53 protein-coding genes, 5 tRNA genes and 1 riboswitch (2 of these 59 running past the window's edge) are annotated in these 56318 nt (G+C 74.0%); of the genes, 21 read left to right on the top strand and 37 right to left on the bottom strand.

The genetic code is table 11. The features are described 5' to 3' along the window. A protein-coding gene (locus DNL40_RS02145) for a hypothetical protein (RefSeq protein WP_111249558.1) crosses the window boundary here: on the bottom strand, positions 1–527 show its 5' end (the start). Its footprint begins 685 nt before the window's first position; only the first 527 of its 1212 coding nucleotides appear in the window; its start codon is at positions 525–527; its stop codon lies beyond the left edge, outside the window. Positions 528–778: 251 nt separating this feature from the next. On the opposite strand from DNL40_RS02145, the gene pepN reads away from it, so the two are divergent. After that, positions 779–3379 (top strand): aminopeptidase N, encoded by a 2601-nt coding sequence (gene pepN / locus DNL40_RS02140; protein ID WP_111249557.1) that lies wholly within the window; start codon positions 779–781, stop codon positions 3377–3379. A gap of 70 nt (positions 3380–3449) precedes the next feature. Here the strand turns inward: pepN and malQ are convergent, their stop codons facing one another. Further along, the gene (malQ, locus tag DNL40_RS02135) at positions 3450–5612 is read right to left on the bottom strand and encodes a 4-alpha-glucanotransferase (RefSeq protein WP_179950887.1); all 2163 of its coding nucleotides are present in this window, start codon (positions 5610–5612) and stop codon (positions 3450–3452) included. 201 nt (positions 5613–5813) lie between these two features. Between malQ and DNL40_RS02130 the strand changes: the two genes are divergently transcribed. After that, on the top strand, positions 5814–6851 hold the full coding sequence (locus DNL40_RS02130) for a mechanosensitive ion channel family protein (protein ID WP_111249555.1): 1038 nt from the start codon (positions 5814–5816) through the stop codon (positions 6849–6851). Between the two features lie 121 nt (positions 6852–6972). Here DNL40_RS02130 and DNL40_RS02125 read toward each other — a convergent pair whose 3' ends face one another. Further along, positions 6973–7314 (bottom strand): PTS sugar transporter subunit IIB, encoded by a 342-nt coding sequence (locus tag DNL40_RS02125; RefSeq protein WP_281268412.1) that lies wholly within the window; start codon positions 7312–7314, stop codon positions 6973–6975. Positions 7315–7395: 81 nt separating this feature from the next. Between DNL40_RS02125 and DNL40_RS02120 the strand changes: the two genes are divergently transcribed. The 3 genes from DNL40_RS02120 to DNL40_RS02110 are packed head-to-tail and all read left to right on the top strand — an operon-like array spanning position 7396 to position 9761. After that, positions 7396–7779, top strand: a complete 384-nt coding sequence (locus tag DNL40_RS02120; RefSeq protein WP_111249553.1) for a globin — start codon at positions 7396–7398, stop codon at positions 7777–7779. A gap of 2 nt (positions 7780–7781) precedes the next feature. After that, complete coding sequence (locus tag DNL40_RS02115; RefSeq protein ID WP_111249896.1) at positions 7782–8723, top strand: acyl-CoA thioesterase; 942 nt, start codon at positions 7782–7784, stop codon at positions 8721–8723. Positions 8724–8783: 60 nt separating this feature from the next. After that, positions 8784–9761 carry a DNA topoisomerase IB gene (locus tag DNL40_RS02110; RefSeq protein ID WP_111249552.1) on the top strand — a complete coding sequence of 326 codons (978 nt, stop codon included), beginning with the start codon at positions 8784–8786 and terminating at the stop codon, positions 9759–9761. Positions 9762–9774: 13 nt separating this feature from the next. On the opposite strand, the gene DNL40_RS02105 is transcribed toward DNL40_RS02110, so the two are convergent. From DNL40_RS02105 to DNL40_RS02070, 8 genes are all read right to left on the bottom strand, one after another. Beyond that, positions 9775–10272, bottom strand: a complete 498-nt coding sequence (locus DNL40_RS02105) for an acyl-CoA thioesterase (RefSeq protein ID WP_111249551.1) — start codon at positions 10270–10272, stop codon at positions 9775–9777. 56 nt (positions 10273–10328) lie between these two features. Beyond that, positions 10329–12044: a GTPase gene (locus DNL40_RS02100; protein WP_111249550.1), complete on the bottom strand. Its 1716-nt coding sequence runs from the start codon at positions 12042–12044 to the stop codon at positions 10329–10331. Further along, on the bottom strand, positions 12041–14119 hold the full coding sequence (locus tag DNL40_RS02095) for a dynamin family protein (RefSeq protein ID WP_111249549.1): 2079 nt from the start codon (positions 14117–14119) through the stop codon (positions 12041–12043). The genes DNL40_RS02100 and DNL40_RS02095 overlap by 4 nt, the downstream gene beginning before the upstream one ends. A 149-nt stretch (positions 14120–14268) precedes the next feature. Continuing rightward, positions 14269–15951 carry an energy-dependent translational throttle protein EttA gene (gene ettA, locus DNL40_RS02090; RefSeq protein ID WP_111249548.1) on the bottom strand — a complete coding sequence of 561 codons (1683 nt, stop codon included), beginning with the start codon at positions 15949–15951 and terminating at the stop codon, positions 14269–14271. Between the two features lie 100 nt (positions 15952–16051). After that, positions 16052–16594 carry a single-stranded DNA-binding protein gene (locus tag DNL40_RS02085; protein ID WP_111249547.1) on the bottom strand — a complete coding sequence of 181 codons (543 nt, stop codon included), beginning with the start codon at positions 16592–16594 and terminating at the stop codon, positions 16052–16054. A gap of 49 nt (positions 16595–16643) precedes the next feature. After that, positions 16644–18218, bottom strand: coding sequence for a GTPase (locus DNL40_RS02080; RefSeq protein ID WP_111249546.1), 1575 nt, complete (start codon positions 18216–18218; stop codon positions 16644–16646). After that, positions 18215–19876, bottom strand: coding sequence for a GTPase (locus DNL40_RS02075; protein ID WP_111249545.1), 1662 nt, complete (start codon positions 19874–19876; stop codon positions 18215–18217). Before DNL40_RS02075 ends, DNL40_RS02080 begins: the two co-directional genes overlap by 4 nt. A 130-nt stretch (positions 19877–20006) precedes the next feature. Continuing rightward, positions 20007–20936 (bottom strand): NADP-dependent oxidoreductase, encoded by a 930-nt coding sequence (locus DNL40_RS02070; RefSeq protein ID WP_111249544.1) that lies wholly within the window; start codon positions 20934–20936, stop codon positions 20007–20009. Between the two features lie 184 nt (positions 20937–21120). On the opposite strand from DNL40_RS02070, the gene DNL40_RS02065 reads away from it, so the two are divergent. From DNL40_RS02065 to DNL40_RS02055, 3 genes are read left to right on the top strand one after another with little or no spacing between them, the layout of a single operon-like run. Continuing rightward, entirely contained in the window at positions 21121–22179 is a 1059-nt protein-coding gene (locus tag DNL40_RS02065) for a dihydroxyacetone kinase subunit DhaK (protein WP_111249895.1), read from the top strand. Then, on the top strand, positions 22176–22820 hold the full coding sequence (locus DNL40_RS02060; protein WP_111249543.1) for a DAK2 domain-containing protein: 645 nt from the start codon (positions 22176–22178) through the stop codon (positions 22818–22820). Before DNL40_RS02065 ends, DNL40_RS02060 begins: the two co-directional genes overlap by 4 nt. A gap of 53 nt (positions 22821–22873) precedes the next feature. Then, a complete protein-coding gene (locus DNL40_RS02055) occupies positions 22874–23203 on the top strand; it encodes a hypothetical protein (RefSeq protein ID WP_111249542.1) in 330 nt (109 codons plus the stop codon). 111 nt (positions 23204–23314) lie between these two features. On the opposite strand, the gene thiC is transcribed toward DNL40_RS02055, so the two are convergent. The 3 genes from thiC to DNL40_RS02040 all read right to left on the bottom strand — a co-directional run bounded on the left by thiC (position 23315) and on the right by DNL40_RS02040 (position 27274). Continuing rightward, entirely contained in the window at positions 23315–25126 is a 1812-nt protein-coding gene (gene thiC, locus DNL40_RS02050; RefSeq protein WP_111249541.1) for a phosphomethylpyrimidine synthase ThiC, read from the bottom strand. Continuing rightward, positions 25120–25231: riboswitch (TPP riboswitch) on the bottom strand. (Overlaps the previous gene by 7 nt.) 591 nt (positions 25232–25822) lie before the next feature. Beyond that, the gene (locus tag DNL40_RS02045) at positions 25823–26689 is read right to left on the bottom strand and encodes a hypothetical protein (protein WP_111249540.1); all 867 of its coding nucleotides are present in this window, start codon (positions 26687–26689) and stop codon (positions 25823–25825) included. 512 nt (positions 26690–27201) lie between these two features. After that, positions 27202–27274 (bottom strand) — tRNA-Arg (locus DNL40_RS02040). Between the two features lie 194 nt (positions 27275–27468). On the opposite strand from DNL40_RS02040, the gene DNL40_RS02035 reads away from it, so the two are divergent. The 3 genes from DNL40_RS02035 (at position 27469) to DNL40_RS02025 (ending at position 28593) form a co-directional block, all read left to right on the top strand. Next, positions 27469–27675: a hypothetical protein gene (locus DNL40_RS02035; protein WP_111249539.1), complete on the top strand. Its 207-nt coding sequence runs from the start codon at positions 27469–27471 to the stop codon at positions 27673–27675. Between the two features lie 150 nt (positions 27676–27825). After that, positions 27826–28464 carry an oligoribonuclease gene (gene orn, locus DNL40_RS02030; RefSeq protein ID WP_111249538.1) on the top strand — a complete coding sequence of 213 codons (639 nt, stop codon included), beginning with the start codon at positions 27826–27828 and terminating at the stop codon, positions 28462–28464. A 56-nt stretch (positions 28465–28520) separates the two neighbouring features. Continuing rightward, positions 28521–28593, top strand: a tRNA-His gene (locus DNL40_RS02025). Between the two features lie 199 nt (positions 28594–28792). On the opposite strand, the gene DNL40_RS02020 is transcribed toward DNL40_RS02025, so the two are convergent. After that, positions 28793–29704: an ATP-grasp domain-containing protein gene (locus DNL40_RS02020; protein WP_111249537.1), complete on the bottom strand. Its 912-nt coding sequence runs from the start codon at positions 29702–29704 to the stop codon at positions 28793–28795. 60 nt (positions 29705–29764) lie between these two features. After that, a complete protein-coding gene (locus DNL40_RS02015; protein ID WP_245885581.1) occupies positions 29765–30820 on the bottom strand; it encodes an ABC transporter ATP-binding protein in 1056 nt (351 codons plus the stop codon). 36 nt (positions 30821–30856) lie between these two features. Here DNL40_RS02015 and DNL40_RS02010 point away from each other — a divergent pair, with 36 nt between their 5' ends. From DNL40_RS02010 to DNL40_RS02000, 3 genes are all read left to right on the top strand, one after another. Then, a complete protein-coding gene (locus tag DNL40_RS02010; RefSeq protein WP_111249535.1) occupies positions 30857–31516 on the top strand; it encodes an ABC transporter permease in 660 nt (219 codons plus the stop codon). Next, entirely contained in the window at positions 31513–32199 is a 687-nt protein-coding gene (locus DNL40_RS02005) for an ABC transporter permease subunit (RefSeq protein WP_111249894.1), read from the top strand. The genes DNL40_RS02010 and DNL40_RS02005 overlap by 4 nt, the downstream gene beginning before the upstream one ends. A gap of 161 nt (positions 32200–32360) precedes the next feature. After that, positions 32361–33392, top strand: coding sequence for a glycine betaine ABC transporter substrate-binding protein (locus DNL40_RS02000; RefSeq protein ID WP_111249534.1), 1032 nt, complete (start codon positions 32361–32363; stop codon positions 33390–33392). 21 nt (positions 33393–33413) lie between these two features. On the opposite strand, the gene DNL40_RS01995 is transcribed toward DNL40_RS02000, so the two are convergent. The 4 genes from DNL40_RS01995 to trmB all read right to left on the bottom strand — a co-directional run bounded on the left by DNL40_RS01995 (position 33414) and on the right by trmB (position 38139). Next, positions 33414–35027: a dihydrolipoyl dehydrogenase family protein gene (locus DNL40_RS01995; RefSeq protein ID WP_111249533.1), complete on the bottom strand. Its 1614-nt coding sequence runs from the start codon at positions 35025–35027 to the stop codon at positions 33414–33416. Positions 35028–35201: 174 nt separating this feature from the next. Beyond that, positions 35202–36833 (bottom strand): solute symporter family protein, encoded by a 1632-nt coding sequence (locus tag DNL40_RS01990; RefSeq protein WP_245885579.1) that lies wholly within the window; start codon positions 36831–36833, stop codon positions 35202–35204. Beyond that, positions 36830–37168, bottom strand: a complete 339-nt coding sequence (locus DNL40_RS01985; protein ID WP_111249532.1) for a DUF485 domain-containing protein — start codon at positions 37166–37168, stop codon at positions 36830–36832. Before DNL40_RS01985 ends, DNL40_RS01990 begins: the two co-directional genes overlap by 4 nt. Before the next feature lie 224 nt (positions 37169–37392). After that, positions 37393–38139: a tRNA (guanosine(46)-N7)-methyltransferase TrmB gene (gene trmB / locus DNL40_RS01980; protein ID WP_111249892.1), complete on the bottom strand. Its 747-nt coding sequence runs from the start codon at positions 38137–38139 to the stop codon at positions 37393–37395. A gap of 129 nt (positions 38140–38268) precedes the next feature. On the opposite strand from trmB, the gene DNL40_RS01975 reads away from it, so the two are divergent. Next, on the top strand, positions 38269–38826 hold the full coding sequence (locus DNL40_RS01975) for a CueP family metal-binding protein (protein WP_111249531.1): 558 nt from the start codon (positions 38269–38271) through the stop codon (positions 38824–38826). 88 nt (positions 38827–38914) lie between these two features. Here DNL40_RS01975 and DNL40_RS01970 read toward each other — a convergent pair. From DNL40_RS01970 to DNL40_RS01960, 3 genes are all read right to left on the bottom strand, one after another. Beyond that, positions 38915–38987, bottom strand: a tRNA-Lys gene (locus DNL40_RS01970). Positions 38988–39065: 78 nt separating this feature from the next. After that, a tRNA-Lys gene (locus tag DNL40_RS01965) sits at positions 39066–39141 on the bottom strand. A gap of 96 nt (positions 39142–39237) precedes the next feature. Beyond that, a complete protein-coding gene (locus DNL40_RS01960; RefSeq protein WP_111249891.1) occupies positions 39238–39534 on the bottom strand; it encodes a GroES family chaperonin in 297 nt (98 codons plus the stop codon). Positions 39535–39674: 140 nt separating this feature from the next. Between DNL40_RS01960 and DNL40_RS01955 the strand changes: the two genes are divergently transcribed. Both DNL40_RS01955 and DNL40_RS01950 read left to right on the top strand, forming a co-directional pair. Beyond that, positions 39675–40160: a peroxiredoxin gene (locus tag DNL40_RS01955; protein ID WP_111249530.1), complete on the top strand. Its 486-nt coding sequence runs from the start codon at positions 39675–39677 to the stop codon at positions 40158–40160. A 90-nt stretch (positions 40161–40250) separates the two neighbouring features. Next, positions 40251–40334: transfer RNA gene (locus DNL40_RS01950), tRNA-Leu, on the top strand. 45 nt (positions 40335–40379) lie between these two features. Here the strand turns inward: DNL40_RS01950 and DNL40_RS01945 are convergent. Together DNL40_RS01945 and trxA are read right to left on the bottom strand one after the other, a co-directional pair. Then, positions 40380–41057, bottom strand: a complete 678-nt coding sequence (locus DNL40_RS01945; protein ID WP_111249529.1) for an HNH endonuclease — start codon at positions 41055–41057, stop codon at positions 40380–40382. Between the two features lie 107 nt (positions 41058–41164). Further along, the gene (gene trxA, locus DNL40_RS01940) at positions 41165–41560 is read right to left on the bottom strand and encodes a thioredoxin (protein ID WP_111249528.1); all 396 of its coding nucleotides are present in this window, start codon (positions 41558–41560) and stop codon (positions 41165–41167) included. A 103-nt stretch (positions 41561–41663) separates the two neighbouring features. Between trxA and DNL40_RS01935 the strand changes: the two genes are divergently transcribed. Next, on the top strand, positions 41664–42236 hold the full coding sequence (locus DNL40_RS01935; protein WP_111249527.1) for an NUDIX hydrolase family protein: 573 nt from the start codon (positions 41664–41666) through the stop codon (positions 42234–42236). 48 nt (positions 42237–42284) lie between these two features. Here the strand turns inward: DNL40_RS01935 and DNL40_RS01930 are convergent, their stop codons facing one another. Beyond that, complete coding sequence (locus DNL40_RS01930) at positions 42285–43946, bottom strand: ABC-F family ATP-binding cassette domain-containing protein (RefSeq protein WP_111249526.1); 1662 nt, start codon at positions 43944–43946, stop codon at positions 42285–42287. Between the two features lie 77 nt (positions 43947–44023). Between DNL40_RS01930 and rph the strand changes: the two genes are divergently transcribed. Next, positions 44024–44788, top strand: a complete 765-nt coding sequence (gene rph, locus DNL40_RS01925) for a ribonuclease PH (protein ID WP_111249525.1) — start codon at positions 44024–44026, stop codon at positions 44786–44788. Further along, complete coding sequence (gene rdgB / locus DNL40_RS01920; RefSeq protein ID WP_111249524.1) at positions 44785–45465, top strand: RdgB/HAM1 family non-canonical purine NTP pyrophosphatase; 681 nt, start codon at positions 44785–44787, stop codon at positions 45463–45465. Before rph ends, rdgB begins: the two co-directional genes overlap by 4 nt. Positions 45466–45516: 51 nt before the next feature. Here the strand turns inward: rdgB and DNL40_RS01915 are convergent, their stop codons facing one another. The 5 genes from DNL40_RS01915 to clpS form a co-directional block, all read right to left on the bottom strand. Continuing rightward, positions 45517–45897, bottom strand: a complete 381-nt coding sequence (locus tag DNL40_RS01915) for a DUF3054 domain-containing protein (RefSeq protein WP_111249523.1) — start codon at positions 45895–45897, stop codon at positions 45517–45519. 22 nt (positions 45898–45919) lie between these two features. Next, a complete protein-coding gene (locus DNL40_RS01910) occupies positions 45920–46774 on the bottom strand; it encodes an MBL fold metallo-hydrolase (RefSeq protein WP_111249522.1) in 855 nt (284 codons plus the stop codon). Continuing rightward, on the bottom strand, positions 46771–47577 hold the full coding sequence (gene murI / locus DNL40_RS01905) for a glutamate racemase (protein WP_111249890.1): 807 nt from the start codon (positions 47575–47577) through the stop codon (positions 46771–46773). The genes DNL40_RS01910 and murI overlap by 4 nt, the downstream gene beginning before the upstream one ends. Before the next feature lie 104 nt (positions 47578–47681). Continuing rightward, positions 47682–48458, bottom strand: coding sequence for a DUF2017 family protein (locus tag DNL40_RS01900; protein WP_111249521.1), 777 nt, complete (start codon positions 48456–48458; stop codon positions 47682–47684). Beyond that, on the bottom strand, positions 48455–48811 hold the full coding sequence (clpS, locus tag DNL40_RS01895) for an ATP-dependent Clp protease adapter ClpS (protein ID WP_111249520.1): 357 nt from the start codon (positions 48809–48811) through the stop codon (positions 48455–48457). The genes DNL40_RS01900 and clpS overlap by 4 nt, the downstream gene beginning before the upstream one ends. A 152-nt stretch (positions 48812–48963) precedes the next feature. Here clpS and DNL40_RS01890 point away from each other — a divergent pair, with 152 nt between their 5' ends. Next, positions 48964–50358 (top strand): nicotinate phosphoribosyltransferase, encoded by a 1395-nt coding sequence (locus DNL40_RS01890; protein ID WP_111249519.1) that lies wholly within the window; start codon positions 48964–48966, stop codon positions 50356–50358. Positions 50359–50393: 35 nt separating this feature from the next. Here the strand turns inward: DNL40_RS01890 and DNL40_RS01885 are convergent, their stop codons facing one another. The 6 genes from DNL40_RS01885 to DNL40_RS01860 all read right to left on the bottom strand — a co-directional run. After that, on the bottom strand, positions 50394–52304 hold the full coding sequence (locus DNL40_RS01885) for a DEAD/DEAH box helicase (protein WP_111249518.1): 1911 nt from the start codon (positions 52302–52304) through the stop codon (positions 50394–50396). Then, positions 52301–52615, bottom strand: a complete 315-nt coding sequence (locus tag DNL40_RS01880; protein ID WP_111249517.1) for a DUF3039 domain-containing protein — start codon at positions 52613–52615, stop codon at positions 52301–52303. Before DNL40_RS01880 ends, DNL40_RS01885 begins: the two co-directional genes overlap by 4 nt. A 73-nt stretch (positions 52616–52688) precedes the next feature. Beyond that, positions 52689–53471: a glucosamine-6-phosphate deaminase gene (gene nagB, locus DNL40_RS01875; RefSeq protein ID WP_111249516.1), complete on the bottom strand. Its 783-nt coding sequence runs from the start codon at positions 53469–53471 to the stop codon at positions 52689–52691. A 13-nt stretch (positions 53472–53484) separates the two neighbouring features. After that, positions 53485–54474 (bottom strand): ROK family protein, encoded by a 990-nt coding sequence (locus DNL40_RS01870; protein WP_111249515.1) that lies wholly within the window; start codon positions 54472–54474, stop codon positions 53485–53487. Position 54475: 1 nt separating this feature from the next. Further along, positions 54476–55402 (bottom strand): carbohydrate ABC transporter permease, encoded by a 927-nt coding sequence (locus tag DNL40_RS01865; protein ID WP_111249514.1) that lies wholly within the window; start codon positions 55400–55402, stop codon positions 54476–54478. After that, positions 55402–56318, bottom strand: partial view of a carbohydrate ABC transporter permease gene (locus DNL40_RS01860; RefSeq protein ID WP_111249513.1) — the 3' portion only. It continues 34 nt past the right edge of the window; only the last 917 of its 951 coding nucleotides appear in the window; its start codon lies beyond the right edge, outside the window — the gene reads right to left on this strand; its stop codon occupies positions 55402–55404. The genes DNL40_RS01865 and DNL40_RS01860 overlap by 1 nt, the downstream gene beginning before the upstream one ends.

The raw sequence follows: 56318 nt of genomic DNA, 5'->3' as shown, positions 1-56318 counted from the left end.
TGCGGCGCGTACCCCGGTGCGTGACCGGGCTGCTGCGGCGCGTACGGCGCGGGCTGCGCGTACGGCGCGACGGCCGGCTGCTGCGCCGTCGTGGTGACCGGCGGCTGCTGGACCGTGGGGGCCGCGGGCTGCGGCACCGGGGCGTGCCGGACGGTGGGCGCGCCGGGGGCGGCCCACGGCTCGGCGCTCGCGCCGGGCGCAGCCACCTGCTGCACCGGCAGGCCGGCGGGAGGCAGGGTCGGCCGCGCCGCCGGCGGAGCCGGCCGGGGTGCGGGGCCGCCGTACGGCGACGACGGCGGCGAGACGGGCCGCGGCATACGGCGCGCGGCCGACACCCGCTGCACGGCGGGCGGCGTCGACGGGTGCGTCGGGGCCACGCCGTGCGGGACGGCGTCGAGCCGCTGGGTCCCGTCGCTCACCGGCCGCATCGCCGCCGTCCGCTCGGCCGCGGCATCGGCGTGGGTCTCGGGCTCGTGCGGCGGGGGCGGCGGGGGCGGCACGGGACCCGGGGTGTTCGGGCCGGACATTCTGTACTCCCTCCGGGCATGGACCGGCGGTTCGCCGGAGCCCGGCGCACGCCAGGTCGCGCGGCAGCGCACCCGGCAGGATGCCACGCCTACCACCCGCACGTCGAACGCGCCCGGCGCGCGGGACCCTCGGCGCACCGTCTCGCGGGGCCGCGAGTGAGAGGATCGACGCCGGGTCGCGCCGAAGGGGCCCGCACGCACGCCGCCCCGCTGGCCACCCCGGTCCGCGGTGCCAAGAACGAGGAGTACCCGTGCCCGGAGAGAACCTGACCCGCGCCGAGGCGACCGAGCGCGCCGACGTCGTCACCGCCGTCGAGTCCTACGCGATCGCGCTGGACCTGACGACCGGCCCCACGACGTTCGCGTCGACCACCACGATCCGCTTCAGCGCCAGGGAGGGGGCGAGCACCTTCCTCGACCTGGTGGCCCCCGCCGTCCGCTCGGTGACGCTCAACGGGCGCGAGCTCGACCCGGCGGCGGTGTTCGCGGACTCGCGCATCGCGCTGGAGGGCCTGGCCGCCGAGAACGAGGTGGTGGTGGTCGCGGACTGCGCGTACACCAACACCGGCGAGGGCCTGCACCGGTTCGTGGACCCGGTCGACGGCGAGGTGTACCTCTACACCCAGTTCGAGGTGCCCGACGCCCGGCGCGTGTTCGCCACGTTCGAGCAGCCCGACCTCAAGGCCACCTTCCGGCTCACCGTCACCGCTCCGCAGCGGTGGCAGGTGGTCAGCAACCAGCCCACCCCCGAGCCGGAGCCGGCGGGCAGCGCCGTCGTCCTCGAGGGTGGCGAGCCGGAGCCCACGGCCACGTGGACGTTCGGCGCGACCCCGCGCATCTCCACCTACCTCGTGGCCCTGGTGGCGGGCCCCTACGCCGTGGTGCGCGGCGAGCTCACCTCGACCGACGGGCGCACGATCCCGCTCGGCGTGTTCTGCCGCGCCTCGCTGTCGCAGTACATGGACGCCGAGTACGTCATGGACGTCACCCGCGCCGGGTTCGACTTCTTCGAGAAGACGTTCGAGTACCCGTACCCGTTCGACAAGTACGACCAGCTCTTCGTGCCCGAGTACAACATGGGCGCGATGGAGAACCCCGGCTGCGTCACGTTCACCGAGTCGTACGTGTTCCGCAGCCAGGTGCCCGACGGCCGCCGCGAGCGCCGTGTCGTGACGATCCTGCACGAGCTGGCGCACATGTGGTTCGGCGACCTGGTCACCATGAAGTGGTGGAACGACCTGTGGCTCAACGAGTCGTTCGCGGAGTTCGCCTCGACGCTGGCCACCGCGGAGGCCACGGAGTGGACGGGCGCCTGGACCACCTTCACCGCGTCGGAGAAGACGTGGGCCTACCGGCAGGACTCGCTGCCCTCCACGCACCCCATCGTGGCGCCGATCAACGACCTGGAGGACGTGTACGTCAACTTCGACGGCATCACGTACGCCAAGGGCGCCTCGGTGCTCAAGCAGCTCGTGGCGTGGGTGGGCCGCGAGGAGTTCATGAAGGGCCTGGCGGCGTACTTCCGCAAGTACGCGTTCTCGAACACGGAGCTGCGCGACCTGCTGGTGGAGCTCGAGGCGACCTCGGGCCGCGACCTGGAGGCCTGGAGCAGGGCGTGGCTGGAGACGGCCGGCACCAACACGCTGCGGCCGGAGCTGGAGGTCGACACCGACGGCGTGATCCGCTCGTTCGCGGTGCTGCAGTCGGCACCCGAGGAGCACCCGACGCTGCGTCCGCACCGCCTCGGCATCGGGTTCTACGACCTGGGCGAGGACGGCACCGTGGTGCGCACCCACCAGGTGATGGTGGACGTCGACGGCGAGCGCACCGAGGTCCCGGAGCTCGTGGGCCGCGAGCGCCCGGGCCTGGTGCTGCTCAACGACGAGGACCTGGCGTTCGCCAAGGTGCGGCTCGACGAGGCCTCGCTGGCGTTCGCCGTGGAGCACCTCTCGCGGATCAGCGACTCGCTGGTGCGCTGCCTGGTGTGGGTGTCGGCGTGGGACGCGGTGCGCGACGGCGAGACCCCGGCGTCCTCGTTCGTGGACCTGGTGCTGGGCAACGTCGGGGCCGAGACGGAGTCGACCACGGTGTCGGTGGTGCTCTCGCAGCTTGCGACCGCTGCGACGGCGTACGCCGACCCGGCGCGCCGCGCGGCGAACGCGGTGCGCGTGGCCGACGAGCTGTGGGCGCTGGCGCAGCAGGCCGCACCCGGGTCGGACCTGCAGCTGCAGCTCGTGCGGGCGTTCGCCGCCCAGGCGGTGACCGGTGAGCACGGGGCCCCGCTGCGCGCCCTGCTCGACGGCACGCTCACCCTCGAGGGCCTGACGGTCGACACGGACCTGCGCTGGGACCTGCTGCAGGGCCTGGTGCAGCTCGGTGCGGCGGACGACGCCGAGATCGACGCGACGCTGGCCGCCGACGACACGGCGACGGGCAGGCAGGCCGCCGCCCGCGTGCGGGCCTCGAAGCCGTCGGTCGAGGCGAAGGAGGCGGCGTTCGCCTCGATCGTGGACGACCCGGAGGTGGCGAACGCGATCATCCGCCAGACGGCGCTCGGGTTCCGCCGCGTGACCGACCCGGCGCTGCTGGAGCCGATGGTGCAGCGGTACGTGGACGCGCTCCTGCCGATCTGGGAGTCGCGCTCCTACCAGATGTCGGAGGAGCTGGTCGCGGGGCTCTACCCCGCCCCGGTGGCGTCGGTGGCGCTGCGGGACGCCGTGCGCGGCTGGCTGGAGGCGAACGCGGACGCGGCCCCGGCGCTGCGCCGCCTCGTGGTGGAGAACCTGGCCGACACCGAGCGCGCCCTGGTGGCGCAGCGGGTCGACGCGGCGGAGGCCGGCGCGGCCTCCTGACGGCCGTGAACGTGCAGGGAGGGCCAGGACGATCGTCCTGGCCCTCCCTGCACGTCCGAGTGCGAGCGCGCTACCGCGAGGCGTTGAGCGCCGCGACGAGGCTGCGCAGCCGCTGCGACTCGAACAGGTCCTCCAGGAGGATCGGGGTGCCGTTCGAGTCTCCGAGCGGCACCTTCCAGTTGGGGTACTCCTGGTCGGTGCCCGGCTGGTTCTGCGAGCGCCGCTCCCCCACCGCGTCCACGAGCTGCACGCCCAGCAGAGCCGCGGGGGCGGCACGCAGGTAGCGGTGCATCGCCTCGACGACCTCCCGCTCCGACGGGTCCTCGCCGAGCAGCCCGCGCTCGGTCAGAGCCTGCACGTAGGTGTCCCGCTCGGTGCGGGCACGCTGGCGCACCACGGCGGCCGGCTCGGTGAGGAGCCCGAGCCGCTCGCGCAGGTCCACGTGCTCCCCGGCGAGGTACCCGGCGGCCGGCGGCATGTCGTGCGTGCCCACGGACGCCATCGTCAGGTGCCGGTACCTCTCGGGCGGCAGCGGCCGCCCCTCCTCCTGCTCGAACCACAGCACCGAGGTGCCCAGGATGCCGCGGTCGGCGAGGTAGTCGCGCACCCACGGCTCGAACACGCCCAGGTCCTCACCCACGACGACGGCGCCGGCGCGGTGCGCCTCCAGGCACAAGATGCCGACGAGCGCCTCGTGGTCGTAGGTGACGTACGCACCGGCCGAGGCGCGCGACCCGCCCGGGATCCACCACAGGCGGAACAGCCCGAGCACGTGGTCGACGCGCAGGGCTCCGGCGTGCCGGAGCACCGTGCGCAGCATGTCGCGGTACGGCGCGTACCCGGCGCGCTCCAGGGCGCGCGGGTTCCACGGCGGCTGCGACCAGTTCTGGCCCTGCTGGTTGTACATGTCCGGCGGTGCGCCCACCTCGACGCCGCGAGCCAGGTAGGCCCCGTTGGCCCAGGCGTCGGCACCGTACGGGTGCACCCCCACCGCGAGGTCGTGCATGACCCCGATCTTCATGCCCGCCTCGCACGCGATGCGCTGGGCGGTGCTCTTCTGCTCGTCCGCCACCCACTGGAGCCAGCAGTGGAACTCCACGCGCTCGGCGAGCTGCTCGCGCAGGGCCGCGACCGCCGGCGAGTCGGGCGAGGACAGCTCCGCCGGCCACTCCTGCCCCGCCAGGTGCTCGGTGATCGCGCACCAGGTCGCGAAGTCGCGCAGCCCCGGGCCCTGCTCGGCCACGAACGCCTCGAACGCCGCCTGGCGGGCCGCCCGTCGCGGGGCGGTGAACACGACCTCCAGTGCGGCGCGCTTGGCCTCCCACACCGCGTCCCGGTCGATGGGGCCCGGGTCGGTGGCCATGGCCCGCACCGGCTCGGCCGCCCACTCCACGAGGGAACGGTCGGCCGCGGACAGATAGGCCGTCTCCGGGATGTCCTCGACACGCACGTACACCGGGTTGAGGAACCGGCGGCTAGTCGGCAGGTAGGGCGAGGGCGTCATCGGGGTGACCGGCTCGGCCGCGTTCAGCGGGTTCACCGCCACGAAGTCGGCTCCGCCGCGGTGGGCGGCGAGCCACGCGACGTCGGCCAGGTCGGCCAGGTCGCCCAGGCCCCAGGACGTGCGCGAGCGCACCGAGTACAGCTGGACGAGCAGGCCCCACACCTGGCCGTCCTCCACGGCGGGCGGCAGCGTCAGGCGCTGCGGCGTGACGACGAGCGTCGAGCGCGCCTCGCTGCCCTCCGAGGAGACGTGGAGGGAGTGCCAGCCCAGCGGCAGGTCGGTGGGCACCTCGAAGGTGGCACGGCCCACGCGGCGCCCGTCGACCGTGCGCGGCTCCACGAACGTCTCGAGCTGGCGCAGGTCGCGCCGCTCCCGGCGGGCCCGCGCCAGCGCGTGGGGCTCCGCCCCGTCGATCTCGACCCACACGTGGGCCTCGGCCCCGTGCGAGACGTGCACCGGCACGGTGGACGGCGCGCCCTGGCGCACCACCAGGGTGGGGGGCAGCACGTGGCGCCACTCCTCGTCCCGGGCCAGGGCGAGGCTGAGGGAGACCTGCTGCGGGGACGCCGCCTGCACGCCGAGCGCCTCGAGCACCGCCACGAGCGTGGAGGCGCGCACCTGCTGGACGGTCCCGTCGAAGCCGTGGAACTCGGTGCGGACCCCGTGGAGGTGGGCGAGCTCGCGCAGGTCGGCGGGAACGTCGTCGGTCGGCGTCGTCTCCTGGGTCACGGGACGATACTGCCACCTGACCAGCGGCCCAGCAGCGCACCGCACCGGCCCGGGCGCAGGTTGCCGGGCCGGCGGGTACCCGCCGCGCACCGTGATCGCTCTGCGCTGCCCGCGCAGCGTGATCGCTCTGCGCGATCACCGCCTCGCGCTGCGCCTGGCGTCACGAGCCCTCCACACGCCGTCGCTACCGTGTGGCCCGTGATGACGGATCTCGTAGCCCAGGTGCCGAGCAGGCTCGCCCCCCAGGCCCCGGTGGCCACCGCCTCCGGGCCGTCGCCGGACCCCACGGACGGCGTGGTCAAGGTGGTCCAGGAGACCGCGGACGCCGGGGTCGCCTTCTGGGACTGGTTCGTGGGCTGGCCGCTGCAGGTGCTGCTCATCCTCCTGGTGGGCGTCGTCGTGCTCGCCCTGGTGCGGCGCACCATCCGGCACGTCACCGAGCGCATCGCGGCAGGTGTGACCGACGTCGCCACCGTGGAGGTCGCGGGCAGCAGGCGGGCGGGCCGCAAGGCGCGCCGGCCGGCCTTCGTGGACGAGGCGCTGACCCTCGCCAACCCGGCGGCGGGCGAGCGCCGCGCCCAGCGCGCCCGCACGGTGGGCTCGATCCTGCGGTCCACGGCAGACATCGTGATCTGCACGGTGATGGCGCTGATGGCCCTCACGGCGGTGGGCGTCAACGTGGGACCGCTGCTCGCCTCCGCCGGTGTGGTGGGTGTCGCGCTCGGCTTCGGCGCCCAGAGCCTGGTGCGCGACTTCATCTCCGGCATCTTCATCCTCATCGAGGACCAGTACGGGGTCGGCGACGTCGTGGACCTCAACGGTGCCGTGGGCACGGTCGAGGAGGTGGGCTTGCGCCTGACCCAGGTGCGCAGCTTCGACGGCACGCTCTGGTACGTCCGCAACGGCGAGATCCTCAAGGCCGGGAACCTCACCCAGCAGTGGTCGCGCGCCGTCGCCGAGGTGCGCGTGCCGGTGGACGCCGACGTCGACACGGTGCGTGCCGCCCTCGGGCGGGCGGCTGACGCCGTCCACGGCGACGGCGAGCTCGCACCCCACTTCCTGGAGGCGCCGTCGGTGCGCGGGGTGGACTCGGTCACCGACTTCTCGATGGCGTTCACCCTGCACGCCCAGGTGCGGCCGGCCAAGCAGTGGGACGTCTCGCGGGCCCTGCTGGGTGCCGCCCAGCGCGAGCTGCGGGCCGCGGGGGTGCTGAGCACGGAGTCGCCGATGCGCGGCTGAGCGGCGGTCGCACCCCGCGGCGCGGCCCGAGCGCGGCGCGGGGCAGCACCCCGGAGACGACGACGGCGCCCCCGGTGGGACCGGGGGCGCCGTCGTCGTACGAGCAGGTCAGGCGAGCAGGTCAGGCGAGCAGGGTGTCCATCTGCGCGGCGAGGTCGTCGGCCTCGGGACCGACGATCACCTGGATGACCCGGCCGGAGCGCACGACGCCGAACGCGCCGGACTGCTTGAGCCGAGGCTCGTCGACCAGCGACGGGTCGCTCACCTGGACCCGCAGTCGCGTGATGCACGGCTCGAGCTCCACCACGTTCGTGGTGCCGCCGAGCGCCTCGAGGATCTGGTCCGCCTTGTTCATGTGGGTGATCTCCGTCCCTTGCGCCGTTGCAGGTCCACGCCCAGCGTAGCCCTGCCGTCGCCCCGCCGGGGGCGCCCCTGCGGGAGCTTCGCACCGGCAGCATCCCACGGACGCCCCAGGGGGCGCACCCGGACCACCGGCCCTGGTGGGCGGGTCATGGGGCCCTGCGCGTTCTGGCACGATGTGCAGGTGAGACCCAGTACCTTCTACGACGCCGTCGGCGGCCACGAGACGTTCGTGCGCCTGGTCGACGCCTTCTACGAGGGCGTCGCCGAGGACGAGGTCCTGCGCCCGATGTACCCGGAGGAGGACCTGGGGCCCGCCAAGGAACGCCTCACGCTGTTCCTGGAGCAGTACTGGGGCGGCCCGACGACGTACTCCGAGCAGCGCGGCCACCCGCGCCTGCGCATGCGCCACGCGCCCTACAAGGTCAACCCCGACGCCCGGGACCGGTGGCTCGCGCACATGCGCGCCGCCGTCGACTCGCTGGGCCTCGCGCCGCTGCACGAGGCCGAGCTGTGGGACTACCTGGAGCGGGCGGCCTTCTCCCTGATCAACACCTTCGAGGAGTGACCGTGAGCCAGGGGACCACCCCCACCACCCCGGACGCCGCCGGCACGCCCGGCGCTGCCGTGCCCGACGCGCTGGACCGTCTGCTGGCCGTGCTCGACCTGAGCGAGGTGCAGGGCTGGGGCCCGCGCGGGGAGGAGGACGTGTGGCGAGGGCGCTCGCTGCCCGGCCTCGCCAACCGCGTGTACGGCGGGCAGGTGCTGGCCCAGGCGATCATCGCGTGCGGCCGCACCGTCGAGGGCGACCGGCTGCCGCACTCGATGCACGCCTACTTCCTGCGCGAGGGCGCCCTGGAGGTGCCCATCGACTTCGCCGTCGAGCGTCTGCGCGACGGTCGCTCCTTCAGCGCGCGGCGCACCCACGCGATCCAGTCCGGCAAGCCCATCCTGTCGCTGACGGCCTCGTTCCAGACCGACCAGCCCGGCTACGACCACGCCCGCCCCATGCCGGGTGACGTGCCGGCACCGGAGGACGTCACGAGCGCGTTCGAGCAGCTCGGCTCGATCGACCACCCCGCCGCGCGGTGGTGGTCGCACGACTCGGCGTTCGAGCTCGCGCACGTCGGCACGTCGCTGTACCTGGCGCCGGACCCGAACCGCACCGACCGGCAGATGGTGTGGGTGCGGGCCCGCCACGCCGTCGGGTCCGACGACGTGCTGCTGCACCGCGCGCTGCTCGCCTTCGCGTGCGACCAGATCATGCTCGAGCCCGTGCTGCGCGGCGCCGGCAGGTCGTGGCTCGACGTCGGTGCCGGGGTGCCGATGGCGTCCCTCGACCACACCATGTGGTGGCACCGCGACGCCCGGGTGGACGAGTGGCTGCTGTTCGTCCAGGAGGCCCCCACCGCCCAGGGCGGTCGCGGCCTCGGGTTCGCCCGCGTGTACACGCGCGACGGCGTGCTGGTGGCCTCGATCGCGCAGGAAGGCATGGTCCGCCTGCCCGCCTGACGATGTCGTGCTCGCGCCGGCCGCGGTGCGAGCACGACGCCGTCCGGCCACCATGTCCCGGTGCCCCGACTGCGCCGCGTCTCCGTCTCCTCCCCCGGCTACCGTCGGCGCAGGGCCGGGCGCGGCTGGGTGTTCCTCGACGTCGACGGATCACCCCTGCGCGACGCCGAGGAGCTGGACCGCTGCCGGCGCCTGGCCGTGCCGCCCGCCTGGCGCGACGTGTGGATCTGCCGCTACCCGAACGGCCACGTCCAGGCGTTCGGGTACGACGACGCAGGGCGCGGGCAGTACCTGTACCACCAGGCGTGGACGGAGCGCCGCAGCCGCCGCAAGCACGACCACGTGCTCGAGGTGGGCCGCCGCCTGCCCGCCGCCCGACGCCGGGTCACCCGTGCGCTGGCCGAGCCCGGCCTGGGGCGGGAGAAGGTGCTCGCGCTCGCCTTCCGCCTCCTGGACCTCGCCTACTTCCGGGCCGGCGGGGAGGTGTACGCGAAGAAGAACTCCAGCTACGGGCTCGCCACCATCCGCAAGGACCACGTGGTGGTGCACCAGGACGGCACCGTGCACTTCCGCTACCCGGCCAAGAGCGGCCAGCTGCGCGACGTCGAGGTGGACGACGCGGTGGTGGCCGAGATCGTGCGCACGCTCAAGCGACGCCCCGGCGGCACCGACCTCCTGGCCTGGCGCGAGGACGACGGCCCGTGGCACGACGTGACGAGCGCCGACGTGCAGGCTGCCGTCAAGGATCTGCTCGGCCCCGACGCCACCCCCAAGGACTTCCGCACCTGGCACGCCACCGTGCTCGCCGCCCGGGCGCTGGCCGACACCGGGCCCGCGCCGTCGTCCGACCGCGCCCGGCGCAAGGTGGTGGCCGCCGTGGTGCGCGACGTCGCCGAGGAGCTCGGCAACACTCCTGCCGTGGCACGCTCCAGCTACATCGACCCGCGCCTGTTCGACCTCTGGGAGAACGGCCAGACGATCGGCCCCACCCGCACACGGTCCGCAGCCGAGCGCAAGGTGCTCGACCTGCTGGGCTGAGACAGCGGTCGTCTCAGCGGCGGAAGCTCACCGGCGCCTCGACGAACTGAGCCCAGGCGGCGCGCTCGTCGTCGCTGATGCGGCGCGGACGCCCCGTCGCGGCGTCCACGACCACGATGGTGGTGGCGGCCTTCGCGTACGGAGAGGCGCCGGACGCCGGCCCTGTGCGGGGGAAGCCGCCCGGGGCGCCGTCGTGCACCTCGTAGCAGACCTGCAGGCTCGCCCCGCCGATCGAACCGATCCACAGCTCGACCCGCACGGGCCGGCGCGTGAAGCCCAGCGGGCGCAGGTACTCGATCTGCTGGCTGGCCACGAAGGTGTGGCTGGTGGCGTGCGGGCCGGTGTCCAGGATCGCGGTGGGCCACGACTCCCCCACCTCGTCCGGCGAGTGCTTCCAGAACGCGGTGATCCGGGCGTCCTCGAGCAGGCGGAACATCTCGACGTTGTTGACGTGCTGGTAGGCGTCGAGATCGGACCAACGGGTGTGGACGGGTACGTGCAGGCGAGTCACCAGCGAAGGCTAACCCCGCCACCTGGGGGCCGGCTGCCCCCGGCGCTCCCTGCTGCTCAGGAGGCGGCCAGGCGGGCGGCTGCCCGGCACCGCGCCAGCGCGGCCAGCTCGTCGCCCACCGGCTGACGCACGTGGGTGTCGGTCACCTTGGCCACCGCCTGGCGCAGCCGCCGCTGGGCGCGCGCGGCACGCCGTCGCGCTCCCACCGCGCCGAGCAGCCGCGAGGCGAGAGCGAGCAGCACCCCCGCGAGCAGGCCGCCGACCAGCAGGACCGTGCCCCAGGGCAGGGCCAGGCCGTCCCCCTCGCCGCCCCACGCCCGGCCGCCCACGGTCAGGACCGGCGTCGGCAGGGCCGGAAGCTGGAGGTAGGCCGTGAGGAACGCGGCCCCCAGCCAGAGCGCGCCGGCCACGGCCGCCAGGAGCAGCAACCACTGGAGGACGTCGACCACCCGCCACCACAGCGGCCGGCGTGCCGGCTCCATCGCGGTGCCGGCCACGGCCTGGTCGAGGGCGTCGGGCAGCCGGTCGACGGCGTCGGCCACCCGGCGCCGGGCGGCCAGGACCCACGGGTCCGGCGCGCCCTGCGTCACCTGGTCCACGTAGGCGCGCACGGCCGACGCCGAGGCCGCACGCACCCCGGGGCGGGCAGCGGGCAGCGAGGTGCGCAGCAGGTCGGGGCGGCCCGCGGGCACGCGGAGCTCGTCCGGGCGCAGCCCCAGGCGCCGCAGCGGGTCGGGACGCAGCCTCCCGAGCCAGCGCGTGACCGGCCACCCCGTCGCCGCCCGCGCGTCCCGGGTGGCGGAGCGGCGCACCGCGTCGACAACGGTCGGGACGCCGGCGGCGGCCTCCAGCGCCGCCCCGAGGGCGGTCTGCGCACGCTCCTGCGCCTTCTCCGGCGGTCCCTCCCCGCACGCCGCCGCGATCCGCTCGGCCACGGCCCGCTCGTCCAGGACGAGCCGCGCCGTCGCCGCCTCACGGCGAGACGCGGCCTCGGCCAGCAGGCCGCGCAGCTCGTCGACCCCCTGGCCGGTCCGGGCAGACAGCGCCAGCACGCGCGCCCCGGCGAGGCCGTCGGCGGCCACCAGCCGCTCGAGGTCCGCGCGCATCGCCTCGGCGTCCGCGGGCGCGAGCCGGTCCACCTGGTTGAGCGCCACCACCACGACGTCGGCACGCCCGGCCAGCGGACGCAGGTACCGCTCGTGCAGGGCGGCGTCCGCGTACTTCTGGGGGTCCACCACCCACACGAGCAGGTCGGCTCGCTCCACCAGCCGCTCGGCCCGCACCCGGTGCTCGGTGACCACCGAGTCGTGGTCCGGGAGGTCGAGCAGCACCAACCCGGACGTGATGCCCGCCGGGGTGCGGTGCCGGCGGAACAGGCCCGTGACGCCGCGGGTCTGGCCCGTCGTCGGCTCCGGCTCGGGCGGCGCAGCCCCCGCCGTCATCTGACGCCGGGTGGGCACCTCGAGCCAGTCGAGCAGCGGGTCGGCGCCCTCACCCCAGACCGCGGCCAGGGCGTGCGCCGTCGTCGGGCGCCGCACGCCCGCCGTGGCCACCTCGTCACCGGTGACGGCGTTGAACACGCTGGACTTGCCGGACCCGGTGGCACCGGCCAGGGCCACGACGGTGTGCTCGGCGGACAGCCCGCCGCGCTCGTGGGCGCGGGCCACCACCCGGCGTGCCTCGTCCAGCAGCGGCTCGTCCAGACGGCCTGACGCCTCGTGCAGGGCCGACTCGAGCGCCACCGTGCGCTCGGCGAGGTCGATGCGGCTCATGCGCGGCCCCGCCGGCCGAACAGACGCCCCCAGAACCCGGGATCGTCGCGCCCCTCCGTCTCCGTCGTGACGTCGCCCCTCCCGGGCGACGCGGCCGGCACGGGGTGCGACTCCGGGCGCTCCGGCGGCCGCACCGTCCCTGCGCCGCGCAGCAGACGGCCCGTCCACGGGCGGGTCGTGCCCGCGGGCCGCTCCGGGCGCCCGGCACGCTCGTGCGCCGCGGCGTCCTCGACCCGGCGCGCGACCTCCCGCAGCCCTGGTCCGCCCGCCTCTGCCGTGCCCAGCGCGTCGAGCTGGGCCACGTACCGGGCCGCCTGCCCCGTCATCACGGCCGCGACGCGGGCCGAGAGCCGCTGCTTGGCCTGCGCCGCCAGCCGCCGGACCGCGTCGTCGCCGAAGACGGCCTCCAGCAGCTTCTGCGCCACGATCGCCGTGCCGCCCGCGATGCCGATCTCCGCCCCCGTCAGGCCCGCCGACGCCGCGAACACCACCACCATGAGGCTGACACCGAGCGCGTTGACGCCGAGCGACAGCGCCCGGGCCGTGCCACGCCGCGCGGCGCCCTGCTCGCGCACCAGGGCCAGCACGTCACCCTGCCAGCCGCGCACCTGCTCCCCGATCTCCGTGCGCAGGTTGGCGCTGGTGCGCGACAGCTCCAGGCCGTCCAGCAGCGGTGCCCCCGCAGGGTCGCCCCGCCACGCGTCGTAGGTGCGCTCGGCCGCCTGCTCGGCCGCGTCGAGCACCACGGACTCCAGGCCGTGCGCGATCGCCTGCTCCACCTGCGGCGCCTGCGTGGGGCGGCCGCGGAAGAACGCGCCGACGGCGTCGCGCACACGGCCCACGCCCTTCTCCACCGACCGGAAGAACTCCCCCGTGCCCACGAAGTCCTGCCAGCGTGCCAGCACCTCGCCCCGCATGATCGCGCCGTCCGACGTCGCCTGCTCCACCTGGCGCACCGCGTCGTCGTGATGGCGCTCGGCCGCCTCCCGCAGGCGCGCGTCGGCGGCCTCCTGCGCGTCGGCGGCGTCCGCCAGGTGCACCGCCCGGCGCACCAGGTCGTCGACGACGCCGTCCCGCGTCGCCGTGATGACCCGGCGCCTCGCCTCCGGGTCGCCGCCCAGGCCGGACAACCAGGTGGAGACCTCTGCGACGGCACGCTCAGGCAGCAGGCCACCGTCCAGACTCTCCGGACCCTCCCGCCCCGCCTCGGGCACCACGAAGACGGGTGCCTCGCCCAGCCCGTGCTCACCCGTCATGCGGCGCAGGTCCTCGACGACAGCCTCCGCGCCCGGGTCCACCCGGTCGAGCACCAGCGCCACCTGGGCGTGCCGCTCGGCGGCGGTGCGCAGCAGGTCCCACGGGACGGCGTCCGCGTACCGGGCGGCCGTCGTGACGAACAGCCACAGGTCCGCAGCGCCCAGCAGCTGCGCCGCCAGCTCGCGGTTCGCCGTCTCGACCGAGTCGATGTCGGGCGCGTCCAGCAGCGCCAGCCCCTGCGGCAGCGCCTCCGACGCGACGAGCCGCAGCGTGCGCCCCGCCCCCGCGCCAGACCGGGCGCCCGCAGCACCGTGCGCTGGTTCTGGCACGGCCGGCCCTGGCACGGCTGGTTCGGGCACGGCGGTCGTGACGCGGGCCAGGCCCGGCAGCACGCGCTCGGTCGTGAACCAGCGCGCGTCCAGGGGGTGGTGCACCAGCACCGGGGAGCGCGTGGTGGGCCGCAGCACCCCCGGGGCGGTGACGTGCTCGCCCAGCACCGAGTTGACCAGCGTGGACTTGCCCGCCCCGGTGGAGCCACCCACGACGACGAGCAGGGGCGCCCGCTCGGCCCGCAGCCGCGGCAGCAGGTAGTCGTCGAGCTGGTCGACGGCGCGCGCCAGGTCGGCACGAGCCGCGGGGGCGCCCGGAGTCTCGAGCGGCAGCCGCAGCGCCGCCAGCCGTGCGCGCAGGGCGTCGAGCGCGTCCACCAGCTCGGCCGCCCGCGGGTCGCTCGTCAGCGCCTCGGCCGCCACCGACGTCCGGCGGGGTGACGACGTCTCCGTCGCGGGGCGCTCAGAGACGTCGTCCGGGTCGGTCATGGCCCCATGATTACCCGGAGAGCGGTGCCTTCGCAGGCCAGCACCTGCTGGCCGCACCCGCGCGCACCTCGCACCCACCTCGTTCCGGGACGCCGAGAGGGCCGGGCGGTCGCGACGGTGCGCGGCCACCCGGCCCTCTCGGTGCGACGTCAGTCGCGCGTGAGCTTGCGGTGCGTCACACGGTGCGGGCGAGCCGCCTCGACGCCCAGGCGCTGGACCTTGTTCTCCTCGTAGGAGGCGAAGTTGCCCTCGAACCAGTACCAGCTCGCCGGGTTCTCGTCCGTGCCCTCGTAGGCCAGGATGTGCGTGGCCACGCGGTCGAGGAACCACCGGTCGTGGGACACGACCACGGCGCAGCCGGGGAACTCCAGCAGCGCGTTCTCGAGCGAGCCCAGGGTCTCGACGTCGAGGTCGTTGGTGGGCTCGTCGAGCAGCAGCAGGTTGCCGCCCTGCTTGAGGGTGAGCGCGAGGTTGAGGCGGTTGCGCTCACCACCGGAGAGCACGCCGGCCGGCTTCTGCTGGTCCGGCCCCTTGAAGCCGAACGACGCGACGTAGGCGCGCGACGGGATCTCGGTGTTGCCCACCTTGATGAAGTCGAGCCCGTCGGACACGACCTCCCACAGCGTCTTCTTCGGGTCGATGCCGCCGCGCGACTGGTCGACGTACGAGATGGAGACCGTCTCACCGATCTTCAGCTCACCGCCGTCGAGCGGCTCCAGGCCCACGATCGTCTTGAACAGCGTGGACTTGCCGACGCCGTTGGGGCCGATGACGCCGACGATGCCGTTGCGCGGCAGCGTGAACGACAGGCCCTCGATGAGCTTGCGGTCGCCGAAGCCCTTCTCGAGGTCCTTGGCCTCCAGCACCAGGTTGCCCAGGCGCGGCCCCGCGGGGATCTGGATCTCCTCGAAGTCGAGCTTGCGCGTGCGCTCGGCCTCGGCCGCCATCTCCTCGTAGCGGGCCAGACGGGCCTTGCTCTTGGCCTGGCGGCCCTTGGCGCTCTGGCGCACCCACTCGAGCTCGTCCTTGAGGCGCTTGGCGAGCTTGGCGTCCTTCTTGCCCTGCACCTCGAGGCGGGCCTGCTTCTTCTCCAGGTAGGTGGAGTAGTTGCCCTCGTACGGGTACAGGCGGCCGCGGTCGACCTCGCAGATCCACTCGGCCACGTGGTCGAGGAAGTAGCGGTCGTGCGTGACGGCCAGCACGGCGCCGGGGTAGGTGGCCAGGTGCTGCTCGAGCCACAGCACCGACTCGGCGTCGAGGTGGTTGGTGGGCTCGTCGAGCAGCAGCAGGTCGGGCTTCTCGAGCAGCAGCTTGCACAGCGCGACGCGGCGGCGCTCACCACCGGAGAGCACGTTGACCGGGGCGTCCGGCGGCGGGCAGCGCAGCGCGTCCATCGCCTGCTCGAGCTGGGAGTCGAGCTCCCAGGCGTCGGCGTGGTCGATGGCCTCCTGCAGCTCGCCCATCTCGGCGAGCAGCGCGTCGAAGTCGGCGTCGGGCTCCGCCATCAGGCCGGAGATCTCGTTGAAGCGGTCGATCTTGGCCTTGATGCCCGCGACCGCCTCCTCGATGTTGCCGAGGACGGTCTTCTCCTCGTTCAGCGGCGGCTCCTGCTGGAGGATGCCCACGGTGTAGCCGGGCGACAGGCGGGCCTCGCCGTTGGACGGCTGCTCCAGCCCGGCCATGATCTTGAGGATCGTGGACTTCCCGGCCCCGTTGGGGCCCACGACGCCGATCTTCGCGCCGGGCAGGAAGTTCAGCGTCACGTCGTCGAGGATGACCTTGTCGCCGTGCGCCTTGCGCGCCTTGTACATGGTGTAGATGAACTCAGCCACTGGCTCGTTTCCACCGTTTCGATCGCTCGGTACTGCAGGGAGCAGGATGCTGGGGGGGCCGGCACTCGCGGCCGACCCCCCAGCCTACGCGACGCAGCCCTCAGACAGGCACTGCCTGCCGCTCGTCCTCGTGCTCCAGCACGTCGGGCTCGACGTCCTCCTCCACGGGCCCGGGCACCCCCTCCTGGCCCGCGCCCAGGGCTGCCGCCCCGCCCGCGGGAGCGCCGGCGGGGAGCACCTCGGTGTGCACCGTGCGCGTGTAGCGGGCCACGCCCCGGGCCACGTCCACCGCCACGGTCGCGTTCTCGACCGCCAGCGCGTGCCGCGTCTCGCTCACCTCGTGCACCGCGCCGTCGGCGCCGCGCACCTCCTTGGTGACCTCGTACTCCTCGAAGGCCAGACGGCCGGAGACCACCACCGGGGTGCCCTTGCGCAGCGACTCGACCACGTTGAGCGCCCGGTCGCCGAAGGAACGCACCGTGAACCACATGGTGGGCCCGTCGCCCCACTCGCCCGTCCGCGGGTCGCGCACTCGCCGTGTGCTGGCCACCCGGATCGAGGTCCAGCGGGTACCGCTGCCCGAGGTGTACAGCGTGGGGTCCTGGCCGACGTGGCCGACCACCGTCACGTTGACGTCGCTCATGAGTCCTCCTGTCACGGGGCCGGTCGGTCACCGGCCGCTGCGAGGAGGATCAGGCGACGGGCGCGGTGACCGCCCCGTCGCGCGCGGCATCTGTGGACGGCCGCGCGACGGCCTCGGCAGGGGGCAGCGTCACGGGTCCGGTCAGCGGCGGCGGGACCGGACGGTCGAGAGCCGCCTCCGCCAGCTCACGCACACGCCGGTGCTCGGCCAGCAGCTCCTGCGTCGGCCGGCCGAGACCGTCGACGAGCACCTTCTCCAGGGCCGACCGTCCGTCGCGGGCGACGCCCTCGGCACGACGGCGCGCCAGCGAGCGCCTGGCCAGCACCCCGGCCAGCGCGCACCCTGCCCCACCCACGACCAGCACGGCGGCGACAGCCCACAGCACGGCCGGCCAGGGGGCGTCCAGGTCGAGCACCCCACCGGTCACCAGGCCCGCCAGGACGCCGACGACCACGCCGGCGCCGAGCAGCGACCACGCCACCCGGCGCAGCGTCCGAGCATGGCGCGGTCCCCTGACGTCCAGACGCACCGAGCGCGTCGCGTCCGTCACGGCGGCACGCAGCGCGTCCGCGCCCTGCACCGCCTCGGCCATCGCGCGCTGCCACCCGGGGCGCAGCGACGCGCCCGCCCAGGTCAGCCACCGTGCCCGCGCGAGCGTGATCGCGTCCCGGTCCGGCACCGGGAACTCCGGCATGCCGTACCCGTTGCGCACGGCCGCCCCGACCTGCCCCGCCACCGCGTCCAGCCCTGTCGCCTCCACCAGGCCGGGCAGCTCGCGCGCCACCGCCTGGTCGAGCTGCCACGGCACCTCCGCCGGCGTCTGGGACAGCAGCAGCCGTGCCGCGGCGTCCAGCTCTCCCGCGGCCCGCCCGGCCGCGACCGAGCGACGCGAGCACACCTCCTCCAGGACCTCCCGCACCTGCGCCACACCCTCGCCCGTGCGCGCCGAGACGGCCACGACCGGCACACCGTGCAGGCCGTCGTCCTCCAGCAGGCGGCCCAGGTCGGTCAACAGCTCCTCGCGGCGGCCCTGCGGCACCGTGTCCATCTGGTTGAGCAGCACGAGCATGGACGCCTCCATGCCCACCGACTCGCGCAGGTACCCCGAGTGCAACGCGTCGTCCGCGTACTTCTGCGGGTCCACCACCCAGATGAGCAGGTCGACCAGCGGCAGCACCCGGTCCACCACCTCGCGGTGCGCGGGCTCGACCGAGTCGTGGTCGGGCAGGTCCAGCAGCACGAGGCCGTCCAGCGCGCCCAGGTCGCCCTCGAGCTCGTCGGCCTGCACGATGCGGCGCTCCCGGTCCACCCCTACCCAGTCGAGCAGGGCCTCGGCGCCGTCGTCCCAGGAGGCTGCCGTGACCCGTGCCGTCGTCGGCCGCTTGATGCCGACGTCGGCGAAGGACAGGCGCGAGATCTTGTTGAACAGGCTCGACTTGCCGGACCCGGTACCGCCCGCGAGCGCCACCACCGTGTGGTCGACGCCGAGCGCCAACCGCTCGCGCACACCCTCCACGGCCTGGCGCACCCGCGCCCGCGTGGCCTCGTCGGTGCGTGCGCCCACGAGCGACAACGCCTCCGCGAGGTCCTCCGTGCGGGCCCGCAGGGTGATGTCGTCGGTCACGTGAGCCTCCTCAGCTCGGCGAGGCGGACGCGCAGGCCGGAGGCCGCGTCCTGAGCCAGGTTCGGGGAGTCGAGGTTCGCCACCACGGCGTCGAGCTCGGCGTCGACGGTGGTCGCCGCGCGGTCGGCGAGGTCCTCGCGCAGGGCCTCGACCGCCTCCGTGTGCAGGTCTCCCAGGACCCGCACCAGGAGCCGCGCCGCGTCGTCGCTGCCGGCCGCGGCAGCCAGCAGCAGGGTGCCGAGCCCGTGGGGGCCGAACGCCTTGACGGCCGCGGACGCCCGCGCAGCGGTCTCCCCCGTGCCGAGCAGCTCGACCACCTGCTCGGCGCTCGCCGACCATCCCTCGACCGCCGTGGCGACGGCAGCCTCGCGTGCGGTGGCGCGCTCGGCGGTCTCGGGGACGACGGCGGTGCCGCCCGCCGGGGCACCGGGCCCCGTGAGGACGGCGCGCAGGCGCTCCTCGACGCGGGCCCCGGCGGCCTCGAGCGTGCGCACGGCCGCGGCCTCGACGTCGGACCGCAGGGTGCGCAGCGCGTCTTCCCGGCGCCGGCCGGTGCGGCGCAGCGACCGCACGGCCCCGTCCTTGACCTTGACCCGGTCGACCTTGGCGGTGCCGGACAGCTCGCGCCAGCGGGCCTCGACGGCGGCACCGGCGACGACGCCGGCCTCGACGCCGTCCCGGGCGAGCTTGCGGGCGGCGGGGCGCTCGTGCTCGACGACGGCGCGCAGGTGGTCGGCGGCCTCGCCCTGGGCGTCCACGGCGTCGGCCAACGACGTCACCCAGGCGGGCAGCGCACCGAGCGCCCCCTTCAGGGTGCGGACGATGACGGCGCGCGACCGCTCAGGTCCGGCGAGCAGCGCCAGCCACCGGCGCACGGGCTGGACCACCTGCGCGTCCAGCAGGCCCTCGTGGGGGCCGACGTCGGGCACGACGAACAGCGGCACGTCCGTCATGCCGTGCTCGCGCAGGCGCTGCAGCAGGTCGGCGCGGATCGTCGTCAGCGTCTCCGGAGGGACCCGGTTGAGCACCATCGCCACCGACGCGCCACGCTCGGTGGCGCGCGCCAGCGCCTGCCAGGGCAGGGCGTCGCCGTAGCGGGACGCCGTGGTGACGAACAACCACAGGTCGGCCGCCTCGAGGAGCTGCTGGGCGGTGCTGCGGTTCTCGGAGAGGAACGAGTCGAGGTCGGGGGCGTCCAGGAGCGCGGTGCCGCGCGGCACGCCGTCGTGGTAGACGACCCGCGACGCCTCCGTGACGGGGCCCGGCTGGATCACCTCGATGTCGGCGGGGTTGAACGCCAGCACCGGCTCGCGGGTGGTGGGACGCAGCACGCCGGCCTGGGAGATCTCCTCCCCCAGCAGCGAGTTGTACAGGGTGGACTTGCCCGCGCCCGTCGACCCTGCCACCACCACCACGGCGGGCGACGACAGCTCGCGCAGGCGCGGCAGCAGGTGCTCGTCCAGCTGGGCGAGCAGGCGCCCGCGGGACGACTCGGCGGCCGAGGCGCCGTCGATCGGGAGGGGGAGCCGGACGGCGTCGACGTCGCGGCGCAGGTCCCGCGCGACGTCGTAGACGGTGATGCCGAGCTCGTCGGCGACGGCGGGGTCCGGTCGGCCCGCGACCTGGCGGGCGGCGCGCGATCCCAGTGGCAGTGTCACGGGGTCATCCTCGCTGGTGGGCGCGCGCTCGCCAAACGACCGCGCCGGTGGTGGCGCAAGGTCGTGCGGGTCACCGGCGCGTCCGCGGGCGCCCGGGACCGCTCGTACCGGTGCACGGCTGCCGGCCACCTCAGAAGGTCAGCACGAGCCGGCCACGGACCCCGCCGGCCTCCAGGCGGCGGTGCGCCTCGGCGGCCTGCTCGGCGGGGTAGGTCTGCGCCACGCGCAGCGTCAGCACGCCGTCGTCGGCCAGCCGGACCACCTCGTCCAGCCAGCCCTCGCGGTGCAGGTAGTCCGCTGGCAGCACGAGCGGGGTGCGCACGCCGCGGTCGGCCTCGCCGTCGAACGGGCGCACGCAGACGAGCACGCCGCCGTCGCGGACCGCAGGCAGGACGGCCACCTGCAGCAGGGCGGCGTCCAGCACGGCGTCGACGCCGCCGGGCTCGGCGGCCCGCACCGCCGCGGCGAACCCGTCACCCCGCGGCAGCACCGTGTCGGCGCCCAGGCTCTCGACCAGCTCCCGGTCCTCGTCCGCGGCGTCGGCCACCACGCGGTAGCCGCGGTGGTGGGCGAGCTGCACCGCGAACGCGCCCACGGCGCCGGCGGCGCCGGTCACGGCGAGCGTGCCGGCGGGCGGCAGGTCGGCCAGCTCGAGCGCCCGCTGCACGGTGAGCCCGTTGAGCGGGAGGGTCGCGGCGGCCACCAGGTCCAGGCCGTCGGGCAGCAGGGCCACCGACGTGTCCGGCACGACGACGCGCTCGGCGTAGGCGCCGCCCTGGGGGCGCCTCGGGTTGACCGCCGCGACGACGCGGTCCCCGGGCGAGAGCTCGACACCGTCGCCCACCGCCACCACCACGCCGGCGAGGTCCATGCCGGGCACGTAGGGCGGCTCGAGCCCGTCGGGGATGCCGACGCCCTCGCGCAGGGCGATGTCGGTGGGGTTGACGGTCGCAGCGTGCACCGCCACCACGAGCTCGTGCGGGCCGGGCTGCGGGTCGGGGAGGTCGAGCACCTGCAGCCGGTCCGGACCGCCCGTCGTCGTCACTCCGATCGCGCGCATGCCGCCACGCTAGCCAGGTCTGCCGCACCCGCACGGCGACCCAGCGCCCCCGCCCCCCGCCGACCGTAGGGGTCTGTCACGGAACCGGGGTCGTCCCGTGACAGACCCCTACGCTCGGGCGCCGTCGGTGGCGCGGTCCGGCTCGGCGCGCGTCCCGCCCGGACCCGATGAGAGTGTGGAGCGCATGGACCGCCTCTTCCTCCCGACCGAGGGCGTCGACGCGTCGCTGCGCGGCTTCGCCCGCGCGCACGCCGGGCTCGTGGAGCTGCACGAGGACCCGACCTACCTGCTGGCCCGCGAGCGCCACCCCGACCGCCGGGTGGGAATCGTCTCGGGCGGCGGCTCGGGCCACGAGCCCATGCACGCGGGGTTCCTGGGCCGCGGCCTCCTGGACGCCGCCGTCCCCGGCCGCGTCTTCGCCTCGCCCCACAACCGGCAGGTCTACGAGGCCGGCAAGGCGGTGGCCGGCCCCGACGGCGTGCTGCTGGTGGTGAAGAACTACACCGGGGACCGCATCAACTTCGGCATCGCGGCCGAGCGCCTGCGCGCCGACGGCGTCGAGGTGCGCCGGGTCCTGGTGGACGACGACGTCGCCACCGAGAGCGAGGAGACCGGCACCGGTCGGCGCGGCACGGGGGCCACCCCTGTCGTGGAGAAGCTGCTCGGCGCCGCCGCCGACTCCGGCCTCGGGCTCGACGAGCTGGCTCACCTGGGCGAGCGCGTCGTGGCCGCCTCGCGCAGCCTCGCCGTCGCCTCCCGCGCTCAGACCCGACCGGCCGACGGTGGCCCCGCGTTCGAGCTGCCCGACGGCGAGCTGGAGTACGGCGTCGGCATCCACGGCGAGCGCGCGCAGCGCACCGTCTCTTACGAGGGGCTCGAGCACCTCGTGCCGCGGATGGTGAGCGACGTGCTGGACAGCCTCGAGCGCGCGGAGGCCACCGGGGACGACGTGCTGCTGCTCACCAACGGCATGGGCGCCACGACCTTGCTCGAGCTGTACACGGTGCACGACGCCGCGGCCGGTGCCCTGGAGGAGCGCGGGCTACGGGTGGCGGCGCAGGCGGTGGGGACGCTGGTGCCCGGTCTGGACATGGCCGGGTTCTCCCTGACCGTGACCCGCCTGCGCGACGACTGGCTCGACCTGTGGCGCGCACCCGCCGTCACCCCCGCGTTCCCGGCACCGACCGACATCCCGGCCGGCACCCCGACCGGCTCCCCCGCACCCGTGGAGGCGACCCGATGAGCGCTCCCGCCCTCGACCAGCACGCCATCCTCCAGGCGTACGCCGACGCCGCCGTCGCCGCGCGCGACGAGCTCACCCGGCTCGACCAGCTCGCCGGTGACGGCGACTTCGGCGACAACCTGCGCGAGGGGCTGGCCGCCGTGCGTGCCGGGATCGAAGCCGCACCCGGCGAGCCGGCGTTCCGCACCGGCGCGCAGGTGTTCCTCGACGAGGTGGGCGGCACGTCCGGCCCGCTGCTCGGGCTGCTGCTGCAGTCGGTGGCCCAGGCCCTCGGCACGGCCGGCGCCGCGGGCGACGAGCGGCACGCGTTCGCCGACGGCGTCCGGGAGGGGCTCGCGGCCATCCAGCGCGTGGGCGAGGCCGAGGTGGGCGACCGCACCCTTGTCGACGCCCTCAGCCCCGCGGCCGACGCGCTGGCCGAGGGCGCCGGGTACGCCGACGTCGCCCGTCGGGCCCGGCAGGGCGCCCTGGACACCGCCGACCTGCGCGCCCGCCAGGGCCGCGCCAGCTACCTCGGCGACCGAGCGAAGGGTGCGCCCGACGCCGGCGCGCTCGGCGTCGCGCTGCTCTTCTGGGCGGTGGCACGCGTGGCGGAGCCCGACGCCGACCTCGGGGACCCGGTGGCATTCGTCTCGCCCTGAGCGTTTCGCCCGTTTGGTGACATGCGTCACGATCGCCGCTACGTTGGACGCCCATGAAGCGCACAGGGTTCGTGACCGTGGCCGCAGCGACGATCCTCCTCGCCGGGTGCGGCGGCGGCGCCGAGCAGACCGAGCACGCCGTCGAGCCCGCCCAGGCGTGCCACGAGGCGTTCGCCCAGGCGCTCGAGGCGGACGAGATGCAGGACTCCCGCCAGGCCCTGTGGCCCGCGTTCGAGGAGTGCGCCACCCTCGACGACTTCGCCGCCGCGGCCTCCGCGCACCCCGAGGTGCTCGGCGAGGTGGTCCCCGAGACCTACGCGAGGACCCAGTGCGAGTTCGAGCCCGCGCTGGAGGCCTCCGCGCTCTGCACGAACCTCGACTGAGGTCTCGGCGGGTGCCGCACGAGCAGCACCCGCCGAGAGCGTGCCCAGGACCTCGCCCAGGCGCTCGCCAGGCCGCGCACCGGGCCGTCGGGACCCGGTGCGCGGTGCCGGCTATCCCCGCCCGGGGACGACCGGGTCGGGAAGGTAGACCCTGCCGCCCGCCGCGCGGAACTCGCGGGCCTTGGCCGCCATCCCCTCCTCCACGACCCGCGCCTGCCCCTCCGCGTCACCGAACTCCGAGCGGATGTCCTGAGAGATGCGCATCGAGCAGAACTTCGGCCCGCACATCGAGCAGAAGTGGGCAGTCTTGGCCGGCTCGGCGGGCAGCGTCTCGTCGTGGAACGACTCCGCCGTCTGCGGGTCCAGGGACAGGCCGAACTGGTCGCGCCAGCGGAACTCGAACCTCGCCTTGGACAACGCGTCGTCCCGGTCCCGGGCGCCCGGGTGCCCCTTGGCGACGTCGGCCGCGTGCGCGGCGATCTTGTAGGTGATCACCCCGGTCTTCACGTCGTCCCGGTCGGGCAGCCCCAGGTGCTCCTTGGGGGTCACGTAGCAGAGCATCGCGGTGCCGTACCGGGCGATCTCCGTGGCCCCGATCGCGCTCGTGATGTGGTCGTACCCCGGGGCGACGTCCGTCACCAGCGGGCCGAGCGTGTAGAACGGGGCGCCCTTGCACAGCTCCTGCTGCCTCTCCACGTTCTCCCGCACCAGGTGCAGCGGCACGTGCCCCGGCCCCTCCACCATGACCTGCACGTCGTAGGCCCACGCCCGCTCGGTCAGCTCGGCCAGCGTCTCCAGCTCGGCGAACTGTGCGGCGTCGTTCGCGTCCGCCAGCGAGCCCGGCCGCAGGCCGTCCCCCAGCGAGAAGGCCACGTCGTACCGCGCGAAGATCTCGCACAGCTCGTCGAAGTGCTCGTAGAGGAAGTTCTCCCGGTGGTGCCCCAGGCACCAGCCGGCCATGATCGACCCGCCCCGCGAGACGATCCCCGTCACCCGCTCGGCCGTGAGCGGCACGTACCGCAGCAGCACCCCCGCGTGGACGGTCATGTAGTCCACGCCCTGCTCGCACTGCTCGATCACCGTGTCCCGGTACACGTCCCAGGTCAGCGCCTGGTGGTCCCCGCCGACCTTTTCCAGCGCCTGGTAGATCGGCACGGTGCCGATGGGCACCGGGGAGTTGCGCAGGATCCACTCCCGCGTGGTGTGGATGTCGTCACCGGTGGACAGGTCCATGACCGTGTCGGCACCCCACTGCGTCGCCCACCGCATCTTGGCGACCTCCTCGGCGATCGACGACGTCACCGCCGAGTTGCCGATGTTCGCGTTGACCTTCACGGTGAACGCCCGGCCGATGATCATCGGCTCGGACTCCGGGTGGTTGATGTTGCTCGGGATGATCGCCCGGCCGGCCGCCACCTCGGAGCGGACCAGCTCGACGTCCACGCCCTCGCGCAGCGCGACGAAACGCATCTCCGGCGTCACCACGCTCTGACGGGCGTAGTGCATCTGGGTGACCCGCCGGCCCGGCAGAGCCCGCAGCGGCGGGCGCTGCTCACCCTTCCACTCCTGGCTCGCCGCACCACGACGCAGCGCCCGGCTGCCGTCGTCCTCCAGGCGCCGCCCGCGCGCCTCGTACGTCTCGACGTCGCCGCGGGCCGCGACCCACTCCGCGCGCAGCGGCGGCAGGCCCCGCACCGGGTCGCTGCCCGGCCCCGTGGTGCGGTAGGTGAAGAACGGCGGGTTCGGGGTGCCGTCCGGCGAGTCGTCCTGGGCGATCCGCGTGACTGGCACCCGGATCCCGTGCTCCTCGTCCACCACGTAGTCCGCGGTGTGCGTCCGGTAGTTCAGCGGCGACGCTGCGTCGCCGGCCGCTGCGTGAGCGTCCTCGGTGCGGGGCGAGTCCTGGGCAGGGGTACGCGTCATGAGCTCCTTCTTCCTTCGCCGGCATGACCCGGACAGGTTCGAACGGTGCTCGGACAGCGGCAGTCCGATCTCAGCTCTGTGCTCAGAGCGCCCGTGAGGTTGGCGGCACCGTACTACAGGACAGCGTGCGAGGGCTCAGCCGAGGAGAGCAGGCGGGCAGGTCACCCCGCGCGTCACGAGCCGGTCCGAGCGCTCCGAGCGCCTGTGACTTGAGGGGGCGTCACGGCGGAGGTCGAGAATCGCGGTATGGAAACATCGGAGGATGAGGACTTGGGGCTTGCTCGCGGCCCTGGTGGGAGCTCTTCTCGCCTGCCTCGTTGCCATCCTGTTCCTCATTGGCGAGGGCACACCACGATGTGAGCTTGTGGAGAACCGGGTGGACGGCATCAACTACGCGATGCCCAACTGCCCATGATTCGGCACTCGGAGTTCATCGAGCCCCGTGGCTCCAAGACGTCGTCCGCCGTCATGGCGCGGATGCCTAGCGCGTCCTGAACTCACCGAGTGGACTATCACCAGCTCCATCTCGCCCCACGGGGAGCCTCCCGCTCTACCCGGGCTCAGCCGTCGCGGGGTGGCGCAGCCTGAACCTCGTGATCCGGGTTTTGGAAGAGGGTCTTTCGGAGGGCTCAGGCCTCGAAATGACACTGACCCGCACCGCCACGAGAGCGGTGCGGGTCAGTGGATCAGGAGTGGTCAGCAGTTGTTGCTAGTCCAAGTATTGCCGGCCTCGTCCATGTGGATGCAAGTACCGCCACCGAACACCTTGTCTATGATGGAGTCCCAGTCCGCCGAAGACCCGCCACCCGATGAACCGCCGCTAGGGGTGCCACCCGACGACTTCGGAGCCGAGGAGCCCGACGAACCCGACTTGGCCGTGCTGCCGCCCGACTTGGTCGAGGTCGAGGACTTGGTACCCGAGCCGGACGAGGACTTGGCAGCAGCCTGCCGCTGAGCCGCAGCGGCCTTCTCCGCCGCAGCCCGCTCGGCAGCGGCACGCTCCGCAGCGATCCGGGCCCGCTCCGCCTCCTCCCACGCCTTGGTCGCGTCCTGCACCTGCTGGGTCGTGGACTCCACCGAGCCCTTGGCGTCCGTACGCACCTTGGTGGCGGACTGCACCGCCTCGAGGCTCTGGGTGTCCACCTCGCCCGTGATCGCCAGCGCGGCGTCCAGGGCGTCACGCAGGGCCTGACGGACCTGGTTGTCCGCGACCTTGCCCTCGGTGGCAGCCAGCACCTCCTCGCCGGTGATCACCGACTGGCCCAGCGCCGCCTTCGCCTCCTCCAGCTGAGCGACCGCCTCCCGCAAGAGGAACTCGGCGTGGGAGCCCTCGACCGCCCGCACCGCCTGGTCGAGGGTGCTCGCCGCCTCGTTGAGCGCAGCCAGCGCCGCTTCCACCTCGGCAAGCGCCGAGCGCGCCTCGTCCAGGGTGTCGCCGGTGCGCGGTGCCCGGACGTCAGACGCCCGCCGCGCCTGGGCGACGGCCTGCTCCAGGGCGGGGCGCACGGCGGGATCGTCGACCTTGCCGTCCGTCTGGGCAAGAAGCTCCTCGGCGGCCTGCACCTGGGTGGTCAGCGTCGCGGCGCGCGCTTCGCTGGTCCTGGGCCGCCACCACCTGGGTGAGCGTCTGGTCGATCCTGACCTGGTTGCTGTGCCGCGCGTAGGCGACTCCGCCGACACCGGACAGCACAAGGGCCGCCGCCACACCGGCGGCGACCGTCACCCGGCGGCGCGGTCGCCCCCGCCACCAGTGCCGCTCGGTCCCGTCGTCCAACTGCCCCGGCTCCACCATCCGCGTCTCCCTTCCCTGGGCTGGCGGCAGGCATCCTGCCCCGCCGTGCTGCACAGAACCCCCGGAGCAGCACGCTCCAGAAGATCCTCCGTTCGGATCGGCTAGCACTGCCCGACCGTGAGCAGGCCCACCGGACCGTCGCCGTGACGTTCGCGTGGGCCAGGGGTGAGACCGGCAGAGCGTGAGCCGGGGTCAGGTCGTTCGGGGCGGAACCCTCGATGGGCGAACGACACCGCCCACTGGCGACGTCGTGCAGGAGACACCTGGCCGCCCCTGCTCAGCGTGCCCCCGGCAGGACTCGAACCTGCAACCTACGGATTAGAAGGCCGGTGCTCTATCCATTGAGCTACGGAGGCGCGGCCCCACGGGTGGGGCGTCGGCGGCCATGCTACCGATGCGGCGGACGGGGCCGTCGAAAATGCCTCGCTCCGTGTCGGTGCCTCCTGGGAGAGTTCTGAACGCACCGCGGTGACGATCCGCCGGCTCTGTGCCGGTGGTGGAGGGGACCTGGCCCGTCCCGCCACTCCACGTCACGAGAGAGAAGAACCCCATGCACCCCGAGATGGTCCACGCGCTGGCGCGGGCCGACCACGAGGAACGGCTCGCCAGGGCCGAGCAGGAGCGCCTGGCCCGGACGCTGCGACGGCAGCGTCGGGAGGAGCGCAAGGAGCGGCGTCGTCTGCGCCGCACCGAGCGTGCCGAGCAGGCCGACCGCAGCAGCCGCCCTGCGGCGGCGTCCGCCTGGCGAACCGCATGACAGCAGGAGTCCCGACGCCGGCCCCCCAGGGCCGGTGCCGCACCAGCCCGGGCAGCACGCCCGGGTCCGAGAGCCCCGCTCCCCCGCGCGCTCGCCACGAGCGGCCGGGGATCGGGGCTCTCGCCGTACGGGGCACGTAGGCTGACCCGCGTGAGCCCTGCTTCCCCGAACGACCGCATCGTGTGGATCGACTGCGAGATGACCGGCCTGGACGTCCGTTCGGACGCCCTGGTGGAGGTCGCCGCCGTCGTGACCGACTCCGAGCTCAACGTGCTGGGCGACGGCGTCGACGTCCTGATCGCCCCGCCGGCCGAGGCGCTGGAGGGCATGGACGACTTCGTGCGTGACATGCACACCCGCTCCGGCCTGCTGGAGGAGCTGAAGACGGCGGGCACGATGGCCGACGCCGAGAAGGCCGTCATGGAGTACGTGACCGAGTGGGTGCCGGACCCGCGCAAGGCGCCGCTGGCGGGCAACTCGGTGGGCACGGACAAGATGTTCCTCGATCGGGACATGCCGCAGCTGGTGGGCCACCTGCACTACCGCATCATCGACGTCAGCTCGATCAAGGAGCTGGCCCGCCGGTGGTTCCCGCGCGTGTACTTCGCCTCTCCGAAGAAGGACGGCGGCCACCGCGCGCTGGCGGACATCCTGGAGTCGATCGACGAGCTCCGGTACTACCGCGAGGCGCTGTTCGTGCCCCAGCCGGGCCCGGACTCGGCGACCGCGCGCGCCGTGGCGGCCCGGATCTCCGAGACGTCGGTCACCAAGCGGCCCACGGTGTCCTGACCGCCCGAACCCTCGGGTATGCTTTCCGTCGGCCGGTGCGCGAGCGCCCGGTCATGGTGGGTATAGCTCAGCTGGTAGAGCACCTGGTTGTGGTCCAGGGGGTCGCGGGTTCAAGTCCCGTTACTCACCCCGCAGAGACGAGGCCCGGGCCTCGATCGCCGGAGACGGCGGTCGGGTCCCGGGCCTTCGTCGTCGTGGCCCGAGGGCATCGGGACAGCGCGCAGGTCCGCCGCACCCCCCGAGCAGCCGGGGCCCGCGCGACCGCCGAGAGACACGAGGCCCCGCACCGACCGGTGCGGGGCCTCGTCGTCGTGCGAGAAGGGGGGCGTCAGGCCACGCGCGCCGCGATCGCGTCGGCGAACCGGGTCAGCGTGGGGACGGCACCGGAGTACTGCATCCACAGCGACGGCTCGGTCAGCTCCAGCTCGATCACCAGCGGGCCCTCGTCCCCGGAGACCAGGTCGACGCGGGCGTACAGCAGCGGGTCGGTCAGCCCCAGCTCGGCGGCGGCCACCTCGAGGGCCTTCGTCGCCACGGAGAGCTGCTCGGGCGTCGCCTCGACCGGCGACATCTTCTCCTCCATGTACAGGCCCAGGCCCACGGTGGGGCGTGACGGACCGGTGAGGAGGGCGTTCTTGCGGGTCGCGTGCTGGAAGACGCCGTCCACGAAGGTCAGGCAGGTCTCGCCGGTGGTGTCCACGCTGGTCACGTAGGGCTGGATCATCACCCAGCGGCCCGAGTCGAGCAGCCGCCGCGCGTGCTCGATCGCCAGGGCGCGCGACTGGGCGCTCACCGGCTGGTAGCGGCCCGTGTCCTTGGCCCCCGCCGAGACCACCGGCTTGACCACGAAGTCGCCGAACGCCGGCATGCGGGTGTGCACCGCGCGCTTGGAGAAGTGCCTCGCGGGGTCGAGCCAGATGGTGGGGATGACCGGCACGGAGGCGGCCTCGAGCGCCCGCAGGTACGACTTGTCCGTGTTCCAGCGCAGCACGTCCGCCGAGTTGGCGATGCGCGGCACCGACTCCGCCCAGGCGACGAACTCCTCGCGACGGGTCGAGTAGTCCCACGTCGAGCGCACCACGACCAGGTCGTAGGCGGGCCAGTCGACGTCGGGGGCGTCCCACACGACGGGCTCCGCCGTGACGCCGCGGTCCGCGAGCGCGGCGACCAGCGGCTTGTCGTCGGCGTCGAGCTGGGGCAGGTCGGAGCAGGTGGCGAGAGCAACGCGCTTGGTGGTCACGGACCGAGCCTAACGGGCACGGCGCGCCGAGGCCGGGGCCGAGCGACCCCCGCTCCAGGGTCAGGCGGTCCCCGTGCCCATCCGGGCCCCGCCCGCCGCTGCGGGCGGCACGTCGGCGCGGGGTGCCGCGCCGTCTGTCGCCCGGCGCAGGGCGGCCAGGACGCCGTCGGCCGTGAGGACGCCGACGACGGTGCCCGCCGTGTCCGTCACCGCGACGCGCGCCGGCGCGCCGGCGCCCGCAGGCAGTGCGGCCAGCGCGTCGAACGCGTCGGCGAGCGTCGCGCCCAGCGGCACCCGCGGAGCGCCGTCGAGCGCGAGGTGACCCGGATCGCGTCCCAGGTCCTCCGGCGCGACGCGGGCGAGCTGGAGGACCCGGAGCGCGGCCCCCTCCCCCACGAACTCCCGCACCCGCTCGGTGGCGGGGTGCGCCAGCACGGCCAGGGGCGGTGCCACCTGCTCCAGGTGACCGCCGCGCGACAGGACGGCCACGCGCCGTCCCAGGCGCACGGCCTCGTCGATGTCGTGGGTGACCAGCACCACGGTGGAGCCGACGTCGGCCAGGATCTGCGCCAGCTCGGCCTGCAGGTACCGGCGCAGCTCCGGGTCCACGGCACCGAACGGCTCGTCCAGCAGCAGCACCGGCGGGTCGGTGGCCAGCGCGCGGGCCACGCCCACCCGCTGGCGCTCTCCCCCGGACAGCTCGTGCGGGTACCGGCGCCCGTAGGTGGCGGCGGGCAGGCCCACCAGCTCCAGCACCTCACCGACCCGCTCGCGCGTGCGGCGCCGGTCCCAGCCCAGCAGGCGGGGCACCGTGGCGACGTTCGCGGCGACCGTGCGGTGCGGGAGCAGGCCGACGTCCTGGATGACGTACCCCGTGCGGCGGCGCAGCCGGACCGGGTCGATGGTGGAGGTGTCGACACCGTCGATCAGCACCCGGCCGCCCGTCGGCTCGACGAGCCGGTTGATCATCCGCAGCGTGGTCGACTTGCCGCAGCCCGACGGCCCCACCAGGGCGAGCACCTCGCCGGGCTCGACCACGAGGCTCAGGGAGCCCACCGCGACCGTCCCGTCCGGGTATGCCTTGCTGACGGCGTCGAGCTCGATGCGTGCGGACACGCCCCCCAACCTACGTGACCGGGTAGGTTCGAGCGCATGCCCGGCAACCCGTGGTTCTCCTGGGAGTGGGTGGTGACCCACCGCGAGGTGCTCGGCACCCGCGCCTGGCAGCACCTGCTCCTGACCGTCGAGGCGGTCGCCCTCGCCGCGCTGGTCGCCGTGCCGCTCGCCCTGCTCGTGGTCCGCCGACGCCGCGTGGCCGGCGCGCTGGTCGCGCTGGCCTCCGTGCTGTACACCGTGCCGTCGCTGGCCCTGTTCGCCATCCTCGCCCCCGTGCTGGGCATCGGCCGCACCCCGGTGCTGGTGGGCCTGGTGGTCTACGCGGTGCTGGTGATCCTGCGCCAGACGCTGGCCGGGCTGCAGTCGGTGGACCCGGCCGCCCTCGAGGCGGCGCGCGGCCTCGGCTACGGCCCGTGGCAGCTCACGTGGCTGGTGCGCCTGCCCGCGGCGCTCCCCGCCGTCGTCGCCGGGCTGCGCCTGGCCACCGTGTCCACGGTCGCCCTCGTCACCGTGGGCGTCGTGGTCGGCTACGGCGGCCTCGGGCAGCTGATGTTCGAGGGGTTCCGCAACAACTTCTTCCGGGCCGAGATCACCGCCGCCACCCTGGCCACCCTGCTGCTGGCCCTCGTGCTCGACGTCGCCCTCTGGGCGGCGGGGCGCGCTGCCACGCCGTGGCTGCGCCGGAGGCCGGCATGAACGGCGTGCTGGGTGAGGCCCTTCGCTACCTCAACGACCCGCTGGTGTGGACGCGGCCGGGCGGCGTGCTGGACCTGACGGTCGAGCACCTGGGCATGACCGCGCTCGCCGCCGGGCTGGCTGCTGCGCTCGCCCTCCCGCTGGGCGCCCTGCTCGGCCACAGCGGGCGCGGCTCCGGCGTCGTCGTCGCGCTCTCCAACACCTCGCGCGCGCTGCCCACGCTGGCGATCATCCTGCTGCTGGCCACGGGCGGGCTCTTCGGCAACGGCGCCACGGTGGTGGCCGCCGCCGTCTTCGCGGTGCCCGTGCTTCTGGTGGGCGCCTACGAGGGCGTGCGGGGCGCCGACCCCGCCGCCCGGGACGCCGCCCGGGGTCTGGGCATGCCGGGCTGGCGCGTGCTGTGCCAGGTCGAGCTGCCGCTCGCCGTGCCGCTGCTGGCCGCGGGCGTGCGCACCGCCGTCGTGCAGGTGGTCGCCACCATCCCGCTCGCCGCGCTGGCCGGCGGAGGGGGCCTGGGGCAGGTCGTCGCCCTCGGCATGGGCACCCAGCGCTACGGCCAGGTGCTGGCCGGCGGCCTGCTGGTCGCGGCGCTGTGCCTGGTGGTCGACGGTGCGCTCGCCGTCCTCCAGCGGCTCGCCACCCCAGCCCGGCTGCGGGCGGACCACGCGGTCGCTGCCCGCTAGGCACCGGGTGGGGCCGGCGCCGGGCCGCACCGCTCCCGTCGACGCCGTGACCTGCGCACGCGCCGGGCGCGGATGTTGCCCTTGTCGGTGGCTCGCGGTCGAATGAGCAGGACGTCGGGTCCTCCGGCGCCTGCACCCCTGCCCCGGACCAGGAGCCGACGATGAACGCCCACCCTGCCCGCCGTCCGCTCGCCCTCGCCGCCTCCGCGGCCGCCCTCCTGCTGGCCGGTGCCTGCGGGGCTCCCGGCTCCTCCCAGGGCGCCTCCCCCAGCCCGGGCGGCACCGGCGCCCAGGCTCCGGTGACGGCGACGTGCGAGCCCGTGCCCGGCGACCAGCTCGTCGTGCTCGAGGACGACCAGCACCTCCAGACGGTCGACAACGTGATCCCGGCGGTCAACGCCGAGGCCGCGGCCGCCGACCCCGGGCTCGTGCCGCTGCTCGACCAGGTCTCGGCCGCTCTCGACACGGACGCGCTGATCTCGCTCAACAAGGCGGTCGACGTCGACCGGCGCAGCTCCCAGGAGGTCGCCGCGGAGTGGGTGGCCTCGGCCGGCATCACGCCGGGCGTCACCGGCCCCGCCCAGGGCGCCGCGGTCCAGGTCGGCGCCGCCGACTTCGCCGAGAGCGCCACGCTCGGCAACATCTACGCCGCCGTGCTGCGCGAGGCGGGCTACCAGGCCGACGTCGTGACCATCGGCAACCGGGAGACGTACCTGCCGGCGCTCGAGGCGGGCGACCAGGTGCAGGTCGTGCCCGAGTACGTCGGCACCCTGGCCGAGTTCATCAACAGGGACGTCAACGGCGCCGACGCCGAGCCCGTGGCCAGCGGCGACCTGGACGCCACCGTGGACGCCCTGACCTCCCTCGGCCAGCAGGTGGGGCTCACCTTCGGCGCGCCGTCGGCCGCGCAGGACCAGAACGCGTTCGCCGTCACCCAGGCGTTCGCCCAGGAGCACGACCTGACGACGCTCTCCGACCTCGCCGATGCCTGCGAGGGGCTGGTGCTGGGCGCCGGTCCGGAGTGCACCGAGCGGCCGTTCTGCCAGCCGGGGCTCGAGGAGACCTACGGGCTCACCTTCAGCGACTTCCGCTCGCTCGACGCGGGCGGTCCGCTCACCAAGGCGGCGCTGCGCAGCGGCGAGATCACGCTGGGGCTCGTGTTCAGCTCCGACGGCTCGCTCGCCACCGACTGACGCACTGCCGGTCGGCGCCGGCTACAGCCCGTACGACTCCAGGAACCGCAACCACACCTCGCTGACCGTCGGGTAGGCCGGCACCGCGTGCCACAGCCGCTCCAGCGGCACCTGCCCGACGACGGCGACCGTGGCCGCGTGCAGCATCTCGCCCGCGTCCGGCCCGACGAAGGTGGCACCCACCACGATGCGGCGCTCGACGTCCACGAGCACCTGCGCTCGCCCGGCGTACCCGGGCGAGGTGACGGTGGCGCCCGCGACGTCCCCCAGCTCGTAGGAGACCGCGCGGACGTGCAGGCCCTGCTCGCGAGCCGTCCGCTCCGTGGGGCCCACCCAGGCGACCTGCGGACGGGTGAACACCACCTGGGTCGCCGCCACGGCGTCGGCGGTGGCCGCGTACCGGGACCAGGGGCGCGCCTCGTGCCCCGCCGCCGGCGGGGTCTCGCCCGCCGTCGGGACGCCGTCACGGCCGTCCCCGAACCTGGCAGCGATCACGTCCCCGGCGACCCGCCCCTGGTACTTGCCCTGGTGCGTGGTCTGGGTGCGGCCCGTGACGTCACCGCACGCGAACAGCCACGGCCCCTCAGACCCGGCCGCGACGTCGAGCACGGCCATCGTGTCGTCCACGGCGAGCGGCTGGCCGGGCTCCAGCCCGACGGCGTCCACGCCCAGGTCGGACGTTCGGGCCACCCGGCCCGTGGCCACCAGGATCTCCTCCGCCTCGACCTGCTCCTCGCGGGGCTCGCCCTCCCGGGCGGCGAACGTCACCGTGACGGGTTCTCCGGGCGCCGCCCGGTCCACGCGGCGCACCTCCACGCCCAGCCGCACGTCCACCCCCGCGTCCCGCAGCGCCTGGCCGACGAGCTCCCCCGCGAAGGGCTCGGCGGCCGAGAGCAGCCCGCTGCGCGCCAGGAGCGTCACGTGCGATCCCAGGTCGGCGTAGGCGGTGGCCATCTCGGTGGCCACGACGCCGCCACCCACGATCACCAGCGAAGCGGGCGCGCGGTCCGCCCCGGTGGCCTCCCGGCTGCTCCACGGGGCCGCCTCCGCCAGCCCCGGCACGTCCGGCAGGACAGGCACGCTGCCCGTGGCGACCACGACCGCCCGGCGGGCGCGCAGCAGCCGCGTCCGGGCACGGTCGGCGGACCTGGTGGCGGCGTCGTCCACCACGCCGTCAGGCGAGGGAGCGCCCACCTCGGGAGCCTCGACCCGCACCAGCCGCTCTCCGGCGAGCCGGGCGTGGCCGCGCACCAGCGTGATCCCGGCGGACTCCAGCCAGCCCACCTGGCCGGTGTCGTCCCAGTCGCTCGTGACCTGGTCACGCCAGGCGAGCACCGCGTCCGCGTCCACGTGCACGCCCTGGAGCGTCCCCTGGAGGCCGGGGACCTGCGCGGCGGCGGCCAGGGCCGCGCCGGGCCGCAGGAGCGCCTTGGAGGGCATGCAGGCCCAGTAGGAGCACTCGCCCCCCACCAGCTCGCCCTCCACCAGCGCGACCGACAGGCCGGTGCGCCCGGCGCGGTCGGCGGCGTTCTCCCCCACCGGTCCGCCGCCGACGACCACGACGTCGTACGTCTCCTCGAACTGCTCGCTGCCCTGCTCGCCGCTCTGGCTGCCGACCTGCTCGCGCTGCGTCATGCAGGCATCGTCCCCCCGGAGGGGGCCACCCCGCACGGCGCGGGGCGCGCCGGACCCGCCGCTCCTGCCGCCCCGGGACACGGGCACCAGCTCCGCACACCTGGCCGGGCGCGGAGAGGGGGGGCGACCGTGCCGGGCCGCCCGCCCTCCCCTTCCCCCTGACGGGGCGTGTCGTCAGTGGTTCACGACGGCACGCTCCGAGCCGGCGCCGGTCAGCGACCGCACCTCCATCTCCGCGAACTTCTCCGGGTGCGGCTTCTCCTTCGACAGGAAGGTGCCCACGATGCCCGCGAGGAACCCGATCGGGATCGAGACCAGCCCCGGGTTGGTGAGCGGGAAGATCGCGAAGTCCACGTTCGGGAACATCGCCGTCTCCGATCCGGAGACCGTGGGCGACAGCGTGATCAGCAGGATGCAGGACGCCAGGCCGCCGTAGATGCTCCACAGCGCGCCCGCGGTGTTGAACCGCTTCCAGAAGAGCGAGTACACGATGGTGGGCAGGTTCGCGGACGCCGCGACGGCGAACGCGAGCGCCACCAGGAAGGCCACGTTCTGGTTCTTGGCGAAGATGCCGCCCACGATCGCGATGGCGCCGATGACCACCACGGTCCAGCGGGCGATCTTGACCTCGGAGTCGGCCTTCATCTTGCCCTTGTGGATCACGTTGGCGTAGATGTCGTGCGAGAAGCTGGCCGCCGCCGTGATGGCCAGCCCGGCCACGACCGCGAGGATCGTGGCGAACGCGACGGCCGCGATGACGCCCAGGAGCACCTCGCCGCCCAGGGCGTACGCCAGGAGCGGTGCCGCCGAGTTGACGCCGCCGGGGGCGGCGTTGATGGTCTCGGGGCCGACGAGGGCGCCGGCGCCGTAGCCCAGCACCAGCGTGAACAGGTAGAAGACGCCGATGAGCCAGATGGCCCAGACGACCGAGCGGCGGGCCTCCTTGCCGGTCGGCACCGTGTAGAAGCGCATGAGCACGTGCGGCAGGCCTGCGGTGCCGAGGACGAGCGCGAGCCCGAGGGACAGGAAGCTCAGCTTGGAGACCGCCGTCGCGCCGTACTGCGCGCCCGGCTCGAGAAGAGCCTCACCGCCCGGGCCTGCTGCGTCGACCGCGCCCTGCAGCACGCCGGAGAGCGAGAAGCCGAACTCTGCGAGCACCCACAGCGACATCACGGCGGCGCCCGCGATGAGCAGCACGGCCTTGATGATCTGCACCCAGGTGGTGCCCTTCATGCCGCCCACCAGCACGTAGAGGATCATCAGGGCGCCGACGACCGCGATGACGAGGTTCTGGCCGGCAGCGCTGTCGATGCCGAGCAGGAGGGCCACGAGGCCGCCGGCACCGGCCATCTGGGCCAGCAGGTAGAAGAAGACGACGAGCAGCGTGGCCAGCGCGGCCGCCATGCGCACCGGGCGCTGGCGCAGGCGGAAGGAGAGCACGTCCGCCATCGTGAACTTGCCGGTGTTGCGCAGGAGCTCGGCGACCAGCAGCAGGGCCACGAGCCACGCGACCAGGAACCCGATGGAGTACAGGAAGCCGTCGTACCCGTTCAGCGCGATGGCGCCGCAGATGCCGAGGAACGAGGCCGCCGACAGGTAGTCGCCCGCGATGGCGGTGCCGTTCTGCCCGCCGGTGAAGTTGCGGCCGCCGGCGTAGAAGTCGGCGGCGGACTTGTTCTGGCGCGAGACGCGGATGACGATCGTGAGCGTCACGGCGACGAACGCGCCGAAGATGGCGATGTTGACGACTGGGTTGCCGACGTCGGTGCCGGTGGCGGCCAGGACGGCGGTGGTCGCGGTGCTCACAGGACGTCCCCCTCGATCTCGCGGCGCAGCGCGTCCGCCTGGGTGTCGAACTTCTGGTTGGCCCAGCGGGCGTAGAGCATCGTGATGACGAACGTCGAGACGAACTGCCCGAGCCCGAGCACGAGACCCACCGTGATGGCGCTGTCCCCGAGACGGATGCTCATGAACCCGTGGGCGTAGTTGGCGAGCAGGACGTAGACGAAGTACCAGACGAGGAACAGGCCCGTCATCGGGAAGACGAAGTTCCGGAACCGGCGGCGCAGGTCCTGGAACTCCGGCGATCTCTGGACCCGTTGGTAGTCGGTCTCGCCGGCGAGGTCGGAAGTGTCGGCCATGATGCCTCCGTTGGCATTGCAGTCGGCAGTTCGCCGTGCGCGTCGCTGCGCACGGGGTGGGCACGTCCAGGACGCGTCCAGGGGCCTCAGAGTGCCCGACTATCAGCAGTGAGGCAAGCCACATCGTGACATCTGTCACGACCGATGTTCGGGGATGCGAGCGCTCACGGCACCCCGACACGCGGCGAGCGACCGCATCGGCCCTCCCAGCGAGAGCGCCCTGGTCAGACGCGTACGTACTCCAGGTCCGTGACGCTGCGCCCAGCCGCCAGCCCCTTGCGCTCGAAGCTCGTCAGCACGCGGCCGGCGAAGCGAGGGGCCCGCGCACCTGCCCCGTGCGCGTTGCGGAAGGCCGGGCTCGCCTCCGCCACCTCGAGCATCTGCTCGCCGTACTCCGCCCAGTCGGTGGCCAGGCGCCACGTGCCGCCCGGCCGCAGCACCCGCGCCGCCAGCTCTGCGAACCGAGGGGTGACCAGCCGCCGCTTGTGGTGACGCGCCTTGTGCCACGGGTCCGGGAAGAACACCCACAGCTCGTCGATGCTCGACTCCGGCAGCGAGGTGGCCAGCAGCTCGGCCGCGTTCGCCTGCACCAGGCGCAGGTTCGCCAGCCCCTGACGGTCACGGCGCTGCCCCGCGCGCACGATCGTCTGCGCCAGCCCGGGCACATACACCTCCACGGCCAGGTGGTCCCGCTCGGGGTGCGCGTCCGCCGCCTCGACGACGTTCTCGCCCTGTCCCGAGCCGATCTCCACCACCAGCGGCGCACGCCGCCCGAACACCGCCTCGGCGTCGAACCGCCACGCCGGGTCCACCGAGGTGCGGGCCACCGCGCGTGGCACCTCGACCAGGTAGGCGTCCCGCCGCTCGTCCCACGCACGCTGCTGGCTCGCGGTGAGCCTCCCGCTACGGCGCACGAAGCTCACCGGCTGGGTGCGGAACATCGGCTCGGGCTGCGCGGCCGCAGGCGGCATGTCGGGGGTCAGGTCGTGCACCGGACCAGGGTACGGCCGCACAGCCCACGCCCCCGCCTGACCTCCGGCACGGCCCCTACGGGCCCATCGGCCCCCGACCGGGCGCCACCGCACCGCCAGGATGGAGGGATGAGGAACCGCAGCCCCTTTGCCGCCGCCGTGCTCGCCGCCACCCTCGCCGCCGCCTCGCTGGCCGCCTGCACGACGCAACCACCGGCAGAGCAGGCGACGGCGCCTGGAGGCGACGTCAAGCAGCTGATCGCCCAGCTCGAGGACTCGAGCGACGCCCGGCCGCTCGCCGGCTACCAGGGTGTGTCGGTGGGCGAAGAGGAGCTGACCGTGGTGGACGCGGGCGGCGCCGAGAGCCGCCTCGCACTGCCCGCTGACGAGCGCTACGTCTCCGTGGCCCCGTACGTGGACCGCACGCACGAGTGCTACTTCCACAACCTCGCGACGTGCCGCGGAGAGCTCACGGACACGGAGATCACCGTGACCTTCACCGACGACGACGGGCAGGTGCTGCTCCAGGAGACCGCACGGACCGCGGCGAACGGGTTCGCAGGCTTCTGGCTGCCCCAGGACGTGAGCGGCACCATCACCGTGGAGCACGACGGGCGCACCGGCCAGGTCCCGTTCGAGACGGCACCTGGCTCGCCCACCTGCATCACCACGCTGCGCCTCGCGTAGCCGCTGCGCGCTCCTGTCACGCCCCGGAGACGACGAGAGCCCGGCCGATCCCGGCCGGGCTCTCGTGCGTCGAAGCTCTCGTGCGTTGTGCGCCATCAGGGACTCGAACCCCGAACCCGCTGATTAAGAGTCAGCTGCTCTGCCAATTGAGCTAATGGCGCGCGAGGAGGAACGCTACCAGCACGAGGCTGGAACGTTGCTCTCACGACGACGCCCCCACCTGACGGTGAGGGCTTCGCTGGTGCGCCATCAGGGACTCGAACCCCGAACCCGCTGATTAAGAGTCAGCTGCTCTGCCAATTGAGCTAATGGCGCGCAACGGAGAGAAACACTAGCAGCCGGCCGGGGCCGGGCGGTAACCGAGGACCGGCTGCGGGCCTGTGACCTGCACGACAGGCCCTGTCGGAGCGCTCAGAGGTACAGGCCCGTGGTGCCCGACTCGGTCTCGGCCTGGCTCACGCCGTGCACGTCCCGCTCGCGCAGCAGCACGTAGTCCGTGCCCCCGATCTCCACCTCGGCCCGCTCCTCCGGGTCGAACAGCACCCGGTCACCCACGGCCACCTGCCGCACGTGCTCCCCCTTGGCGACCACCACCGCCCAGGCCAGGCGCTTGGGCCCCTGCGCGGTGGCGGGGATGACCAGGCCGGCCGACGTCTGCCGCTCCGAGGCGTCGACCTCCGGCTGCACCAGCAGCCGGTCGAACAGCATGCGGACGGGGACGTCCGGCGTCGTGCCGGAGGAGGTGGTGCTGTGCGGTGCGGTGGTGCTCACGCGACCAACGCTAGTCGACGCGGGCGCGGCAACTAGGCTCTCCCCCAGCCCTGCCCACCCGCCCCGAGGAGCAACCCGTGCCCCGTCTCGCCGTCGGCGACACCGCCCCCGACTTCACGCTGCCCACCGCTGAAGGCAGCGACTTCTCGCTCTCCGCCGCGCTGGCCGAGCCGGGGCTCCAGGGCGTCGTCGTGTACTTCTACCCGGCCGCGATGACGCCGGGCTGCACCACACAGGCGTGCGACTTCCGCGACTCCCTGGCGTCGCTGCAGGGCGCCGGCTACACCGTCGTCGGCATCTCTCCCGACACCACGGACAAGCTGGCGAAGTTCGCCGCGCGCGACCAGCTCACGTTCCCGCTGGCGTCCGACGCCGACCACGGCGTGCTGGAGGGGTACGGCGCCTGGGGCGTGCGCAAGCTCTACGGCAAGGAGGTCACGGGCGTCATCCGCTCGACCGTCGTCGTGGGCCCGGACGGGAAGGTCACCGTCGCGCAGTACAACGTCAAGGCGACGGGCCACGTGGCCCGTCTGCGCAAGACGCTCGGGCTCGACGCCGGCTGAACCCTGGCCCAGCATGCCCCTGGGCTCTTCGGCGCCCGTCGGAGACACCTGAGCCCCGCCTCGACGCTGAGCACGCTCTAGGCTGTGGTCGCGCGCGTGTCGGAATGGGAGACGAGCCAGGTTTAGGCCCTGGTGCCGAGAGGCGTGCGGGTTCGAGTCCCGTCGCGCGCACCAGAGCACGAGGGCGGCGACCTCAGCGGCCGACGCCCTCGTGCCGCCTCAGACCACCTGGTCGATCGCCCGAGGCAGGACGGTGGGCCGGCTGTATCTCCCCGTGCCCAAACCGGCGAAGGTCGGCGTCTGGGCGTGGCAGTTCGGGCAGAGGAACCGCAGGTTCTCCTGGCGGTTGTCGCGGAAGTCACCGCTGATGTGATCGACGTGAAGGGTCAGAGGCAAGCCTTGCCACCGGCCATCACAACCGCACACCTCGCACGCATACTCGCGACCGATCTCGAGCAGGGCCCGACGCAGACGTTTGGGATCCCGGCGCTTCGTCGCGGTCGGATCGAGCACCAACACCTGGCACGCCTCCAGGCGGTTCACGCGCTTGCGGCCACCTTGGTCCCGCCGGAAGTGACTGGTGTCGATTCCCAGCGCCTTGAGCCGTCGGCTGATGTGCGCGTGCGTGCCGCCCGCCTGGATCAGTCCCAGAAATCGCAGGACCCCCGCAACCGAGTCCGAGCTGGCCGCCGCCTCGGCAAGCAGCTCTGGCGAGTACTTCTGGCCGCGTGGGAAGTGGCTGGTGTCGATTCCCAGCGCCTTCAGACGCTTGCTGACATGACTCATGGACCCGCCACGCAGGGGTGCACCCAGGTGACGCATCACTTCCGTCATCGACGTCGAGCTCGCGGCCGCTTCCGCCAACCGCTCGTACGTGTACTTCTGCCGTGCAGCCATGGATAGAACGCTAGTTCGAACCTCCGACATCACCGCAGGTCAGGAACGACGACGGCGCTGCCACCCTCGGAGGGTGGCAGCGCCGTCTTCGGGCGAAGGAGGCCCGCTCAGGCCTGCGGCTGGCCGCCCGCCTCGGCGTGCCCGTTCTCGTGCTCGGCGAGGGTCTTGCGCACCTCATCCATGTCGAGGCCCTTGACGGCCTCGACGACCTGCTGGAGGGCGGGCGCGGGCAGCGCGCCGGCCTGGTTGAACACCATGATGCCCTCGCGGAACGCCATCAGCGTGGGGATGGCGGTGATGCCCGCGGCGGCGGCGATGCGCTGCTGCGCCTCGGTGTCCAGCTTGCCGTGGACGACGTCGGGGTGCTCCTGCGAGGACTGCTCGAAGATCGGGGCGAACTGGCGGCACGGGCCGCACCAGGAGGCCCAGAAGTCGACCAGCACGATGTCGTTGTCGGTGACGGTCTTCTCGAACGTCTCGTCGGTGAGCTCGACGGTAGCCATGGTTCTTCCTCTCGTCGGTACGTCATGGGCAGCGCACGTGGGCCTTCCCATATTCCCCGTGGTGCTCCCGGCCTGGCCGGGGGTGGCGTGGTAGGAACGACGGGTGACCGCGTCAGCCGAGATGCCCCCACCGCCCGACGACTGGCGGCCCGACAACCCGCGCCCGGCCGGGTGGCTGACCCCGGAGGACCTGGCCGTGGTCCGCGCCCAGCTGCCGCTGGTGTACGTGGACGCCGTGCCGGTGCGCGTGGACGAGTCCGGGGACGTGGTCTCGGTGGGTCTGCTGCTGCGGATGGGCCCGCGGGGCCTGACCCGCTCGCTGGTCTCGGGCCGGGTGCTGTACCACGAGCGCATCCGGGACGCCCTGCTGCGCCACATCGAGAAGGACCTGGGCCCGGTGGCGCTGCCGCAGGTGCCGACGTCGCCGCAGCCGTTCACGGTGGCGGAGTACTTCCCCACCCCGGGGATCACGGCCTATCACGACCCGCGTCAGCACGCGGTGTCGCTGGCGTACGTCGTGCCGGTGACGGGCGACTGCCGTCCGCAGCAGGACGCCCTGGACCTGGACTGGCTGACGCCGGAGGAGGCGTGCAGCGAGGACGTGCAGTCGGAGTTCGTGGGCGGGCAGGGCGTGCTGGTCAAGCAGGCGATGGGCTGGGTCGGCCGGCTGCCGTGACCCGTGGCAGGGCGAGCACGCACAGGAGCGCGCTCGTTCTGGCACCGCTCAGCCGAGGGTGAGGGTCGGCCAGTCGGCCAGGTCCTCTCGCATCCGGCGGTCGTGCGTGGCGACGACGACGGCGGCCGAGGTGCGCGCCAGGGCGCGCGTGAGCTCGTCGACGAGGTCGATGCTGAGGTGGTTGGTGGGCTCGTCCAGGACGAGCAGGTGCGGCGCGGCGACGAGGGTGCGCGCGAGCTCGAACCGGCGGCGCTGGCCGGCGCTGAGCTCGGCCAGCGGCCGTTCGAGGTCTTCCTCCGCGAGGAGGCCGAGCGCTGCCACGGGGACCACGTGGTCCGGGTCCAGCGCGCCCCGGGAGAGCAGGGCGAGCGCCTCGTTGGCCGCGGCGTCGAACCCGCTCAGGGTGCGCGGGTCGTCGAGCCCGCGCCCCACGATGGGCGCGTTCTCCTGCCCGACGACGCCGACGCGCACGCCGTCGACGGCCGTACGGCTGCCGCGGTCCAGCGGCAGGCGGCCGGCCAGCGCGGCCAGCAGCGTGGACTTGCCTGTGCCGTTGGGGCCGACGACGAGCAGCCGCCCCGCGGGCGGCACGGCCACGCGGGTGCCGGGCAGGTCGAGGCGCACCTGCGGAGCACCGTCAGCGCCGGGCTCGCCGACCACGCGCGGGTTGCGCAGCTCGACCAGCGGCTGCGCCGGGTCCCAGCCCGGCGAGAGCGAGGGCAGGTCCGGGAAGACGAGCTCGAGCGGCGGGACGGGCACCTCGACGGCCTCGGCCTCGAGCTTCTCGACGAGGCGGTCGGCAGCCTTGACGTGGATGCGGGCCCGTGTGCCACGGCGGTGCTTCTGGGATCCCTTGGGCGGGCGCCACTCGTCGCTCAGCCCCTCGTAGGAGGCGTCGAGGCGCTCGGCGAGCTGCTGGGCCCGCTTGCGCTCGGCGCGGTACCGCTGGCGCCAGCGGTGCATCGCCTGGTTCTTGGCGAACCGGTAGGCCAGGTAGCCCGGCTGGCCGTAGAGCACCGGCCGGCCGTCCATCGAGGGGTCGAGGTCCAGGATCGCCGTCGCGACGTCGTCGAGCAGCTGCCTGTCGTGCGTCACGAGGACGACGCCGCCACGCCAGGCGCGGAGCTCCTCGGTGAGGAACCCGATGGCCTCGTCGTCGAGGTGGTTGGTGGGCTCGTCGAGCAGCAGCAGGTCGCTGCGCTCGGCGAGGCGGCACGCCAGGCGCACGCGGTAGCGCTGGCCCACCGAGAGGGTGGCGAGCTCGCGGTCGAGGTCGCGCGGCGCCCCCAGCCGGGTGAGGGCGACGTCGACACGGCGGTCGGCGTCCCAAGCGGCGAGGTGGTCGGCCTTGGCGAGCAGCTCGGTCAGCTCCCCGAGGTCTCCCGCGTCGTGGTCGAAGGCGGCGGCCGCCGCGTCGAGCTCGGCGGCCACCTGACGCACGCCCGCGAGCGCCGAGCGGACGACGTCGCCCACGGTCTCGCCGGGGGCGGGTGTCAGCTCCTGCTCGACGAGCGCGAGCGTGCCCTGGCGGCGCACGTCGCCGCCGCCCGGTTGCAGGCGCCCGGCGAGCAGGTGCAGGAGGGTGGACTTGCCGGAGCCGTTCTCCCCCACCACGCCGAGGCGCACGCCGTCGGAGACGCGCACGTCGACGTGCTCCAGGACCTTCCGGCCGGGGTAGGCGAACGCGAGGTCGGAGGCGATCAGGTGCACCGCTCAACCCTACGTTCCGCGCAGGGCCGGCCAGAGCGGGCCGGTGCGCGGCCGGTGCGCCCGGTTAGGGTGGCGCCATGACCTCCCCCGCTTCTTCCTCCGGCATCGTGCGCGCCGACGGGCGCGCCCCCGACGAGCTGCGTCCCGTGACGATCACCCGGGGGTGGCTGGACGCCGCCGAGGGGTCGGTGCTCGTGGAGTTCGGCGGTACCCGTGTGCTGTGCGCGGCGTCCTTCACCGAGGGTGTGCCGCGGTGGAAGAAGGGCTCGGGCGAGGGCTGGGTCACCGCCGAGTACGCGATGCTGCCGCGGGCCACGTCCACGCGTTCGGACCGCGAGTCGGTCAAGGGGCGCGTGGGCGGGCGCACGCACGAGATCTCGCGCCTGGTCGGCCGGTCGCTGCGCGCGGTCGTCGACGTCGCGGCGCTGGGCGAGAACACGATCGTTCTCGACTGCGACGTGCTGCAGGCCGACGGCGGTACCCGTACCGCGGCGATCACGGGTGCCTACGTGGCGCTGGCGGACGCCGTGGCCTGGGGCCAGCGGCACGGGCACGTCAAGGGTGGCAGGCCGGTGCTCACCGACTCCGTGTCGGCGGTGAGCGTGGGCATCATCGACGGCGTGCCGATGCTGGACCTGCCGTACGTGGAGGACGTGCGGGCGGACACCGACATGAACGTGGTGGTCACCGGCTCGGGCACGTTCGTCGAGGTGCAGGGCACCGCCGAGCACGCGCCGTTCGACCGCGCGGAGCTGGACGTGCTGCTCGACCTCGCCGTGGCGGGCAACGCGCGGCTGGCCGAGATCCAGCGGGCGGCCCTCGCGCAGGAGCTCGGGCGATGACGGACGCCGGCGCGGGGACGATCGAGGTTCCTGCTGGGGCGCGCCTGGTCCTCGCCACCCACAACCGCAAGAAGCTCGTCGAGCTGGTGGCGATCCTGCGCTCCCAGCCGGGGCTGGACGCGCTGCCCGAGGACGCCGTGGTCACGGCGGGCGGGCTCGGCGCGCCCGAGCCGGTCGAGGACGGCGTCACGTTCGAGGAGAACGCGCTGATCAAGGCGCGTGCCCTGGCCCGGGCGACGGGGCTGCCCGCCGTCGCGGACGACTCGGGCCTGGCCGTGGACGTGCTCGGCGGCTCCCCCGGCATCTTCAGCGCACGCTGGTCTGGCCGGCACGGTGACGACCAGGCGAACCTGGACCTGCTGCTGGCCCAGCTCTCGGCCATCCAGGTGCCGGAGCACCGTCGCGCGGGCTTCGTGTGCGCGGCCGCACTGGTCACGCCCGACGGTGTCGAGGAGGTGCGGCGCGGGGAGATGCGCGGCGTGCTGGTCGGTGCTCCGCGCGGGGAGCACGGGTTCGGCTACGACCCGGTCCTCGTGCCCGACGAGCAGGCCCCCGGCCCGGACGGTGCTGCTGGCACGCGGACGGCGGCCGAGCTGAGCCCCGAGGAGAAGAACGCGATCAGCCACCGGGGCAAGGCGTTCCGCGCCCTGGCGCCCCTGGTGGCCGCAGCGCTCTGACCTGACGCCGCGGCGGCCGGGTTCCTCGCGAGGAGCCGGGCCGCCGCGGCGTCAGTGCTGGGCGGCACGCCGGCGGACGAGGGTGTCGACCGTGCGCCAGCCCAGCATCGTCGCACCGAGGAACAGCGCGGTGACAAGCACGAACGACACCGCGACCCCCGCGCCGGGCACGAGCAGCGCTCGGAACCAGATGCCCAGCACCACGGTGGCGAACCACACGGCAACGCCGGTGGGCCACGGCTGGGCGGGGGCGCGCCATGCCCGGGCCGCAGCCCAGCCCACGCCCAGCGCCAGCAGGAACGACACGCCCAGCAGCACCACGTGGGCCACCCCGTGCTCGAGGCTGGCGTGGCTGGCGCTGCCCACCGCGGTGAACACCAGGACGACGAGCACGTCGCAGGCGAGCGCGGCCCACACCGAAACCTTGGTCACGCGTCGAGGGTAACCCGCACGCTCACAGGTCCAGGACGCCGTCGGGCTGGGCCACGGCCACCGGGCCGTCGTACTCGGTGCGGGCCTCGGCCAGCGCCACCTGCGGGTCGTTCCAGGCGGGCAGGTGGGTCAGCAGCAGGCTGCCCACCGCGGCCTCCGAGGCGAGCCGTCCGGCCCGCTTTCCCGTGAGGTGGATGCCCGGCTCGACGCCGTCGTCGCGCCCCTCGGCGAACGCGGCCTCCGACAGCAGCAGGTCGGCGTCGCGGGCGGCCTCGACGACGCCGGGGCAGTAGTCGGTGTCGCCCGTGTAGGCGAGCGTCACACGCCGTCCGTCGTGCACGGTGGACGGGCCGGTGACCCGGAACCCGTACGCCTCGACCGGGTGGAACACCCGGAAGGGGGTCAGCTCGAGCGGGCCGAGCGTCACGGGGGCTCCCTCGACCAGCGGCCGGAAGTCGTAGACGCCCTCCATCGTCTCGCCCGGCTCGAGCCCGTACATCTGCCCGGCGCGCTCGGCCACGGCCGCCGGGCCCAGCACGGGCAGGCGGGTGGGGACGCCCGTGCGGCTGGAGCCGCGCACCGGGTGGTACTTCAGGTGCACGTACAGGCCCGAGAGGTCGGCGCAGTGGTCGGGGTGCAGGTGGCTGAGTGCCACGGCGTCGAGGTCGTGCACCTCGACGTGCCGCAGCAGGTGCCCGAGGCCTCCGTTGCCGAGGTCCATGACGAGGTTCCAGTCGCGCACCTCGACGTCGCCGGGCACGACGCCGGCAGCGACCCCCGCCGCGACGACAGCGGCCGGCACCTGGACGAGGTAGCAGGACGCCGGCGAGTCCGCGCGCGGGGCGGAGCCCGAGACCCCGAGCGTCCGCAGCCTCATCGGGCAGCCTCCACCAGACGCACCTCCGGCCCGAGGAACCGGCGGGCCAGCTGCTCGAACGGGGCGGCAGGGCCCGTGGCCAGGAACCGGTGCTGCGGCGCACCGGCCTGCGGGGAACGCTCGAGGCCGTGGGCCACCAGGGTGCGGTAGACGTCCTTGGCCGTCTCCTCGGCGCTCGAGACCAGGGTGACGTCCTCGCCCATGACGTAGGAGATGACGCCGGTCAGCAGCGGGTAGTGCGTGCAGCCCAGCACGAGGGTGTCCACCCCGGCGGTCTTGACCGGGTCGAGGTACTCGTGCGCGTAGCCGAGGATCTCCTCGCCCGAGGTGATGCCCTTCTCCACCAGCGGCACGAACTCCGGGCACGCCTGCGTGGTGATCTCCAGCCCGGGCGTGACGTGGAAGGCGTCCTCGTAGGCGCGGGAGTTGATCGTGGCCTTGGTGCCGATGACGCCGATGCGCCCGCTGCGGGACGTCACCACGGCACGCCGCGCGGCAGGCTTGATGACCTCGATGACGGGGATGCCCCGCCGCACCTCGTAGCGCTCCCGGGCGTCGGGCAGCGCGACGGCGGTGGCGGAGTTGCACGCGATGACCAGCATCTTGACGCCGTCGTCGACGAGCTGGTCCATGACGGCGAGCGCCATGGCGCGCACGGCGGCGAGCGGCTTGGGCCCGTACGGCGAGTTCGCGGTGTCGCCGATGTAGAGCACCTGCTCGTGGGGCAGCTGGTCGAGGATCGAGCGAGCGACGGTCAGGCCACCCACACCGCTGTCGAAGATCCCGATGGGCGCGTCGTTCACGATCGGCAAGCGTAGCCCTGACGTCCCGTCATCTCCGGTCCGGGTGACCAGCACCACGCGTGGTGGCCGCCACAAGGTGGTCGTGGGGCGGCCGGTCGGGCCGGTCAGGCGGGTCGGCGCCGTCCGCGCAGGTCGTCCAGCATGGCCTCCACGAGGGACTGCTGGGCGAACCCGGTGGCCACGAAGATCCCGCCCCAGTAGCGGCGCACGTCGGCGTCCAGGCCGCGCACGGGGTCGTCGCTGACGACGTCGGCGAGCACCTCGTCGTGGAGCAGCTCCACGTCGTCGTCGGTGTCGAGGCCCAGTCGCTGTGCCACGACCAGGCGCACGTCGGTCAGGGCTGCGGCGGCGTCGCGGGCGGCGTCGTGCCCGATGACGACGATGCCGGGACGCGCGGTGCCGCCGTCCTCGGGGCCGTCGAGGTCGTCGACCAGGTCGGCGACGGTGTCGGCCCCGCCGAGGGCCTCGAGGTCGTCGAGGCCCAGGTCGGCCTCGTCGTCCGCGTCGCCGTAGCCGCCGCCGGCACCGTCACGCCCGTCACCCCCGTCGACGAGGTCGGCGAAGCGTTCCAGCGCGCGCACCTTGCCTGCCGCGATGTCCGTCTGCGTCAGGTGCCGGAACTCGGCGGAGACGTCGTCGTCGCGGCGGCTGGCGTCCGGCAGCAGGCGTCGCGCGGCGGGGTCGTCGGGTTCCCGGGGCGTGCCGGTGGACTGCGTGGTGGCCTCCAGGGCACCGAGCGGGTCCTCCTCGTCCCGCTCGGGCAGCCCCGCCTGGTCGCGCAGCATCACCGCCACCTCGCGGGCCACCCCGGCGATGACCTGGCGCTCGGCGTCCTCCCAGAAGGCCTCGTAGCCGGCCGGCGTGGCCCGGAACGGCGTCATGCGCCCGCCCCCGCCCCGCCCGCTGCGGCACCAGGACCGCCGGCGGCGTCGTCGGACCGCTGCATCGTGGCCCACAGCCCGAACCCGTGCATCGCCTGCACGTCCACCTCCATGCGCTCGCGCGGCCCGGTCGACACCACCGCCCGGCCCTCGCGGTGCACCTGCAGCATCAGGGTGCGCGCCCGGGCAGGCGAGTACCCGAAGTAGCTCTCGAACACGTACGCCACGTACGTCATCAGGTTGACGGGGTCGTTCCACACGATCGTGACCCAGGGATCGGCGAGCCGCACCACCTCCTCGGTGGTGGTCTCCTCCGCGGTCTGCGAGCCGGGCCCGGACGTCGTGACGGTCACGGGCCCCAGCCTACGGACCAGGACGGGGCCCGCACGCGCCCCGCACGCAGGTGTCCACCGCGGCGTCCGGATCCCGGCCTCGACCAGCGCAGACGCCGCCGGAGCCCTAACGTGTCCACCGACCCTTCCGCCTCGAGCACCTGGACCCTGCGATGACCGAGCCAGAGCGGGGCACCGCCGCCCCCGACGCCGGCCTGCCGGCCGCCGTGCCCCCGGCCCTGCGCCCCTCGACGGCGCTGCTGACCGACAAGTACGAGCTGACGATGCTCCAGGCCGCCCTCGCGGACGGGACGGCGCACCGCCACTGCGTCTTCGAGGTGTTCACCCGGCGGCTGCCCGCCGGCCGCCGCTACGGCGTCCTCGCCGGGACGGGGCGGGTGCTGGAGGCGCTGCCGCACTTCCGGTTCGACGACGCCGAGCTGGCGTTCCTGGAGGAGGCGCAGGTGGTCGACGCCCGCACCATCGACTTCCTCAGCGGCTACCGGTTCACCGGCACCATGCTCGGCTACGCCGAGGGCGAGACCTTCTTCCCCGGCTCCCCCGTGCTGCAGGTGGAGGGCACGTTCGCCGAGGCGGTGCTGCTGGAGACGCTCGTGCTGTCGATCCTCAACTACGACTCCGCCGTCGCCTCGGCCGCCTCGCGCATGACGAGCGCCGCGGTCGACCGCCCGGTGCTGGAGATGGGGGCCCGCCGCGCCAACGAGCAGGCCGCGGTCGCGGCCGCACGTGCCGCCGTCGTCGCCGGCTTCGCGGGCACCTCGAACCTCGAGGCCGGCTACCGGTACGGGCTCCCCACGATCGGCACCGCTGCCCACGCGTTCACGCTGCTGCACGACGACGAGCTCTCGGCGTTCCGCTCGCAGGTGGCGGCGCTGGGACCGGGCACCACGCTGCTGGTCGACACCTACGACGTGCGGCGCGGCGTCGAGAACGCCGTCGCGGCCGCGGGCACGGGGCTGGGCGCCGTCCGGCTCGACTCGGGCGACCTGGGCGGGCTGGCCGTCGAGGTGCGCCGCCAGCTCGACGAGCTGGGGGCCACGGGGACCAAGATCACCGTCACCAGCGACCTCGACGAGTACGCCATCGCCTCCCTGGCAGCCGTGCCCGTCGACTCCTACGGGGTGGGCACCTCCCTCGTCACCGGCTCGGGCGCGCCCACGTGCGGCATGGTCTACAAGCTGGTGGCCCGCGCCGACGCCCACGGCGTGCTCCAGCCCGTCGCCAAGGCGTCGGCGAACAAGACCAGCCAGGGCGGGCGCAAGCAGGCCGCCCGCCGCATCGGTGAGGACGGCCGCGCCACCGAGGAGGTGCTGGTCACCGGGCCGGACGCGCTCGTGGCGGCCTGGGCACCGGAGTCGGACGACCTGCGCCCGCTGCTGGCCCCCCTCGTGATGGAGGGCGCGGTCGACTCACGCTGGACGGGGGCGTACGGGGTGCAGAACGCCGCCCGGACTCACCAGACCTCCCGGGCGGAGCTGCCGCGCGGTGCCCGCCGCCTCTCCTCGGGCGACCCGGCCATCCCCACGGTCGAGCACCGCCTGGGCTGACGGCTGCCTGCCGCCTTCGGGCACCTACCTGACGTTCACCTGGCGCCGACGAACCAGCCGCGCACCATCTCGACCCGCGCCTGCAGCTGGTCGGCGGTGGCCATGGGCACCTCGGGGCCCCCGCAGCGGCGGCGCAGCTCGGTGTGCACGGAGCCGTGGGGCCGGCCGCTCTTGCGCGCCCATGCCGAGACGAGCTTGGAGAGCTCCTTGCGCAGGGCAGCGGCCCGGCGGTGCTCCAGCTCCGCCTCGGCCTCCGTCATCTGGCGCTGAGCCTGGCCGCGCCCGCGCATCTGCTCGGCCTGGCGTTGACGCAGCAGCGTGGCCACCTGGTCCGGCTCCAGCAGGCCGGGCAGCCCCAGGAAGTCGAGCTCCTCGGCCGAGCCGACGTCGGCCCCTGTGCCGAACTGGCCGCCGTCGAAGAGCACGCCGTCGAACGACGCCTGGGACTCCATCGCCTCGAACGAGCCGAGCAGCTCGCCCGACGCCTTCTCCTCCCGGTTCGCCGCAGCGAGCAGCTCGGCCTCCGGGTCGTACTCGGCGCCCTCCTCCTCCGCCGTCCTGGGGCGGTCGAGGGCGTGGTCGCGCTCCATCTCCATGCCGCCCGCCAGCTCGAGCAGCGGGGCCACGCTGGGCAGGAACACCGACGCCGTCTCCCCGCGGCGCCGGGCGCGCACGAAGCGCCCCACGGCCTGGGCGAAGAACAGCGGCGTGGACGTCGAGGTCGCGTAGACGCCCACGGCGAGGCGGGGGACGTCCACGCCCTCCGAGACCATCCGGACCGCGACCATCCACCGCTTGTCGCTCTGGGAGAACTCGTCGATGCGTGCGGAGGCGCCGTCGTCGTCGGACAGCACCACGGTGGGGCTCTCGCCCGTGAGACGGGCCAGGTGCCCGGCGTACGCCCGGGCCGCCGTCTGGTCGGTGGCGATGATGAGCGCGCCCGCGTCGGGCACCGACCGGCGCACCTCCGTCAGGCGCTTGTCCGCCGCCGCGAGCACCGACGGGATCCACTCGCCGTTCGGGTCCAGGGCGGTGCGCCACGCCTGCTGCGTCATGTCCTTGGTCATCGCCTCGCCCAGGCGGGCCGAGACCTCGTCCCCCGCCTTGGTGCGCCAGCGCATGTTGCCCGAGTACGTCATGAACAGCACGGGGCGCACCACGTGGTCGCGCAGCGCGTCGCCGTAGCCGTAGGTGTAGTCGGCCTTCGAGCGGCGGATCCCGTGCTGGTCGGCCTCGTAGGTGACGAACGGGATCGGGGCGGTGTCCGAGCGGAACGGGGTGCCCGTCAGGCACAGGCGCCGCGTCGCGTCCTCGAACGCCTCGTGCACCGCGTCGCCCCAGCTGAGGGCGTCGCCGCCGTGGTGCACCTCGTCGAGGATCACCAGCGTGGGGGCGGCTTCCGTCCGGGCCCGGTGCAGCGCCGGGTTGGCGGCCACCTGGGCGTACGTGAGCGCCACCCCGTCGTAGTGGGCACCGTGGCGGCCCTGGCTGTTCTTGAACTGCGGGTCGATCCGGATGCCCACGCGCGCTGCGGCGTCGGCCCACTGCGTCTTGAGGTGCTCCGTGGGCGCCACCACCGTCACGCGGCGCACCACGCCCCGGTCCAGCAGGTCGGTCGCCACCCGCAGCGCGAACGTCGTCTTGCCGGCGCCCGGGGTGGCGACGGCGAGGAAGTCGCGCGGCTCCCTGGACCGGTACAGCTCCAGCGCCTCGGCCTGCCAGGCACGCAGGTTCGACGCCGTGCCCCAGGGGGCCCGCCGCGGGAACGCCGGGCTGAGCTGCTCGGCCGCCGAGACCGAGGGCGACTGCGGCACCGGGCGCCCCTGCGGGCCGGGAGCCCCGGACGTCCCGGCGGCGGACCGCTCAGGGGTGTCCCCGGGTTCCTGCGCGGAGGCGAAGAGGTCGAAGGGGTCGGGCTCGGGGTCGGGAAGCGACTGGGCGCTCACTTGCTCGAGTCGCCCTCGCCGTCCTGCGGGTCGCGGAGGCCGTCGTAGATCTCCTTGCAGACCGGGCACACGGGGAACTTGTTCGGGTCGCGCCCGGGGACCCACACCTTGCCGCACAGCGCGATGACGGGCTTGCCCGTCATCGCCGACTCCATGATCTTCTCCTTGCGCACGTAGTGCGCGAAGCGCTCGTGGTCGCCCGGCTCGACCTCCTGCCGGGTCTCCTCGCGCTCGAGCAGCCCGGTCCCCGTGCCGGTCTGCTCGGACGGGTCGGCCGGCTGGACGGAGGGGGACGACAAGGGATCGCTCATGCGGTGGAGTCTACGTCGCAGGGACCGACACCGGGGCAGGCCTCCGGTGCCCGCGAGGCCTGCCCGGGGAAGGTCACAGCCCCTGCCACTGCGGCTTGGAGGCGTACGTCTGGCGGTAGTACCCGGCCAGCTGGAGACGCGAGGCCGCGGCCTCGTCCAGCAGCACCGTGGCGTGCGGGTGCATCTGCATGATCGTGGCGGGCCACATCGCCGAGACGGGACCCTCGACGAGCTGGTGCACCGCCTCCGCCTTGCCCTTGCCCGTGGCCAGCAGCACCAGGTGGCGCGCCTCCATGATCGTGCCCAGCCCCTGGGTGAGGCAGTGACGCGGCACCTGGTCGACCTCGCCGCCGAAGAACCGGGCGTTGTCCTCCCGCGTCTGGCGGGTCAGCGTCTTGATCCGGGTCCGCGAGGCGAGCGAGGAGCCCGGCTCGTTGAACCCGATGTGCCCGTCGGTGCCGATGCCGAGGATCTGCAGGTCCACGCCGCCCGCGGCCGCGATCGACTCCTCGTAGGCGGCGCACGCCTGGGCGAGGTCCTCGGCGAGCCCGTCGGGCCCCTGCACCCGCTCGGGCGCCCAGCCCACCCGGGAGACGATCTCCTTCTCGATCACGTTGCGGTACCGCTCGGGGTGGTCGGCAGCCAGCCCCACGTACTCGTCGAGCATGAACCCGCGGGCCTGGGCGAACGACAGCCCGGTCTCGGCGTGCCGCCGCGCCAGCTCGTCGTAGACCCGCAGCGGGCTCGACCCGGTCGCCAGGCCGAGCACGGCGTCGGGCTTGCGGCGCAGCAGCGCCTCGACCGCGTCGGCGGCCAGCACGGCCAGCTCCTGGGGCGTGGCGATCACGACTTCCATCTCGTCTCCGTTCTCAGGCGGTCTCGGCTGGCCGGACGGCGGCCGGGCGGGCGGGGATCGCGCGGGCCAGGACGGCGGCGCCCACCGCGCCGACGGGCACGTGCCCGGGCGCGAGCCGGACCCGTCCGGGCAGCGCCAGGGAGGCGACGAACGCGGAGGCCGCCTCCTGCCGGACGAGCGCGGCATGCACCGCCTCCAGGAGCGGCTCGCCGAGCTGGGCCACTCCCCCGCCCAGCACGACGTGACGCACGTCGACGCTCAGCACCAGCATGCGCACCGCTGCGGCCACGGCGTCGGCGTACCGCTGCACGGCGGCCGTCGCCGCCGGGTCCCCCGCCGTGGCGGCCTCGAAGAGGGCCACCGGGGCCGGGACGTCCGGCGAGCGCCCGTGGGTGCCGGGCGGCCAGAGCGCCTCGACGGCGCTGCCCGAGGCGTACAGCTCCAGGCAGCCGCGCTGCCCGCAGGCGCACACCGGCCCGTCCGGGTGCACGGGGACGTGCCCGATCTCGCCGGCGGCGCCGGTCGAGCCGCGGCGCAGCGCGCCGTCGAGCACGAGGCCTGCCGCGAGGCCGGTGCCGAGGGCGAGGAACGCCAGGTCGTCGGACCGGCCGTCCGGCTCGGGCAGCAGGTGGGCGGCGCCGACGGCGGCCACGTTGAGGTCGTTCTCGACGACGGCGCCCACGCCGAGCTCGTCGGCCAGCCGGCGGGCCAGCGGCAGGGGGACGCCGTCGACGCCGAGGTTGACGGCGTGGCGCACCGTCCCCGTGGCGGGGTCCACGATGCCGGGCACGCCCACCCCCACCCCGCCCAGGGCCGCGGCATCCTGCCCCGCCTGACGCAGCACCCCCTGCACGGCGCGGACGGCGCCGTCGACCACGCCGTCCGCACCCCGGGTGGTGGCGATGCGGGCCTGAGCGACGACGAGGCCGTCCGGGGCCAGCAGCGCCGCCAGCGTCTTGGTACCGCCGATGTCCAGCCCGACGGTGGCACGAGGGAGGTTCACCTCAGCCCTTCACCGCCCCGGCGACGAGCCCACCGGTCATCCGGCCCTGCACGATGAGGAAGAAGATCACCACGGGGATGGCCACGAGCGTGGACCCCGCCATGAGAGCGCCCCAGTCGGTGGCCTTCGTGGCCTGCTGGAAGGTCCGCAGCCACACGGGCAGGGTCATCGACTCCGGCCGGGACATGATGACCAGAGCCAGGACGAACTCGTTCCACGCCTGGATGAACGCGAAGACGCCGGTGGACACCAGGCCGGGCGCCAGCAGCGGGAACGTGACCCGCCAGAACGCACCGGTGCGCGAGCACCCGTCGATCATGGCGGCCTCCTCCAGCTCCATGGGCACGGCGGCGACGAACCCCCGCAGCGTCCACACCGTGAAGGGCAGCACGCTCGCGATGTAGAGGATCGTGAGCCCGATGATCGTGTTCAGCATCTGCCACGAGTCGATCATGCGGAAGTACGTCAGCAGCATCGCCTCGCCAGGGATCATCTGCACGATCAGGATCGAGACGATGAAGGCGCGCCGCCCGCGGAAGCGGAACCGGCCGAGCGCCACCGACGCGAGGAAGGCGATGACGAGAGCCACCAGGAGCGAGATGAACGTGACCTTGAGGGAGGTCTCGAGGGCGGGCAGGAACGGTGCGCGGTTCTGCCCGAAGATCGCCGTCTCGTAGTTGCGCAGCGTGAAGTCGTCCGGCCCGGGGAAGAAGGTCGGCGTCGCGGCGCGGACCTTGTTGGTGGGCAGGAACGAGCTCGACACCATCCAGTACACGGGGAACGCCGAGCAGACGAAGACGATCACGCCGAGCACGGCGAACACCACGTTCGCGGACCGCTTCTTGCGAGGGGAGCGTGCGGCGCCCGCAGGCAGCGGACGGGCAGCCGCCGTCGTCGGCAGGGACGGGGTGGTCGTGGCGGTGGCCATCAGTCCTCCTCCTTCAGGGTCTGGCGGACGTAGGCGGAGGAGATGACGAGCATGATGACGACCATGACGACGGCGGCGGCCGCGGACATCCCGTAGTTCCCCGACGCGGTGCCGACCTGGTAGATCCACACGCCGAGCGTGGACGTCTCCTCGACGATGCCGCCGATGCCCTGCAGGGCGTACACCTGGGCGAACAGGCGCAGGTCCCAGATGATCGAGAGCACGATCAGCACCGTGATGATGGTGCGCACGTACGGCACCTGGATGCGGAAGAAGCGCTGGGCCGCGCCCGCGCCGTCGAGCTGGGCCGCCTCGAGCACCTCGTGCGGCACCTGGGTCAGCCCGGCGTACATCGTGAAGGCGATGAACGGCGCGCCCTGCCACACGATGATCAGGAGCAGCACGCCGAAGAAGCTGAGCGGATCGATCAGCCACGAGTGCCCAGCCCACTGCTGCCCGGTGATGAGGGTGAGCACGTGGTTGACCACGCCGAACTGGGTGTCGAACATCCAGCCCCAGACGATGACGGACGTCAGGGCGGGCATGGCCCACGCGAGCAGCAGCCCGATCGACACGAGCATGCGCATCGCCTTGCCGAGCCGCATCATCAGCAGCGCCAGCAGGGTGCCGAGCACGAACGTCGTCACGACGGCCACGACCATGAACGCGAAGCTGCGGCCGAGGACCCGGTAGAAGGTCTCGCTGGTGAGCACGGTCGTGTAGTTCTCGAGGCCTGCCCACGTGGGGGGCTGGCCGAACGCCTGCTCGCGGCCGTAGTGCTGGAACGACGTGATGATGAGGTTGACGAGCGGGTAGCCGACCAGCACGAGCAGCACCGCCAGGGACGGCGCGAGCAGCACATACGGGAAGGGCGACCCGCGGCGGCGTCGTCGGCGGGGCGGCGCGTCCAGCCCGG

The sequence above is a fragment of the Xylanimonas oleitrophica genome (genome assembly GCF_003244315.1).
GTDB lineage: Bacteria > Actinomycetota > Actinomycetes > Actinomycetales > Cellulomonadaceae > Xylanimonas_A > Xylanimonas_A oleitrophica.
Note: the sequence above shows the minus strand (reverse complement) of the source record. Positions and strands in the feature narration are given on the sequence as shown.

Excerpts from the sequence above, each read along its gene's own strand:
- DNL40_RS02095 (WP_111249549.1), bottom strand. The coding sequence starts at position 14,119 with ATGACCGACCCGGACGACGTCTCTGAGCGCCCCGCGACGGAGACGTCG.
- DNL40_RS01880 (WP_111249517.1), bottom strand. The coding sequence starts at position 52,615 with ATGAGCGATCCCTTGTCGTCCCCCTCCGTCCAGCCGGCCGACCCGTCC.
- DNL40_RS02065 (WP_111249895.1), top strand. The coding sequence starts at position 21,121 with ATGGACCGCCTCTTCCTCCCGACCGAGGGCGTCGACGCGTCGCTGCGC.
- DNL40_RS01900 (WP_111249521.1), bottom strand. The coding sequence starts at position 48,458 with ATGACGCCGTTCCGGGCCACGCCGGCCGGCTACGAGGCCTTCTGGGAG.
- DNL40_RS01945 (WP_111249529.1), bottom strand. The coding sequence starts at position 41,057 with ATGGCTGCACGGCAGAAGTACACGTACGAGCGGTTGGCGGAAGCGGCC.
- DNL40_RS02070 (WP_111249544.1), bottom strand. The coding sequence starts at position 20,936 with ATGCGCGCGATCGGAGTGACGACGACGGGCGGTCCGGACCGGCTGCAG.
- rdgB (WP_111249524.1), top strand. The coding sequence starts at position 44,785 with ATGACGGACGCCGGCGCGGGGACGATCGAGGTTCCTGCTGGGGCGCGC.
- nagB (WP_111249516.1), bottom strand. The coding sequence starts at position 53,471 with ATGGAAGTCGTGATCGCCACGCCCCAGGAGCTGGCCGTGCTGGCCGCC.
- DNL40_RS01975 (WP_111249531.1), top strand. The coding sequence starts at position 38,269 with ATGAGGAACCGCAGCCCCTTTGCCGCCGCCGTGCTCGCCGCCACCCTC.
- DNL40_RS01985 (WP_111249532.1), bottom strand. The coding sequence starts at position 37,168 with ATGGCCGACACTTCCGACCTCGCCGGCGAGACCGACTACCAACGGGTC.
- trxA (WP_111249528.1), bottom strand. The coding sequence starts at position 41,560 with ATGGCTACCGTCGAGCTCACCGACGAGACGTTCGAGAAGACCGTCACC.
- DNL40_RS02010 (WP_111249535.1), top strand. The coding sequence starts at position 30,857 with ATGCCCGGCAACCCGTGGTTCTCCTGGGAGTGGGTGGTGACCCACCGC.
- DNL40_RS02005 (WP_111249894.1), top strand. The coding sequence starts at position 31,513 with ATGAACGGCGTGCTGGGTGAGGCCCTTCGCTACCTCAACGACCCGCTG.
- DNL40_RS01910 (WP_111249522.1), bottom strand. The coding sequence starts at position 46,774 with ATGAGGCTGCGGACGCTCGGGGTCTCGGGCTCCGCCCCGCGCGCGGAC.
- DNL40_RS02085 (WP_111249547.1), bottom strand. The coding sequence starts at position 16,594 with ATGAGCGACGTCAACGTGACGGTGGTCGGCCACGTCGGCCAGGACCCC.
- rph (WP_111249525.1), top strand. The coding sequence starts at position 44,024 with ATGACCTCCCCCGCTTCTTCCTCCGGCATCGTGCGCGCCGACGGGCGC.
- DNL40_RS02100 (WP_111249550.1), bottom strand. The coding sequence starts at position 12,044 with ATGAGCCGCATCGACCTCGCCGAGCGCACGGTGGCGCTCGAGTCGGCC.
- DNL40_RS02130 (WP_111249555.1), top strand. The coding sequence starts at position 5,814 with ATGACGGATCTCGTAGCCCAGGTGCCGAGCAGGCTCGCCCCCCAGGCC.
- DNL40_RS02060 (WP_111249543.1), top strand. The coding sequence starts at position 22,176 with ATGAGCGCTCCCGCCCTCGACCAGCACGCCATCCTCCAGGCGTACGCC.
- DNL40_RS01995 (WP_111249533.1), bottom strand. The coding sequence starts at position 35,027 with ATGACGCAGCGCGAGCAGGTCGGCAGCCAGAGCGGCGAGCAGGGCAGC.
- DNL40_RS02035 (WP_111249539.1), top strand. The coding sequence starts at position 27,469 with ATGCACCCCGAGATGGTCCACGCGCTGGCGCGGGCCGACCACGAGGAA.
- thiC (WP_111249541.1), bottom strand. The coding sequence starts at position 25,126 with ATGACGCGTACCCCTGCCCAGGACTCGCCCCGCACCGAGGACGCTCAC.
- DNL40_RS01960 (WP_111249891.1), bottom strand. The coding sequence starts at position 39,534 with ATGCTGTTCGACCGGCTGCTGGTGCAGCCGGAGGTCGACGCCTCGGAG.
- DNL40_RS02000 (WP_111249534.1), top strand. The coding sequence starts at position 32,361 with ATGAACGCCCACCCTGCCCGCCGTCCGCTCGCCCTCGCCGCCTCCGCG.
- trmB (WP_111249892.1), bottom strand. The coding sequence starts at position 38,139 with ATGCCGCCTGCGGCCGCGCAGCCCGAGCCGATGTTCCGCACCCAGCCG.
- DNL40_RS02055 (WP_111249542.1), top strand. The coding sequence starts at position 22,874 with ATGAAGCGCACAGGGTTCGTGACCGTGGCCGCAGCGACGATCCTCCTC.
- DNL40_RS01865 (WP_111249514.1), bottom strand. The coding sequence starts at position 55,402 with ATGGCCACCGCCACGACCACCCCGTCCCTGCCGACGACGGCGGCTGCC.
- DNL40_RS01890 (WP_111249519.1), top strand. The coding sequence starts at position 48,964 with ATGACCGAGCCAGAGCGGGGCACCGCCGCCCCCGACGCCGGCCTGCCG.